Source organism: Planctomycetota bacterium (assembly GCA_035384565.1).
Taxonomy (GTDB): domain Bacteria; phylum Planctomycetota; class PUPC01; order DSUN01; family DSUN01; genus DAOOIT01.
In genome coordinates this window covers 30,405-88,075 of the sequence record DAOOIT010000018.1, presented here as the reverse complement: position 1 = coordinate 88,075, position 57,671 = coordinate 30,405, and the positions used below count along the sequence as shown (strand labels likewise).

The window sequence follows — 57,671 nt, the reverse complement described above, 5'->3', positions numbered from 1 at the left end:
CACGGTGCGCAGCTCGATACTGCCCGACGGCATGCGATGGCCGGTGCGCTCGTTGTCTACCTCGACCGTGATGGCGAGTTCGTCGCCCGGGGCGGCCTCGGCCCTGTCGGTGCGGAGGCGAAGCGGGATGGCGTTGTCGAGCTGCGTCTGCGTGCGGGCGCCGGGGAAGCGGTGCGAGTAGAGCTTGCTCCGTTCGGGGGCCGTGCCCAGGGTCATCTCGGCGGCCTTGCCTGACTCGTATTGCGCCTTGTGGTCGATCAGGTAGCCCTTCGCGTTCATATGGCAGTCCTGGCACTGGATGCCGCTGGCCGCGTAGGGGCTGGCTTTCCACTCGGTGTAAGTGGGCTTCACGCGCACGCCGAGCGTGTTCACGGACTCGTGGCACACGGCGCAGAACTCGCTCGTGGTCTGGAACTCCAGGTACACGTGGTGCCAGGAGCTCGAGTGGCGGAACGGCCCGTACTTCTCCTCGCCCGGCGAGGCGATGAAGTTGCCGTTCTCGGGCGCGGCGCCGCGAAAACCGCTGATGCGGTGGCACAGGTCGCACGTGACGCCCGACATCTGCGGGTCCACGTGCTTGCCGATGATCACGTGGCCCGGATTCATCTGGTGCGCCACGGGCATGTGGCACGCGGCGCACGACTGCGCCTCCTGGACGAACCGCGGGCCCTCCAGCTTCATCGGCAACACCTCGCGGAAGTACTGGGCCTGGAACACGGGGTTCGTGTACGACTGGGCGTGCATGGAGAGCGCCTGTTGCTCGTGGACGTGGATGTGGCAATCCTTGCACGCCTCGGAGGGCGCGTAGGCCATCACGCGCGTCTTCTGCTTCGGGGGCAGCACGCGCGCCGCGGGCTGGGGCGGCGCGGGCGGCCGGCTTGGCGGAGCGATCTCCGTGCACCCCGACGCCACGGCTAGAACCAGCAGCACTGTCAGCGGCCTCATGGGTTCTCCTTGGCATGGCCAGGACGCGTTCCCCGGCCCCGTGCCATTGTAGCCGCCCGTGCGGGGAAATGAAAGGCAAAGTCTCCCCGAGTGCGCGACGCTGGGGAGGCGCGATGCGCGGGCCGAAACGCCCGTCCGCGCCCAGCAGTGTGAGAGTCTTTGGAGGATGGGTCTGGGGAGGAACCTTCCTGCTAGAAAGGTTCCTCCCCGGCTCAGTTCAGTTGTCCGGGCGGCTACAGGGTGGCGATTTCGGTGAGTTGGGCGAGGATGTTCATGTTGACGGGACAGTGGCGGATGCAGCGGCCGCAGCCGACGCACGAGCGGTGGTTGAATTTCTGGACGTAGTAGTTGAACTTGTGCTCGATGCGCTGACGCCAGCGGGCGGCCTGGTCGGGGCGCGGGTTGTGGCCGGAGGCGTGGAGGGTGAAAAGGGCGAACTGGCAGGCGTCCCAGTTCTTGCGGCGGGCGCCGCGGCGGTAGGTGCCCTCGTCTACGATGTCGAAGCAGTGGCAGGTGGGGCACAGGAAGGTGCAGCAGCCGCAGCCCCAGCACTTGTAGGAGTAGGGGGCCCAGCGGGGGTTCTCGAAGTTGGCCTTGAGCCAGGCGGTGATGCGGTCGAGGTCGAGGCGAGGGGGCAGGGCGTCGAAGGCGGGCTTGCAGGGGGCCTGCTTGTCGGCGGTGCCGTCCCTGAAGGCGTCGGGGGCGAGGGCGGCGATGGCTTCGCCCTTGGGGGTGAGGATTTCGGCGAGGAGGCGCTTGTCGTCGAGCGGGGTGAGGAGGAGATCGGCGCCGTCGGTGGCGTTGGGGGCGGAGCCGAGGGCGGTGCAGAAGCAGGCCTCGTCGGCGCGGGTGCAGGCGATGGCGATGACGGTGGTGGCGGCGCGGCGGAGGTTCCAGAAGGGGTCGCAGTAGTCCCAGTTGTAGAGGGGGTCCATGACGAGGAGGCTGCGGGCGTCGCAGGGGCGGCAGCCGAAGAGGACGGTGGGAGGGTACTGGGTCTGGGGGTCAGCGACCTGGGCGCCCGCGTCGGCGCGGGCGTAGGTGAGGATGGGTTCGGAGCGGGGGAAGAGGAACTCCTTGATGGAGTTGCGAGGGTTGATGTAGTCGGTGCGTGGGACGATGTCGGAGGTGGCGGCGATTTCGCGGAAGTGGACGCGGTCGTCCTCGCGCGCGGGTGCCACGAGGCGGGCGCGGGCGCGAATGGCGTCGAGGAGGGCCGGGAGACGGGTGGCGTCGAGTATCTTGTTCATAGGATGAAGTCTTCGGAGTCCTCACACTTGTAGGTGGCGAAGGGCTGATACTCCTCGGTGTTGTAGCCTGCGAGGTAGCCGAAGTGGGCTTTGACCTGGCGGGCGAGGAAGCGGTTGAGGAGCATGAGGGGGATGTTGACGGGGCACGAGCGCTCGCATTCGCCGCAGTTGATGCAGCGGCCTGCGAGGTGGAAGGCGCGGGCGATGTTCCAGGCCATGTTGCCCTGAGGGTGGGACGAGGTGTCAATCCACTGGGGTTGGTTGAGGGTGGCGATGCATTGGTCGCAGTAGCACATGGGGCAGGCCTGACGGCAGGCGTGGCAGCGGATGCACTTGTCGAGTTGCTGGCGCCAGAAGGCCCAGCGCTCGGCGGGGGGCTTGGCCTCGAGGGCCTCGACGGCGGCGAGCTGGTCGGGCGTGAGGTCGCGGCTCTGGAAGCTCTCGCGAAGGTGCTTCTGGAGGTCCTCGAGGGTGGTCTGGGGGAGGACCTCGCAGGGGGAGGCGGGGTCGCCGGGGCGGTCTATGCGGACGCCGATGACGCGGACGGCGTCGGCTTTGACCTGCTCCTCCTGGATGAGGACGACGACGGCGCGGATGTCGGGTTCTTTGGCCACGACGGCGATGCGCTGGAAGCGGGCGCGAAGGTCCTTGCGCGTCAGCCAGTTGGCCAGGTTGTTGACGCAGAAGGGGTTGAGGACGAGCTGGCCGACGTCCTCCGCCCGCGTGATGAAGACGGGGGTGGTCTTCTGGGGGTTGGTGCCTGCGCCGTGGCCAATCACCAGGTGGGCCTCGCCGCTTTCCAGCAGCGAGCGGGCGCGCGCCTGCAATGTCTCGGACGGTGTGCTCATGGCTTGCTCTGGTTTGCTCCGATGGCTTGAGTCATAGCTCGGTCGTACTCAGTTTCGTGGCCTGGGCCTCGCGTCGGCGACGGGAGGTGTCTGGGGCGGCGGCGACGGCCGGCCTACTTCCAGAACTGCCACCATTTCGGCTCCTCTTCGTCGGGGGCGTCCTCGTCGTCCTCGCTGTCCTCGTCGCCCTCGCCCTCATCGGTGTCGCTTTCGCCCTCGTCGTCCTCGCCCTCTTCATCGTCGTCGTCGCCTGGCTCGTCGCCATCCTGAGGCGAGACCTCGGCGGGTTGGTCCTGGGCAGGCGGAGGCGCGGGCGGCGGTTCCTTGCGCTCTGGCTTGGCCGGCGGCTCGGGCTTGGCCGCTGCCTCTCTTGTGGGGGCTGGCTCCTCGGGCTCCGGGGACTTCGCCTCCGGTTCTTCTTCCTCTTCCTCCTCGGGTTCGCCGAAGATGGCGTCGAGCTGGTCGAGCACGTGTTCCGGCGAGCTCTCGCGGATGAAGGCGAGCAGTTGCTCGTAGCCCTGGATGCACGAGCGGAAGCTCACACGGGCGCCGTCGCTGCCGATGAAGATGAGCTTGTGGCCCAGGGGGCGCCATCGGTAGATCACCTTCTGGATGTGCACCCAACTGATCCGCTGGACGCCCTGGCCGAAGACCGTGGCCTTGAGCGATACGGGCGAGATCACGACCTTCGACAGCCAGGCGCGCAGCGAGATCCAGATGGTGAGCAAGAGGAAGAAGGCCACGACGCCGATCACGATCCAGGCGCGGGGGCCTTCGGTTCTCACGAAGTCGCGCACCTGGCCGAAGAACACGGCGACCGCGATGCCGGCGGCAACCACCGTCACCCACAGGAAGCGCTCGTAGAGCGGGTAGCGGAACACCCGGTCCGGCGCCGGCCTCTCGGTGTCGAAGATGTCAATCGGCACGCGTTGCCCCTACAACCGGATCGCTCCTCAGCACGGCCCGCGCGAGGCTTCGGCCAGCTCGCGGTAGCCGGTGAACGGGCCCACCTTGCGCAGCTTGGCGGTCAGGTCGTTGATCAGCTCGGCCCACTTGGCGCCCTCGGCGGCCGAGACCCACGAGAACTGGAGGCGCTCGTCCTCCACGCCCATGAAGTGCAGCAGGTCGCGGAAGATGGTCCATCGCCGCCGCGCGTAGTAGTTGCCCTCGGCATAGTGGCAGTCGCCCGGGTGGCATCCGCTGACCAGCACTCCGTCGGCCCCGCGCTCGAACGCCTTGATGACGAAGTTGGGGTCCACGCGGCCGCTGCACGGCACGCGGATCACGCGCACGTTCGAGGCGTACTTCAGGCGGCTCGTGCCCGCCAGGTCGGCGCCGGCGTAGGTGCACCAGTTGCAGACGAAGGCCACGATCCGCGGCTCGAACTCCTTCTCGGTGGTAGGCATGGCAGTGCTGGGTCGGCTTCCTTTCGCGCGTTGTCCTCGGGGGCGTCACTGGGCCGCCCCCGAGGGTTCCGAGATGGTTTCCTACTCCTCGCCCAACGCATTCACGACAGCGTAGAGTTGCTCGTCGTTGAAGCCCTTGAGGGTCACGGCGTGGGCGCGGCAGGCGGCGGCGCACAGGCCGCAGCCGCCGCAGAGGCCCTCGTTGACCCGGGCGACGGTCTTGAGGAGGTTGCCCTTGCGGTCGCGAATCTCCTCGCGTTCGATGGCCCCGTAGGGGCAGATGCGCTCGCAGAAGAAGCAGCCGAAGCAGATGGAGTAGACGGGCGGCGCGGTGCGGTGCACGCTGGCCACGATGGGCTCGCGCTCGAGTTCGTTGGCGTTCAGCAGGGCGCCCACCTTGCTGGCGGCCGCGGAGGCCTGGGCCACGCTCTCGGGAATGTCCTTGGGCCCCTGGCAGGCGCCCGCGAAGAACACGCCGGCCGTCTGCGCCTCTACGGGGCGCAGCTTGGGGTGCGCCTCGGAGAAGAAGCGGTCCTTGTCGAACGCCACGTGGAGCTTCTGGGCCATGGCCTCGGCATCGGGCTGGGCGATCATGGCCGTGCCCAGCACCACGAGGTCCACCTCCACCTCCACCTGGGCGTTCGACAGGGTGTCGGCGCCCTGCACCACGAGCTTGTCGCCGCGCGGGTAGATGCGCGAGACGCGCCCGCGGAAGTAGCACAGGTCGTCTTCCTCGACGGCGCGGCGGGTGAACTCGTCATACGTCTTGCCGCCGGCCCGGATGTCCATGTAGAAGTTGTAGGCCTGGCCGTCATGCACCTTGTGCTTGTAGAGCATGGCGTGCTTGGCCAGGTACATGCAGCAGATTTTCGAGCAGTAGGTGAAGCCCTTCTCGTTGTCGCGCGAGCCGACGCAGGAGAGGAAGGCGACGGACTTGGCTTCCCTGCCGTCGGAGGGGCGGCGCACCTTGCCGCCGGTGGGGCCGCTGGCGCTCAGCAGGCGCTCGAACTGGAGGCCGTCCAGGATGTCGGGGTGGGTGCCGTAGCCGTATTCGCCGTAGCCGATGTAGGGGTAGTCGGCGGCGGCCTTGGCCACGCTCCACACCTGATAGCCGGTGGCCACCACGATGGCGCCGACCTTTTCCTTGACCAGTTCTTCCTTCTGTTCGTAGTCCACGGCCTTGGTGGGGCACACCTTGGCGCAGACGCCGCACTTGCCCTTCTGGAACCAGAGGCAGTTGGCGCGGTCAATCACCGGCTTGTTGGGCACGGCCTGGGGGCAGGGCGTGTAGATGGCGGTGCGGTAGCCGAGGCGCTTCTTGGGGTTCTCGGGGTCGGGCACGGTGATGCCGGCGTTGAATTCGCTGGGGATGGTGCGCGAGGGGCACTTCTGCCAGCAGGTGCCGCAGCCCGTGCACTTGGCGAGGTCCACGCTCCGCGGCTTCATGCGGATCGTGATCTCGAAGTTCCCGATGTAGCCGTCCACCGCATCCACTTCGCTCCAGGTGTAGAGCTTGATCTTCTTGTGGCGGGCCACCTCGACCATGCGGGGGGTGAGGATGCACTGCGAGCAGTCGAGGGTGGGGAAGGTCTCGGAGAGCTGGAGCATGTGGCCGCCCACGCTGGGCTCGCGCTCGACGAGCACGACCTCGTGGCCCATGTTGGCGATGTCGAGGGCCGCCTGGATGCCGGCGATGCCGGCGCCGATGACGAGGGCGCGCTTGGTGATGGGGACGTGGATGGGTTTGAGCTTCTCGTTGTTCTTGACTTTTTCGACCATCAGGCGGATCAGCTCGATGGCCTTCTGGGTGGCCTCGGCCTTGTCGGGGTGCACCCAGGAGCAGTGCTCGCGGATGTTGGCCATCTCGCACAGGAAGGGGTTGAGGCCCTTCTCGGCCACGGCGTTACGGAAGGTGGGCTCGTGCATCCGCGGCGAGCAGGCGGCCACGACCACGCCGGTGAGCTTGTGGTCCTCGATGGCCTTCTTGATCAGGTTCTGGCCGGGGTCCGAGCACATGTACTTGTAGTCGGTCGAGAACACCACGCCGGGGTGCGTCTTGAGCGCCTCGGCGGCGGCCTCGCAGTTGACCACGCTGCCGATGTTCTCGCCGCAGTGACAGATGAACACGCCGATACGCGACAAGTGCGGTCTCTCCTGTCCCCTTCTTCCGGGACGCGTGGGACGTGTCAGACTCGTCGGACGGTCGGCTTCGCGGTGCGACGGGTCTTGCGAGTCTCAGGCGTCCCGTGTTTGTCTCGTTCCACTAGGCCACGGCGCCTTGGGGGGCCTCGGCTGCCGCCGGCGGCTCGCCGCGCAGGCGGGCGACGAGGTCCGTGGTGTCCACAAAATGCGTGCTCAGGCCGAGGGCCTTGGGCTCGAGGCCGAGGGCCAGGCCCACCACCTGGGCGAGGTACAGCACGGGCATGTGCAGGTCTTCGCCGAGGCCCGCGTCGGCCGCGGCCTCGGTCTGGCGCATGTCGAGGTTAGCCTGGCACATGGGGCAGGCGACCACGAAGGCCTCGGCCCCGGCCAGGCGCGCGGCCTTGAGGATGCGGCCGGTGAGACGCGCGACGACCGTGGGGCGGCTCATCGTGAACCCTGCGCCGCAGCACTCGGTCTTGTGCGTCCACTCCACGGGCGCCAGGCCCAGCGTGCGGCACACCTCGTCCATGGCCACCGGCTGCTCGGTGTCGTCGTAGGTCATCACGTCGGGCGGGCGCGTGTGGAGGCAGCCGTAGTAGCAGGCGACTTTGAGATCGGGCAGCTTGCCCGCCAGGCGCTCCCGGAACTGGGCGAGGTTGCGGTGGAGCAACTCGACGAGGGTGATCGGGCGCACGGAGCAGCGGTAGGCCATCTCGGCGGCCTCCTGGGCCGCGGCGAGGAGGTCGGTGTGCTCCTTCACCTCGTGCTGCGCGAGGCTCAGCTCCTTGGTGCACAGGGGGCAGGGGGCGAGAATCTCCTTGAGCCCGGCGGCCTCGGCGAGCGCGAGGTTGCGCACGTTGAGGGCGCGGGTGAGGATGGAGTTGGTCATGTGCCCGGCGGAGGCCCCGCAGCAGTTCCAGTCGGGCACCTCCTTGAGCTCGAAGCCGAGGGCGCCGAGCGTGGCCTCGATGGCCATGCCGTACTCGTAGCCGGTGGCGTGGGCCTTCAGCGCGCAGCCGGGGTAGTAGCCGAGTTCCATGTCAGTCCGACTTCCTCTCGGGGGCTTTCTGAAGCTGGCAGCGGTCGAAGATGCGCCGGATGGCGGCGACGTTCTGAATCTTGTGCGGCAGGAGGCCGGGCTTGCCGCGCTTGAGCATCTTGGGGAAGGTGAGCAGGTCCTGCGGGCCGCGCCGGAGCGGGCTCTTGAGCTTGTAAGCGGCGATGAAGCCCATCTCGTAGACGCGGCCGAAGCGGCGGATGCTGGCGAGGAACGACTGGTGGAAGTCGTAGATGTCGGCCTCGTTGGCGTTCACGAGGCCCTCTTCCTGGGCCATCTCGCGCAGCACGGTCATCAGGCGGGCCGGCTCGGCGTCCTTCGGGCAGCGCGTCGAGCACGCTTCGCAGGCTGCGCACACCCACTGGGAGCGCGAGCGGAGGGCCTCGTCCTTGCGCCCGAGCTGGGCCAGGCGCATCATCGCGTGGATGGGGTGGAACATCTCGAACGACACCGGGCAGCCGGCGGTGCACTTGCCGCACTGATAGCAGTCGGCCAGCTTGCGCCCCAGCCGCCGCTCGACCTCGCGTTTCCAGTCGGAGTCGACCTGGGCGCGCGACACTTGCAGTTGCATTGTTGACCTTTTCTATCGGTTTTTGGCTCTTGGCGCACCTCCCCTACCTCTGCTATTGTAGGAGATTTGTGCGCCGCAAGTCAAACCCCATTTGCCTACCCATCGTGGCGCCGGTCGCGCGGCAAGCGGCCCTCGTCGGCGAAACTGTAGTGCGTGCTCTCGCCCACGATGACGTGGTCGAGGAGCGTGATGCCGAGCACCTGGCTGGCCGCGTGGAGCTTGGCCGTGATCTCGATGTCGCGCGGGCTGGGCGTCGGGTCGCCGGTCGGGTGGTTATGCACGCACACGATGGCGGCGGCGCTGTCGCGCACCGCCTCGTGGAACACCTCGCGCGGGTGGGCCAGGCTGGCGGTGAGGCTGCCGACCGAGACCTCGACGTCGCGCATCAGGCGGTTGCGGGCGTCGAGGAGGAGGACGAGAAAGGTCTCCTTCTTCTGGTCGCGGAGGCGGGGCCGGGTGAAGTCGCAGACGGCCTGGCTGTCGGCGATGGGGCGGCCGGGCTCGACGGCGGCTCGCTGGGCCATGCGGCGGCCGATCTCGGCGGCGGCCTTCACCTGGGCCGCCTTGGCCGGGCCGATGCCCTTGACGGCCGACAGCTCGCGCACGCTGCGGGTGGCGATGGCCCGCAAGCTGCCGAAGCGGGCCAGCAGCCTCTGGCCGAGACCCACGGCGGTCTCCTCGGTGGTGCCGGTGCGCAGGATGATCGCCAGCAGCTCGGCGTCCGAGAGCGCGCCCTCGCCGCCCGCGATGAGGCGCTCGCGCGGCCGCTCGTCCTCGGGCAGTTCGCGGATGCGCGGCGCGCGCTGATGAAAGGCGCACTCCTGGGCCAGCGGGCACTCGGCGCAGGCGGGCCGGTCGCCGCACACGACGGTGCGGATGCCCTCCGCGGGCGAGCAGTAGAGCTGGAGCACGCGCCGCACCGTGGCTGCGCGCTCCCCGGCCGCCTCGGCCATGCGGCTCACGGTGTCGTAGAGGTTGGCCGCTGAGCGGGCGCGCGGGATCAGCCCCAGGCGGCTCAGGAGGCGGCGCAGGGCGGGGTCGTCCTCGAACGGCGCGCCATCGGCATAGGCGGCGGGCGCCTCGCCGCAGAGGCCCAGCAGGGTCTCGAGCGGCTCGGTGGCCAGCTCGCGTAGCCGCTGCTCGATGGTGCGGTAGGTTCGGCGCAACTCCACGCCGCGCTCTCCGTTGCAGGTGGACGGCCCGTGCATCATACCCGAATCCCGCGGCGGATCAAGTCGTTGACACGTTCCGGCGGGCGGGCTATAATCCGTGCGGCGCTGGGAGCGCCGGAGCCAGGAATGTCGCTCTTCAAGTCCCCCGAAGGGGCCGAGTCGTTCCAGGGCACGGTCGAGCGCGTGGTCTTCTCGGCGCCCGACCGCGCGTACGCGGTGGCGCGCGTGCGCCCGGAGGGGCGGGGGGGACTCGTCACCGCCGTGGGCAAGCTGCTGGAGCTCAAGGAGGGCGAGGTGCTGCGCCTCGAGGGCCGCTGGGTTACCCACAAGACCCACGGCCGCCAGTTCGAGGTCGAGCACTACGAGGTCGTGGCCCCCACGAGCGCGCGGGGCATCCAGCGCTACCTCGGCTCGGGCCTCGTGCCCGGCATCGGCCCGGAGCTGGCCGCCCGGCTCGTCAAGCGCTTTGGCGAGGCGACGCTCGACGTTATCGAGCACCAGCCCGAGCGGCTGCGCGAGGTGGAGGGCATCGGACGTAAGCGCCAGCAGCAGATCATCGAGGCCTACGGCGCGCAGAAGGGCCTGCGCGAAGTGATGGTGTTCCTCCACGAGTACGGCGTCTCGCCCGCCGTGGGGGCGCGAATCTACAAGACGTACGGCAGCTCGGCCATCTCGATCGTGCGCGACAACCCCTATCGCCTGGCCGCCGACATCTTCGGCGTGGGGTTCCGCACCGCCGATCGCATCGCGGCCAACCTGGGCATCCCGCACGACTCGCCCCAGCGCGCCGCCGCCGGAGTGGTGCACGCGCTGCGCGAGCTGGGCGACGACGGCCACGCCTGCTATCCCCAGCGGACCCTCGCCGAGGCAGCGAGCCGCATGCTCGAGGTGCCCGTCGAGCAGGTCGAGGCCGCCATCGAGGCCCAGCGCGTCGGCGGCGAGCTGGTGGTGGACGATGCCCACCCGTTGCGTCCCGTCTACCTGCCCGCCCTGCACGCGGCCGAGACGGGCGTCGCCCAGAGGCTCGCGGAGCTGGCCGCTACGCCCGCCCCATTTCCGCCCATTGACGCGGGCAGGGCGGTCGAGTGGGTCCAGCGTCAGGTCCGCATCCAGCTCCCGCCCGGGCAGCAGGATGCCCTGCGCAAGGCCGTGGCCAGCAAGCTCACCGTCATCACCGGCGGCCCGGGCGTGGGCAAGACCACCGTGCTCCGCTGCCTGGTCGAGATCTTCCAGGCGCGGCGGCTGCGGGTCGCCCTCGGCGCGCCCACCGGCCGCGCCGCCAAGCGCCTCGCCGAGGTCACCCGCACCGACGCCATGACCATTCATCGCCTCCTCAAATACCAGCCGCGCACCAGCGCCTTCGAATACAACGAGCGGAACCCCCTTCAGGCCGACGTGGTGATCGTGGACGAGGCGTCCATGCTCGACCTCCTGCTCACCTGCCATCTCGCCCGCGCGCTCAGCCCGCAGACTGTCCTCGTGCTCGTGGGCGACGTGGACCAGCTCCCGTCGGTCGGGCCCGGCAGCGTGCTGCGCGACGTCATCGCCTCGGGCGTGGCCGCCGTGGCGCGCCTCACCGACATCTTCCGCCAGGAGGCCCACAGCCTCATCGTCGGCAACGCTCACCGCATCAACCGCGGCGAGATGCCGGCCCTCAACGGCCCCGGCGAGGGGCCTGCCCGGGACTTCTTCTTCCTGGAGCGCGCCGACCCCGAGGAGGCGGCGGAGACGGTGCTCGACCTCGTCGCGCGCCGCCTGCCCGCCGCCTACGGCCTCGACCCCGTGGACGATATCCAGGTGCTGGCCCCCATGCACCGCGGCGCCGTGGGCGCCCAGGCCCTCAACGAGCGGCTCCGCGAGCGGCTCAATCCCGCCGAGACGCCCGGCGGGCGCGGCTTCCGCCCCGGCGACAAGGTCATGCAGATCCGCAACAACTACGACAAAGAGGTCTTCAACGGCGACCTCGGCCGCGTGCTCGAGGCCCGCCCTGACGCGGGGCAGGTGATTGTGCGCCTCGACGAGCGCGAGCTGGCCTACGGCCCCGACGAACTCGACGAACTCGTGCCCGCCTACGCCATCACCATCCACAAGTCCCAGGGCTGCGAGTACCCCGCCGTGGTCGTGCCCATCCTCACCCAGCACTACATGATGCTCCAACGCAACCTCCTCTACACCGCGGTCACGCGCGGCCGGCGCCTCGTGGTCCTCGTCGGCACGAAACGGGCCATCGCCATCGCCGTGCGCAACGACCGCATCCGCGAACGCCACTCCCTGCTCCGCGAGCGCCTGGCCAACGCCCGGCCCCACGAGCCTTTCCCCCCGGAGGACTGAGACGTGGAACACGAGCCTGTCGAGCCCGCACCCCGGCCGCCCGACTACGTGATGGACCTCATGGCCCGCGCCGCCGCGATGAACGAGCAGGACCCCTGCCTGCGCGGCCGCCTCCTCGAGCTCCCCCGCACAGGCGAGCTGATGGCCACCGGCGACCTCCACGGCAACCTCTCGAACTTCCGCCGCATCACCCGCATCGCCGACCTCGGCCACCATCCCCAGCGCCACATCCTCCTCCAGGAACTGCTGCACGCGATGTACGCCGACACCCCCGACCGCTCGTACCAGCTCCTCGAAGAGGCCGCCATCTACAAGACCGTCTATCCCGGCCAGGTGCACTTCCTGCTCGGCAACCACGACATCGCCGAGCTCTGCGGCCTCGAGATCATGAAGCAGGGGCGCTCGGTCCTCAGCGTCTTCAACACGGCCCTCCAGGAGGCCTACCAATTCAACGCCGACGTCATCCGCAAGGCCTACAACCGCTTCCTCCGCTCGCTCCCCTGGGCCGCCGTCACCGCCCACGGCATCCTCCTGTGCCACTCGCTGCCCGACGGTAAGTACGTGCACCTTTTCGACCGCGCGTTGTTCACCCAGGCCACCCGCGAGGCCGACATCGGCCGCGACTCCCCCGCCTTCCGCATGGCCTGGGGCCGCGACATCGCGCGGCCCACCAGCGCCGCCTTCGCCGAGCGCATGGGCGTAGACCTCATCGTCTGCGGCCACCACCCGTGCCAGAAGGGCTACACCACGCCCAACCCGCACCTCGTGGTCATTGACAGCAAGGACGCCCACGGCGCCTACGCTCTTCTGCCCCTCGACCGCAAGCTCTCGCAGCAGGACGTCGTTTCGCGCATCAAGTTCCTGAACTTCTAGGCGCCCCCGACACGTTGCTTTCCCGCCCGCGGCCTGATAGGATCGCGACGAACGCAACCAGAAAAGAGCCCTATGAAGCACGCCCTCGCAGTCTGTTGCTCCGCGCTCCTGCTCCCCCTCGCCTCGATCCGCGCCGGCCAAACGGCGGCGCCCAGAATCCTCCGCGTCGCCCCCTCCGCCTCTGCCGTGCGCCTCTTCGACCCGCTCGAACTCACGGTAGACCTCGACGCCGCCTTCCACAACCCCTACGACCCCGACGACATCGCCCTGACGGCCACCGTGGCCGACCGCTCGGGCCGCTCCCGCACCGTCGAGGGCTTCCTCTACCAGGACTACGAGCGGACCCTCAAGGACGGCAAGGAGCAGCTCAAGCCCCGCGGCGAGCGAGTCTGGAAGATCCGCTACACGCCGACCCTCGCTGGCCCGCACCTCTACACGGTTGCAGTGAAGACCCGCGGCGGCGAAGCCCGCACGGAGGCGCGTGAATTCGTCGCCACCGACTCGCGAAGCCCCGGCTTCATCCGTGTCAGCCGGCGAAACCCCCGCTACTTCGAATACTCGACGGGCAAGCCCTACTTCCCCATCGGCCACAACATCTGCTGGGCCGACTCGCAGCTCAAGACCTACGACTACGACAACTACTTCCGCCGCATGGCCGCCGCCCACGAAAACTTCACCCGCATCTGGATGTGCTCCTGGAGCCTCGAACTCGAGGGCGCCAGGCTCGACGACTACCGCCTCGACAACGCCTGGCGCCTCGACCACATCGTCGGCTTCGCCCGCACCTACGGCCTCGCCTTCAAACTCTGCTTCGACAACTTCTACGACTTCGCCCAGCGCCGCCACAGCCCCTACTGGCGCGCCCACGGCGGCATGTGTGACAATCCCGCTGACTTCTTCACCAGCGACGAAGCCAAGACCCACTACCGCCGCCGCCTCCGCTACATCGTCGCCCGATGGGCCCACGCCCCCCAGATCATGGCCTGGGAGTTCTGGAACGAGATGGACTACGCGCCCAGCGAGCGCGGCAAGCTGCTCTCGCGCAAGGAGCCCTACATGCTCGACTGGACCGCCCAGATGGCCGCCGAACTGCACCGCACTGACCCCTATCAGCACCTCGTCACCAACACCCTCGCCGCCTACACCGACTGGCCCGAGTTCTGGGCCATGCCCGCGCTCGACTTCGTCCAGCTCCACGCCTACATCCACGACGGCTGGGAGCCCACGCCCAAACAATACGACGCCGCCGCCCTCGTGCTCGACCAGGCGCAGGACTTCGAGCAGTTCCGCAAGCCCTACCTCATCGCCGAATTCGGCTTCCACCCCACCGGCAGCGACAACCGCCTCAACGCCCTCGACCGCACCGGCATCCACCTCCACAACGCCCTCTGGGCCTCCTCCCTCGGCGGCGCTGCCGGCGCTCCCATGCTCTGGTGGTGGGACAACTACGTCGAGCCCAACGACCTCTACTACCACTACCGCGCCCTCGGCCGGTTCCTCGCCGGCGTGGACTGGACAGGGCAGCCCTGGCAGCCCGTCCGCGACGACGAGCGCGGCAACCTCCGCATCGTCGGCCTCCGCACCGACGCCCAGGCCCTCCTCTGGTTCCAGGACCGCCGCAACACCTGGCACCGCCGACTCGTCAAGAAGGAACCTGCTCGGCTCCTCGAACCCTTCGCCTTCCGGCTCCCCGGCCTCCGGCCCGGCCCGTACCGCATCGAGTGGTGGGACACCTACAACGGCGGCACCATCACCGAAGCCCAGGCCACGGCCGATGGCGCCGGCCTGGTCCTCCAGCTCTCGCCCCTGGTCAAAGCCCCCGACGTCGCCTGCCGCGTCGAGCCCCTCATCGAGCGCTCCGAGCGCAAGCCCGCCTGGTGAGCCATCTACGCCCTTCTCGGTGGAGCCGACACTTCCCCTCGTCCCTGCGCTCCGCGTGTGGGACGCCCCTCTTGGCCGCTCCGCGGCCGCCCCCTCCATACTCGCTCACCGCCCCCACAGAGCCGGTATGGCCGGAACGGCGAGAATCGCCGATCCTCGCCATTCCACCCATACTTGCTCACTTCCTCCCCCTCAGGAATGAGCAAGCATGGGCGCTCGCCCCGCGGCCGCGCCTCACCCGCGACACCCTTTCGCGCCGCCCGATTCCCTCGCCATTGCCAAGCGTTGGATACTACAGGGCTTACACCTCCATCGTGTGGCGCTCCATCGCGTGTCTGGCACGCATGTGGCACCGCATCTGCCACTTCAAGGATCGCATGGTGAGCCATAGCACTCGTGCATCTGGCGATTACGTGCCCTCGGTGTGATCAGAGGTGTGACACGTACCCGTGCCCTGATCACATGATGTACGCGCGATCGGGAAGGGAATCGCTCCGATTCTGCGCGCGGCAACCTCAGAGATGACTTCCGAAAACGATGCCCGTAAGTCTGGTTGCGCTAGGTACTGGTGCCGCGCCTCCGAGTGCAGTGGCTGGCCTACCCACATGATATGGAAGAACTCGTCCACTGCACTCAACAGCTTGGTCAGTGTGTCGCGGTCATAGGTGTGAGCGAGTTCCAAGAGAGTGTAGTTCGTCGTCCATAGCTCAGCTTCGCAGTCGAGAAGCTGTTCGTATATCCGCCTTGCGCGCTCGTGGTCAGCGCGGTCCCGGCGCAGCAAGGCACCAAAGGTGGAAGTGGAAAACATGACCCGACTGGGAGCACTCATGCGCTTTGCTCTCTGCAGTTGCCGGGAGAATAGCGACCAATGAATGCCATGGCCTTACCCCACTCACGAACCCGCCCCGGAAAGACAGAGATGCGAATCACACGGTGATCCCAGGTTAGGTCACACAGCACTCCGCGGACAATAGATTGGCTTGCCGCCACGCGCTCGCTCTCTCTACCGGAGACATTGACGACGTAGTCCGCCTCTGATGTCTTCAGCTCCCTGCCAAGGGCCATCTCAATCAACCTTGTCAGAGCCTTGTGGTTAGCTGCCTCAGGGAGGGAGAACTCGGAGGCCAAGACGAGACTGTCCTCCACGGCTCTCAAGGCATCCTCCTGCGAAACCTTACCCATCTCGAGCGCCGTGAGCGTCTCTTGAAGTTTGGAGACTCTGAACTGGCGCTCACGCTCGGTCAAAGTTACCCTGCTCATAGGCCTCCCAGGCGAACACGGGTAAGCTTTGTCCAGAGCCTCTGCAATGGACGGCATGTGCTCCCTGACGATCGCGGGTCTCTCCCTGTAGCAGGCGAGCACGGCATCTGAGATGGCCTTCATGTCAGTCTTCTTCATTGGCTCAAACCACAGCGGCGCTGAAACTCGTCAACCACTCTGTCGAGGCGCTCGTGAAGCCTATAATGCTCGCCCTCTTCATCGCCCCGGTTCAGGGGCCCGTCCTTTGGGTTTGTAAGCGTATAGGGGACCCCATACTTGTTCTCTATTGACCGGAACTTCGGGCTGAACTGGTCGGTCCTGGATACCTCGTCGTACAAGTCCGGATCGAAGTCACCGAGCTTCCTGAGGCGTTCATTGTCAGGAATCCACCATCGGAATGGCCGGTACGTGCCCTGACCCTCGTCGCTGTAGAGGCGCTGTGAAGTCATTCGGTGTGTCGTTCTGTAGTGCTTGACGACATTCAGGACAATGCCGCCGAAGTCCACCCGCGCTCCGTGACGACGGTTGAGTTCACCGGCTCGTTTCTGAACAAGGTCTACGCCCTGCAAGGACAATGGCTCGGGTATCACGGGTGATATGAAGATGTCACTTGCTACCAAGGACGTGGACGAGAACAGCGACAGCCCTGGGGGACAATCCAGGATCACGTAGTCATACTGGTTGCGCACAGGCTCGAGAGCTTCGCGCAGGCAGTGTCGAACGCCGCCAGGCATGGGTCGCCCACCTTCCCAGAGCTGAACGAGTTCCTCATCCAGTTCAGCGACGTCAGGCACTGACACAATCATGTGGAGGACACCGGGATAGTGTGGCCCCACTAGGCTGGACCGCTGGATATTGCTCACCACGAGAGGCGGCTGGGTGATGAAGTCGGGTATCGATACGGGGTCGTTGCGCAGAGCACGTTGTAGGAGATGGTACAAGGTCCTCTCGCTCTCGCGCTGCTGCTGGATACTATTGCTGGGCACCATGCAGTAGGTCAGGTTGGCTTGGGCGTCCATGTCAATCAGCAGGACGCGCTTAAAGGCCCGAAAGACGAGGAATTCCGCAATCATCATGGTCAGAGTAGTCTTCCCAACACCGCCCTTCAGGTTGATGATGCTGGCAACACAAGCCATGGCCTAGGTTCTCCTACACGCGGTAGACAACTGCTCAAACCTTCCTGTTGCCAGCCGCACATCTCGATTGACGGCTGCATGTGGATGCCGTACACCCCCAAAGGTTACAGGCTGGCTTTAGGCTTGTCAAACGCCAAGTGCACTCACGGAGAGTGCCTGCGGCTTCATGACGTACCCAGCGCAGTCCCGCGCGGTAAGGTCGCGCACGGCTACGCTGCATGTCCCGCGGGGCGCCGACATGGTGCCTACAGAGACGACGCAACTCATCCTGCTGAAGTGTTGAGTTGGCTCTCAGCCAGTGAAGGCGGTTGTTCGGAGTCTGCGGGGGGCGTATAATGCGCCACGCTCAGCCGAGCCGCCGCAACCGCGCCCAAGGTGGGAGACTCGCGATGATGACCGGTCCCGTGCGTGTGGGAGTCGTTGGCCTCGGAATGGCCGGGAGCGATCACCTGGCCGCCATCGCCAGGTGCGAGGAGGCCCAGGTGATCTGCGTGGCCGACCGCGATCCCGTCGCCCTCGTCCGCGCCAGGCAACAGGCGCCCGCCATCGCCACCTACGAGGACTACCGGGCGATGCTGACGCGCGAGGACCTGGACCTTGTGGTCATCGCCACGCCTCATCACCTTCATGCCCGTATGGCCCTCGACGCCTTCGGAGCCGGCAAGCACGTGCTGTGCGAGAAGCCGCTGGCCGTCACCCCGGCCGAGTGCGACGCGATGATCGCCGCAGCCCGCGCGGCCGGGCGACGCCTCTTCCCCGTGCAGAACCAGCGCGCCAGCCCCATGTTCCGCCGACTCAAGCGCCTCATCGGGCACGAGAAGATGGGCAAGCCCGTCGCCGCGTGCATCCAGTTCCTCGGCTACGAGGGGGCGCGGATGGCCGACCCCGCAAGCTGGAAAGGCTCCTACGGGGAGGCGGGGGGCGGCGTCCTGCTCGACGGCGGCTGCCACGTGCTCGACCTGTGCAACTGGTACCTGGGGGCGCCCCTCGGCGTCGTCGCACGCTGCCATCGGCCCGAAGGCTGGCCGGCCCACAAGGCCGAGACGACGGCCCATGTGGTCGTGGACTACAAGTGCGGCGCCGCGGCGCAGGTGTTCGCCACCTTCGAGGCCCGGCTGCCGGGCAGTTTCACCCAGGGCATCCTCGAGATCGCGGTCGAACTGTTCTACGAGCAGGGCTACGCCCACGCGGAATACGCCTACTACGGCCCGGCGGGCGGGCACCGCCTGCTGCGCTATGTGTGCCGCAGCAACGAGTGGCATACCGTGGAACTGGCGGCGGAGGACGGGCTGGACTACGACCGCCACATCCTCGCCTGCCTCCTGCGCGGAGCGGAGCCGGTCGCCAGCCCCGAGGAGGCGCGCACCGCCGTCGCCGTGGCCCACGCCGCTTACGAGGCGGCCAGCACGGGACGGTGGACGCCGGTGGGATAGGCTCCTGGGGGGAATGAAGCCAGTCTCATCCACGGCCGCGTTGTGGTCGGGGTATTCCGCTCTGGGCGGGGTGTCTCTGCCCTGTGGAACTCCTCGCGGGGCAGGGACGCCCCGCCCACAGGCTCCATTCCTCTGGACGCTCTAGGCGTTCTCCGCCAGGTCCTTGATCGCGCTCACGATGCCGTTGACCAGAGTGGGGATGTCCTTCTCGGGCACGGAGCAGAAGGCGATGCGGATGCCGTTGATCTTGCCGCCTTCGCTGGGCACGACGCCGATCTTGTACTTCGCGATCAGGTGCTCGGCCAGCTTGTTGGCCGGCACGCCCTCGACGTCGCAGAAGCAGAAGAAGCCGGCGTTGAAGGGCAGCAGCTTGAGCTGCGGCAGGTCCACCTTGGCGAACTCCGCCTTCAACAGGTTCGCGCGGCGGCCAAGCACGTCCACCGTCCGCTGCCGCTCGGCCAGCACCTGATCGAGCTGGCCGAGGGCCTTGAGGATGGCCGACTGCACGGGGCGGGTGCAGTTCGACACGGTGCTGCGCACGATGCCGCCGAGCTTATTGTCCAGCTCTTCCTGAAGGGTCTTGCGGTCCACGTCGAGGCCGGAGGGCAGGCCGAACGTCAGGCAGCCGAGGCGGCCGCCGTAGAAGAGGAACTCTTTCGAGATGCCGTCGAGCTTGATGGGCAGGATGCGGCGGTGGGCGTCGCACAGGTCGCCGAACATCGAGCGCTGGAGGGCGGCGGGGTCGTAGACGTAGCCCTCGTAGGCGTCGTCGCACAGGACGACGATCGGTTTGCCCGCCTGCTCGACGACCTCGATGAGGGCCTGGACGATGGGCTGCACCATGTCCTGCGGCGGATTGAAACCCACGGGGTTGTTGGGGAAGTTGAGCATCAGCAGCGCCTTGGGCTGCTGAGCCAGGGTGTCGAGAAGCTTGCGCTGCATGCCCTTGAGGTTGAAGCGGCCGGCTTCGAAGAAGGGGAATGTCTCGATTCGCGCGCCGATGTGGCGCTCGACGATGTTGCTGTAGTTCTCCCACAGGCGGTCGGGCGATACCACCACCTCGTCCTTGTCCAGGAACAGCTTGGCGGCGAGGAAGAGGCCGCCGGTGACGCCGGGCGTGACGGCGGGCAGGGAGAGGCAGGGCTCCACGCGCTCGCGCAGGGGGCCCACCTTCCGCAGAATCCAGTCGCGCCAGGCCTTCCGCAGGTCGGGCAGGCCGAGCATGGGCGCATAGGGCACCGTCTCCTCGCTCTTGAGGCCGGCGAAATGCCGCTGCACCGAGGGGAGGTAGAAGGTCACCGCCTTATCGGGCGCGCCGGCGATGATTTCGCTCTCGGGGCCCTGCGCGCTGCCGATCGTGGCGTCAATCGTCGCTTCCTTCTTCGCGCGGCCGGTCCAGTAGAAGATGCCCTGCGGCAGCGAGATGCTCTTGCCGAAGGCTGACAGCAGATTGGTGATGCCCGACTTCTTCAGTGCCTCGAATTCCATGCACTTCCTCGCTTCTTGCCCGGGGGCTGTCTGGGGGAACCCGGCCGTCACGGCCCGCAAGAGTATACCGGCGAGCGTGGGGGGGAGTCAATGGGCGGGATAGCCGGCCTCGCGCATCTGGCGGATGGCGGCCACGTAGTCGGCGATCTCGGCGGCGGTGAGGGCGCGGCGGAGGACGAACACCTCGTCAATCAGCAGGCCGGGGGCTCCCCGCGTGCCGAACGTGACCTCGCCGACCTTGTCGTCCTCGTGGAACGGCCGGCCGTCGTTGCGGGTCTTCCAGGCCAGGCGACCGTCGGTGTAGACCTCGACGAGCGACGCGCCCTGGATGACGAGGGCCGTGTGGTGCCAGGCGCCGGCCCTCAACTCGATGTGCGCCGCCCAATCGGCGTCGTAGATGCCATTGACGTTCTGGATGCCGGGGAAGTAGTAGACCTGGAGCACGGCCGCGGTGCGCTGGAGGGCGCACCAGGGGCCTTTCCCCGCGGCGAAGTGCGAGATGATGCCGCGGCCCTGAAGGTGCACGAGGCCGAAGCCGGTCTCTGGCCTCGCGTCCTCGGCCAGCGCCCACCAGAGCATTACCGTGAGCGGCCGGTGGGGCGAGAGTTCGGGGCTGCGGAGCTGTAGCACGCTGCCGTTCCCGGTCATTGCCCCTCGCCCGCGCATGCCGTCGGGCACCGAGTTCACGTTGCCCACCTGCACCAGGTCCGCCTTGTTGGCCTCTGGCTGCCCGCCGAACTGTTCGAAGCCGTGGTAATAGAGCAGCCGGTCCTCCAGCGCCGGCGGCACGCCGAGAAACCGCGACAGCTCGCGCGCCGGCCCTACGGCGACAGGCGCCATCGGCGCGTGGCACGACACCAGGAACAATCCTGCCATCGCGGCCAGGGGCAACCGGTTCATCTGCTTCTCCCCATTCGCCCGATTCGCGTGATTCGCGGTCTCACTGCGGCAGCATTCTGAACTCGCGGACGTCGTGCTTCTTGATCGTGAGCTTCAGCTTGTTTCCCTCGACGGGCACCTCCTTGTCGCTCTCGGCGTCGAAGAGCTTGTAGGCGCCCTCGAAGCCGAGGGCCTTCGCGTCAATGGTCAGCGTGGCATCCAGGTCCTTCTCGGCGTAGCTTACGACCGCGAAGACCGCCTCCTTGCCCTTGAGCGAGTAGACGATGGTGGGCAGATCGGGGCTGTCGGCCACCACGGGCTGAGGGCGTTCGTCCCAGTAGCGATAGACCTCCAGGCCTGGGGACTCCACGAGGCGGTGAACGTGCTTGAAGAGCGGCTCCCAGACGTCGTTGCGGCCCCAGCAGTCGAGCTCGTGCACGAGGCACACGGCGGCGAAGGTGCGCTGAGTCCACGGGTCGTTGGCCAGCTTCCCGTGGTCGCCGAGGAGCACGGGCCACACGCCCGCCAGCTCGCCCGTCGAGACGAGCAGGATGTACTCGCGGGGGAAGCGATACTGCACGTCGCCCTCCGAGTACTTCCACTCCCAGTCGTACTGCACCGTGGCGAAGGAGTAGAGGGGGAGGATGTTGGTGGAGGTCATGTGGGGCATGGTGATGGGCCGCATGCCGCGTTCGTTCATGTAGACGAACGTGCGCTTGACGAGGTCGCGGAGGCCCCAGAGGCCGTTGGACGGCATGACCGAGCCGTCGGGCCGCTTGTAGGCGTCGGTCGTCGCCGTGTTGTAGGAGCCGACGAAGAAATAGTTGTCCCAGTAGACCCCCTGGTTGCCGCCGATGTCGAAGCTTTTGCCGTACCAGTAAAGCGCGTGGTCAATGTAGGATTCGGTGGGGTCGATCTTGATCTCCCAGATGCCGTTGCCCTTGCCCACGGTGCGGTAGTCGGAGAGGCCCCATTCGTCCTGGAAGGTCTGGAACTCGTCGGCGAGCTGGTAGCTGGCCCGGTTGTAGTAGAAGACCATCTTGGCGCCCAGGTGGCAGGTGAGGTTATGGCGGACATGAGCGATGTAGCTCTTGACCTTCTCCTCGCCGTACGGCTCGAAGTACTTGCGCCCGTGCTCGATGACCTTGTTGATCTCGTCGTCGGAGAGCTTCTCCCTGCTCCCGCGGGCGAGGGCTTCCCAGAGAGCCATGTCCTTGCCGGCGGGGTAGACGGAGCCGCAGTCGCCGAGGGCGAACCAGTTGATGTCGGTGCCCAGCAGGTGGCAGCGTTCGCGGTGCCAGGCGTAGCGCCAGTTGCCGATTCGCGGCTTCACCGGCGCGGCTTGAAGGCCGAAGGTGATGGTCCTCGGCTCCTTGATCACCATCGGCCTGTTGAGGAAATGGACGCGCAGGATGAGCTGATCGCCCTTCCGAACGAGATCGAGATTCGGCTTGGCGGGGTCCCAGGACCAGCCCTTGTCGTTCTCGCAGAACCACGAGAGTCCGCGCACCGGGCTGCCGACGTAGATGTAGGAGCAGAAGCCCTTCGGGAAGTCGTTGACCTGGACCTTGGTGCTGTCCCACACGACGCCTTCGCCTTGCGGCACGCGGGCGTAGACGGTGTTGCGGATTCCGTCGCCCATCGCATGGATCATCGGCGCCATGTCGTCCTTGAGCGGGATTTCGAGGTCGAGGTGGTCGAGAACCTGACCGGCGGCCGAAGCCAGCTTGAGGTCCACCCTCATCATCCCATCGTAGTCCCAGGCGGAGGTCGCCTCGGCTTCCAGGGCGCCGACCCGGAACGTGGCACGGCTGGTGGCCTTGTGAGGCGCCGCCTCGCTGAACTTGACGCCCAGTTGCTTCTCCTCGAGCAGGTCTCCAGCAACGCCGCCCACAATGCGCATGGGTGCGGCCAGGAGCGGCTTGCCGGCGGCGACGACCTGGTCCCAGAGGCCGAAGTCGTTCATCGTGTGCTCGCGGAGGACGGTGGAGATCTTCTTGCCCTCGACCCTGATGGGGGTGAAGGGAGGATAGACCTTGGTGCTGGTGCCGAGGCCCTTACGCTCCCATTCGTAGACGGTGCGCTCGAACTCCTTGACGAGTTCTCCCTTCGGCACGTTCTGGCCCTGGGCGGTGAGGGCGATCTCGTATTGGCCGTCGAGGTGGGGGAGGGTGAACTCAAGCTCCTGACGGCCGTCCTTGAAGGCATCGAAGGTCACGCTCTTGACGGCCCGCCTGCGGCCCTTCGGGCGGATGACGCACGTGAGCTTCTCCAGCTTGGCGTCCTGTGGCAGGTTCGACACGTCGGCCAGCACCCGCATCTTGTTCCTGTAGGGATAGTAGGCAAACTGGAAGTCAATGGGAAGGACTTCCTTCTTCCTGGTCGTCCAGCGCCACGGCTCGCCCTTCTGCCAGGCGACCGTCCGCTGGTAGAAGACCGTCTTGCCGTCGGGTGAGGTGACGGAGAGCGTGAGTTCGAACTTCCTTGTCGCGTCGTCCTTGGCCTTGATGGCCACTTCCCTCTTCTCGCCGGGGGCGAGGGTGAGGGTTTCGGAGTTGGTCAACTCCGGCATGACGTCGCGCTTGAGCGAGAGGGCAGCCTTGACGGTGATGGGGGTGGTCGTCGGGTTGGAGAGGACGAGGGCATGGTGGAGATCGCCGACGAAGGCGTCGGCCCGGCTCTCGTGGGCGATGGCCAGGGCATCAGGGGCAAAGGTGAAGCGGTCGCTGGGGGCATAGCCTCCGCCGCCGGTCGAGGAGAAGGCCCAGGGGTTCTTCCAGTTGCGGCAGAGGTTGATGCCCCACTGCCCCTGGGTGGCCTCCCGCAGGCTGCCGACCTGCGGGAGGCTGGCGATAGGCACGGCGATCTCGCAGTGCCATGAGCCGTCGTGGAAGCCGTTGGCCACCTTCCAGTCGCCCTGCCACGTCGGGTTCTCCGGCACGTTGCCGCGGCCGTGGTGCTTATAGGCCATGCGGCCAGCGGCATTCGCGAGCAGTTGGAACGCCTGGCCGTGCTCGGAGCCGGGCGTCGGGTCAGTCCAGACCTCGACGGAGTCGTCGAAGACGAGCTTGACCGTGTCGAGTGCGACCTCGGCGACAAGCTGCCCCTCGTCGGGCAGTTGCGACTGGATGGCGAAGCAGAGGTGCGTCTTGGTGGCGGCGACCCAGGCGCGCACGCGGCGGCGGTCGAGGGCGCCGTTGAAGGCGAAGCCGTCGAATCCCACGGCTCGCGCCCACTCGGCCGGCTCGATCCTGCCGTCAACGATGGGCGCCTTATCCATCAGCGGCACGCGATAGTCAGCGGCCATGGCAGCTCCCGCCGTGAGGCACAAGAGGACGATCGCAGAGTTCTGCATCAGGCATCTCCCTTCCAGGTCCCAGTGAGTGTGCTGTCGAGTGTAGCAAAAGGAACGGGCAAGGCAAGGGGCACAGGCGCGATTTTTCCGCTTGAAATTGCACGATGCGGGCCTTAGACTGATGGGGAAGGCGGGAAGGTTGACGGAGACGGCGACGTTGATGCGTGAGCGGCCCGCTGCCCCCGGCCCCTCTGGCACCGAATGCCTGCGCGTGATGAGCCTGAACGTGGCCCACGGGCGCAAGCTCGCGGCGCAGCAGGTGTTCGTGCGTCGGCACAAGTTCCACGCCAATCTGTGCGATGTGGCGGCGGTGCTCCGCCGCGAGGCGCCCCATGTGGTTGCTCTCCAGGAGGCTGACGGCCCGTCGTTCTGGAGCGGCGATTTCCACCACGTGGAGAAGCTGGCTGACCTGGCCGGCTACGAGCACCACTTCTGGGGCGAGCACAACGGCAAGGCGTTTGGCAGGCGGCGCATCTCGGTGGGCACGGCCATTCTCTCGCGCCTGCCGCTCCACAGCCCGCGGTCGGTGGCCTTCCCGCGCTTCCCGCTGCGCGGCTCGAAGGGCTTCGTCTCGGCCCTGTTGCCGGTGCCGGCCGCACCAGGCGGGGCGGTGCACGTGGTGTCGGTGCACCTCGATTTTCTTCGCAAGCCCGCGCGCCGCCAGCAGATTCTCACGATGGTGGACGAGCTTGCGCACAGCAAAGAGCCGCTGATCATCCTGGGGGATCTGAACTGCTGGTGGCGGCGACGCGACGATGCCATTCACCTGCTCGTGAACGAGTTGGGCGTGCAACCGTGCCTGCCCGAGGCTAGGGACCTGGCCACGTTTCCCGCGCGCCGGCCGCGGCTGCGGCTGGACTGGATTCTGCTTTCGCCCGCCCTGCGGTTCGGCCGCTATGAGGTCATTGCCGACCGTGTGTCGGACCACCTGGGCGTCATCGCCGAGGTGCTTGTGAACCCCGCCGCGTAGGGTATGCACGCCTGCACACCGCTGGGGACCTTCCGCGTGCACGTATGCACGCCCTACGGCTGGTTCCACTTGTCAATCATCTGCTGAATCCGCTCGGGCTTCCAGTCCTGGGGTGTCGGACTCTCCTGGTTGGCCACCAGCTCGTCAACGGTCGGTGTCGGCGACGGCACGCCGTTCGGCGGCACTTCGGCCCCTGCCACCCACACGAAGGCGTTGAGCAGCAGCTTGCGCATCTGGTCGTGGCCCCAGTTCCAGTGGGTGTGGCCGCCTGTGAAGCCGAAGCCGCGGCCGCCGCCCGGGCGCTCGAAGGCCCAGGCCACGTGCTCAGGCAAGCCGATGCGGGAGCGGACGGTTGGGTTGCCGCTGTGGGCGCCATCGCCTCCCTTCTTCGCGCCGTCGGGCGGAATGGCCGTCAAGATGGGCGTCACGCCCTTCATGTCGTCCACGAAGCGCATGTGGAAATACCACTCGTCGCTGATCTTGAACGGCTTCACGCCGTTGGCGATGGGGTGCTTGGGGAACTCCTTGAAATCCGCCTCCCACGAGGGGTTCACCGACCAGTGCTGCTCGTAGTAGCCGCCGATGGCGTCGAGGAGGAGTTGGGCCGCCTTGCTGCCCTTCGGCAGGTCGAGTGTGTAGTGGATGCAGGCGATGCCGACGCCCTTCCTCACGAGTTCCCCGAGCTCCGCTGTCTTCTGGTGCACGAGGCCGCCGCCGTCGCTGCCCAGGACGATGGCCGCGGCGCCGTCGAGGACGGCCGCATCCTTCGGCCAGCCGCCGGTGGCGACCACTGCCTCGATGCTCGGCGCGTTCTCGTTCAGCAGCTTCGCGTAGAGCAGGAACATCGCCTTGTAGGCGTGATGCCCAAAGCCGTGACTGCCCGCGGCCGCGATGAAGACGATCTTCTTCCTGCCTTCGCCGCCCTCCGTGGCGGGAGCCGCCAGCGCCCACGCAGCGACAACGCCCACAAACGCCTTGACAATCTGCTTCACGTGGAACACTCCTGCTGCGTGTCGGTCACGCCTCCACGGGGATCTTCAGGTCGGCCAAGGTCTTGCGGAGCCAGCCAAGCGACTTCTCGATCATCGGACCGCCCTGGCCCTCGCACTCCATCGAGAGGGTGCCCTTGAAGCCGTGGTCGCGGAGCAGGGTGAGGCAGGTGCGGATGTTGTCGGCGTTCACCCCGTCGCCGATGGCGCACTGGCTCACCGCGATGCCCGTCTGCTTGCCGCGAACTGCGGCCGCGAGGGAGGGCGATACGTCCTTTACGTGGACGTGGCTGACCTTGCCGATGAACCGCTTGAGAAACGCCACGGGGTCTTGCCCCGCGATGAAGGTGTTGCCCGTGTCCATATTCATCCGCAGCCAGGGGCTGTCCACGAAGGCGAGCATCTTCTCCATCATCTCGGGGCGGGTGGTGAAGTAGCCGTGGACCTCGATGGTGACGACGATCTCGTATGCCTCGGCGACCTCCAGGATCAGACCGTAGGCGTGCTTCATCAGGTCCATCGCGCGGGCGTCGTCGAGGCCCTCGGGCTTGTGCAACCCGTCGGTCGTTGCGATGTTCGGGCAGCCGGCCAGCTTGGCCCAGCGGATAGCGTTGTGAACGTAGGGCACGCCGTAGGGGATGCCGTCCTTGCCGCTTAGGGGGAAGGCGGCGTCAATCTGCGAGAAGCGCACGCCGTACTTCTCCATCTTGCGGCGCAGCAGGAGGGGGTCTTCGTGGAGCGCCACGTGCGGCTGGTAGCCGAGGCCGTGAATCCAGCTCACGCCGTCAATCACCCCGCACTCGATGCAGTGCACGTCGTTCTTCTGCGCCCACTGAAGGCACTTCTCGAAGCTCCAGTACGCGGTGTTGAATGCATCCGTGTGGAAGCCGATCTTCATGCCTTGACCCTTTCCGAATTGTTCCCCGGCCTTGCCGGGTTCGCCCATTGGCCCCACGCACGAGGCGGCCAGCCCCGCCGCCCCTGCCCCCAACGCGGCGCCCAGAAAGCGCCGACGCGACGTGCCATCTCGTTCATCCATTCGGGTTGCTCCTCGCTGTGACAGATGCGACCGAAGACGCACAATGTCCGATAGAAGGGCGCCATTACTTGGCGACGGGCGGCAGCCCTGCGGCCCAGGCGGTGCCGCGACGAAAAAGCTCGCCGACGCCTTCAGCGGCGAAGGCGCGGGCGTCGTGACCCAGGGGGCTGTGGAACACCTTGCCCTTGCCATACTCCAGGACGAAGGCCATCGGGTAGTCCTTCTTGTCCACCTTCGACGTGGCCTTGGCCAGTATGGTCATGGGCGTTTCGCCGTCGAGGCAGGTGTACAGCTCGTCGAGGGTCTCGAAGGGCTTCAGACCCTCGGTGATGGGGTGCTTGACCTCCGTGAACTCGACGGCGAACTTGCCGTGGGGGTCGTGGCCGCGCATCTTGGGGTTCCAGACCCGCCCGGCGATCTTCACGAACTCCGGCCACTTCTGGAACGACCCGCAGGCGAAGTGGACGAGGACGAGGCCCCCGCCATCGGCGACGAACTTCTGGAAGTTGGCCAGCGTCTCCGCCGGCGGATCGGGCGTCTCCCAATTCATCATGTGGAGCACGACCACGCTGTAGTCGGCCAGTTTGGGCGATGCGAGGGCCGCCTTCCAGTTGTCGTTGACATCCACCGCGAGGCGGGCGTCCTTGCGGAGAATGTCCGCCAGGATGGGGGCGGTTTGCTTCCAAGGGTGGCCAGGGTAGTCAATGCCCGTGATGATGAGCACCTTCTTGGCGCCTTCGCGGGGCAGGGACGCCCCGCCCACAGGAGCAGGGGCAGGCGCCCCGGCTTCGCCCTGAGGGCCGTCGGCCTCGCTCTCGAGGAGCCAGACCTCGCTGACGACGGCGTTGGGCTGGGCCTCGTTGCGGAAGCTGATGCGAACGCTCCCCTTGGCTGTGAGCGCCTGGGGGATGGGCACGACCTTCTCCACGGCCTTCTCGCCCTTCGCGCCCGAGGGGAGCTTGGTCTTCTCCAGGAGCTTGGTGTTTCCCGCCCACACGGACTGGGCTCGGGTGTCGTGGTCGCAGTCCCACCATGAGAACCCGAGCTGATACGATTTCCTCGGGTTCAGGCCGGTGGCCTCAAAGTTGACGTCGTCGCTGGTGAAGAAGCAGGTGCCGTGGCGGATGTCGGCGCCCGGCCAGCGGTAGGCATTGGCTTCACCCACGCGGAGGGTGGGCTTGCCCTTCTCGCCGTCGGAGGCGTCGGGGCCGCAGTTGAGGTAGCAGACCACCTTGTAGCCCTTGGGGGCGCGGGCGGCCACGTCGGCCTTCATGCCGTCGCTGCGCTTCTTGTCGTACTCGGGCACGCTGCCGCCTCCGGCTTGCGGCGGCTTGAGGGCCTGAGCGTGGAGAGCTTCGGCCTGCTTCACCACCGCCTCGTCCTTGCACTTCTCAAGCAGCGTCTTCATCGCGGCGACGACCGCCTGGCGGTCGCTTGCGAGGACGGCTTGGCCGATTCGCAGCACCGCGGCGGCGGCCTCGGAGCGGACCTCCGCGTCGTCGAGGAACGAGGTTGCGACCTGGAGTGCGCCCGCGTCGGGCGCATCGCCCAGCATGCCGAGGAGGAACTTCTTCGATTCGGCGGTAGTGGCGATGGGGCGGATGGCCTCAAGCATCTTCAGCCTCGCCGCCTCATCCTTCACCTCGCCGGCCAGGCGCAGGTAGCCGCGGAGGGCGAGGACCCGGTAGCGCTGATTCTCGGCGTCCTTGGCCATCTTGAGCAGGTCGTCCGCAGGCTCCGCATCGGGCCACGCGGTGAGCGTGCGGAAGGCGGCGTCGCGGACCTGCGCGTCCGCATCCATGATGTGGGTGCGCACGGCTGCCAGTGCATCGGCTCCGCCCGTGGCACCGAGCACGCGGAGAAGGGAGGGCTTGGCGGCGGTCGGGGCCGCCTTGAGCGCGGCGATGAGGGGCGTCGCCCGGTCGGCGGGGTTTGCGAGCCGGGCGCCAACTGCCAGGATGGCCTTCTCGATGGCCTGCGTGTCGCCCTGGGCGGCGACGAGGAGTTCGACAAGCTTCGGGTAGCACTCGGGGGCGCCCACGACGCCGAGGGCGTCGAAAGCCGCACGGCGGACAGATTCATCGGCGTCCGCGGCGGCCTTGAGCAGCATCGGCGTGGCGTTCGGCACGCGCCGCGCGGCGATGGCGCGGAGCAGTTCCGACCTGACGGCTGGCTCGCCTTCGGCGGCGGCGGCGAGCAGCCGCTCGTCGGCGTCTCTCGCCGAGAGGGCGGCGAGTGCTGCCCGCGCGGCCTGCTGCACGATGCCCTTCTCGTTCGCGGCCATTGCCCCGAGCCGGGGGATGAGGCCCGAATCGCCCAGGCTCGCCATCGCGCGGATGGCGGCGGACCGCACCACGTCGTCCTTGGCGTCCATCAGCTTCGCCACGGCGGGCGCAGCCGAGCGGTCGCCTCGCTCGGCGATCACATTTAGGAGCAGGGCCTGGCCTTTGGGGTCGAGCTTCTCAAGCCGTTGCACGAGGGCGGCAGTGACCTTCTCGCCGGGAAGCTCCTTTGTCAACTGCACGGCGGACGCCTGGATGAGCTCGTCATCGGAACCCAGGGCGTCGAGGACGAGGGGCGTGGCCTTCTCCTTGCTCACCTTGACGAGGCCGGCGAGACCGGCCAGACGCCAGGCGACCGGGCGCTTGGACGCCCAAACCTGCTCGCAGAGCTTCTCGGCGTTGGCGGCGTCGCCCGCGGCGGCGAGGAGCTGGGCGCAGCGCAGTTGGGCATCGTGGAGCGCGCCCGTCTGCTTCGCTGGAAGCTCGGCCTTCGCCAATGCTGCTGCGGCCTCGGCGTTGCCGATCTTGCCGAGCGCCTCCGCCGCTGCCGCCGCAACCAGTGGGTCAGGGCCGACGAGCAGCTTGGCGAGGGCGAGGACGGACTTCGCGTCGCGGCGAATGCCCAGCGAGTTGACGGCACCCATAAGGGGCGTGCCCTTGAACTTGTCGAGACATGTCCTCAGGGCGGCGAGCGACGCCTCGCCGGGGATGCCCTCGAGCGTGAAGCGAGCCATCTCGGCCAGCTTCTCGTCGTCGAGCAGTTTGGCGAGCATGGGCACCTGGGCCTCCGTGCCCACGAGGAGGAGTTGCTGGCAGCACCAGACTTTGGCGGCGTGGGTGGACTTGGCATCGGCGAGGATGGCACCGAAGCGTTCGGCCAGTTGGGCCTTTTTCGGCGCGTCGGTGGCGGCGCGCGCGATCTCCAGCTCGAGGAAGTGAAGCGCCCGGTCGGGCTGGCCGTAGTCGTAGGAGGGCACCTGAGCGAAGGCCTGGTCCAGGGTGAGCGGCGGCTCAGCGGCAAGGAGGGTGGCGGCGAGAAGGAGAAGAAATGGACACAATGGACAAGATGGACGCGGAAGTTTCATGGGGCTTCTCCCTAGAGAGTCCAGGGGCTGCGCATGGGGCGGCGCAGATAGCTGTTCGCCACGTCGTCGTTCACGAAGCGCTCGGCAGTCCAGTCGAATGTCACTTTGCGCCCGACGCGCGTCGCGATGTCGGCGATGATGGTGGTCACAGTCGCGCGGAAGCCGGCGTCAACGTCCGACACCGGGTCGCGGCGGGTCCTGATGCAGTCGAAGAAGTTGCCGTGGTGGCTGTGGGACTCGTAGAGGTGGATGTCGGCAGGCTTGAGGCTGAGGCGGAGGAGCGATTCTGGCTCGGCCTTGATGCCGCCACGAACGACGTGGACCCAGCCCTGGTCGCCCTCGAAGCGCACGCCGTGCGGCTGGCCGCCGTCGTCGGTGAAGAACATGCGCTGGCCGTTCTCGGCGAGCAGGTTGACCCGCCACGAGTACGAGCAGTTGCCCATGCCCTGTTCGGGGAACTTCGCGGTGCCCTCGATCTCCACCTTGCCCGTGTGGAAGGCCGGGGCGCCCCAGAGGGCGGAATCAATGTGGTGGACGCCCCAGGAGCCTATCCAGCCGATGCAATAGTCGTAGATGAAGTACCAGTTGAAGCTGCAATGGGTGTCGGTGTAGGGCTTCCAGGGCGCGGGGCCGAGCCACATCTCGTAGTCAATGCCGGGCGGGGCCGGCTTCGGCTGGGCGATGGGCAGGCCCGCCGAGCCGCCAGGCACGGCGACCTTGACGGTGTGGACCTTGCCGAGGTAGCCGTTGAGGGCGAGCTCGGCGGCGAAGCGGAAATTGCGGTCGGAGCGCTGCTGCGTGCCGAGCTGGTAGACGCGCCTGTGCCGCCGCACCGTGTCGCGCACGGCCTGGCTCTCGTAGAGCGTGAGGGTCATCGCCTTCTCGCAATAGACGTCCTTGCCGTAGCGCATCGCCCAGATGGCGTGGAGCGCGTGCCAGAACTCGGGCGAAGCGATGAAGACGGCGTCAATATCGTCGCGGGTCACGAGGTCGCGGAAGTCGGCATAGGCGTCGCAGCCCTTGAAGGTGCCCTTCTCGATCTGCTCGGCGTAGCGGGCGTTGGCCTTCGATCGGTTGGACTCGCGCTTGCTCTCATAGGGGTCGCAGGCGGCCATCACCTGAAGGGCCGGATTGCCCACACACGCGCCGAAGTGGCCGCTGCCCTGGCCGCCGACGCCGATGTGGCCCGTGCGGAGGCGGTCGCTGGGCGCCGCGCGCCCCTCGGCCCCCAGCACCGATCCATGCACGAAATACGGCGCGGCGATCCCGGCCGCCGCGGCCCCCAGAAACCGCCGACGGGATGGAGCGTGACCCATGGCATGCCCTTTCCTGGGAGGAATGGCCTGCAACCGCCTGTGTTCAGGAAGCATACTCAATGGTCTGGGACAGCGCAAGAGCCGATGCCCAGAAAGGGCCGTCGCGCGCCACTGGCCTCAGCCCGATGCGACAGGTTCACGCGGCTTGCGGGCGACGACCATGATCTCGATCTCGTCGAGGTCGAGGGGGCGATGGCCCCAGTTCCCCGCGGTGCCGCCCCAGATGTGGAGCACGGTCAGGCCCGCGACGCGGAAGAGCAGGATGAGCTCGGTGGGGAGGAAGCCCCGCTCGCGGACTGGGATGGGCGGCAGGCCCTCACGCGGGGGGACTTCCCAGGACACGACCATCGTGAGGGGGTCGAAGCGGCCCTCGGCAAAGTGGCTGTCCTGGTGCTTGCGGATCATGGCGGCGCCGTTGAGGACGGTGAAGAGTGCCTTGGCGCCCGGCTTGAGGGCGTGGGCGATGTTGCGCAGGATGGCCAGCGGCTGCTCGATCGGGTCGTCGTGCTGGCCGAGGAGCCCGAAGGCTCCCTCGCACAGGCACACCGCCGCATCGAAACTCGCTGGGAATGAGAACCTGGTGGCGTCGGAGTGAATCCATTCGACGTGAACGCCTGCGCTGCCGGCCCTTTCGGCGGCCCTCGCCAGCATTTCGGTGGAGAGGTCCAGGCCGGTCACCGCGAAGCCGCGGCGGGCCAGCTCGACCGCGTGGCGGCCGGTGCCGCACCCCACGTCGAGAATCCGGGCGCCGGGCGACACTCCCAGCGTTTCAACCACGAAGTCTGCCTCTGCGAAGGTGTTCTTTGTATAGACATTCTGATTGTAGACGGGGGCATGGGCATCGAAGAACTGCTCCCAGGCGTTCTCTGGAGCCAAGAGTAGTCTCTCCTTGTTCCAGTGGACATGATGGACAGGATGGACGATGGGGGCGCCGAGGCGTGCAATGCCTAGCGCTTTGGGCCTACGAAGTTCGAAACGTCCATTGTGTCCACTCTATCCACAGGTCACAGCGTCCACCCCGCGCGGTACTCGCGATGGAGGAGCGGGTTGAGATTCGGGTCGTTGACGATCTTGCAGTTCCACGGGTCGTATTCGATGGGCTTGCCGGCCAGGGTGGCGACGTGGACCAGTTGGACGATTTCGTTGGTGGGGGCGCCGATGTCGAAGTTGGAGAAGGCCTTCTCGCCGCCCTTGCAGGCGCGAACCCACTCCGCGTAGTGGCCGGGCGAACGCGGAATCCGCGGCTCGTTGCCCTGGTAGTCCTTGAACTGCGCCTCGGGCAGCAGGAAGACGTTTGTGTTCCACGGGCAGGTGGAGAGGAGTGCCGCCTTCTCGCCGCCGACGAGGCAGCCCCACTGGGTCATGGTGTAGCCGCGCAGGACCTCCTTAGGGGGCTTGAGGCCGCCGTTGTACCAGTGGACTTTGAGTGCTGGGCGATTGCCGCGGGCGGGGAAGTCGAAGACGGCCTTGATGTTGCGGGGATAGGTTTCGGGGTTGAGCTCGGATGCCTGGCCTTCGATGCGGATGATGGGCGGCTTGTCGGGCTTCTCGGCGGGGTCGGGGTTCCACAGGAGGTCGAGGCGGAGCGCTCGGACGGCCATGTTGATGCTGTGGCAGCCCATATCGCCACCGCCGCCGCTGCCGAAGTCGCGCCACTGGCGCCACTTGAAGGGCACGTAGCACGGATGGTACGGGCGCTCGGGTGCGGGGCCGAGCCAGAGGTCCCAGTTCAGCGTCGGGGGCACGGGAGGCGTGTCCTTCGGGCGCTCCTGGGGGCCGTCGCCGTTGGCGAGCCACAGGTGGCACTCGGTCATGTCGCCACAGAAGCCGCCCCAGGCCAGCTCGACAGCGCGCCGCAGGCCCTCGCTGGCGGAGCCCTGATTCCCCATCTGCGTGGCCACCTTATACTTGGCGGCGGTGACGCGCATGAGGTGCGACTCGTAAACGGTGCGGGTGAGGGGCTTCTCGCAGAAGACGTGCTTGCCCAGCTTCATGGCCGCGATGGCGGCCACGGCGTGGGTGTGGTCGGGCGTGCCGACCACGACGGCGTCAATCTGCGCGTGGACCTCGTCTAGCATCTTGCGGAAGTCCTGGTACGGCTTCGCATCCGCGAACTTCCTGAAGCTGCCCTCGCCGCGGGCGGAGTCCACATCGCAGAGGGCGACCACGTTGTTGCCGCCGGCGACCGCGTTGAGGTCGCCGCCGCCCTGCCCGCCGACGCCGATGCCGGCGATGTTGAGCTTGTCATTGGCGGCCGCGGCGGTTGCAGAGCGGCTGTCTCTGAGGATAGTCAGGCTGGCGGTCCCGGCGGCTGAGGTGCTGAGGAAACTGCGACGGCTGACGCGCGTTCTCATGGTCGGTTCTCCTTGGATCAATTGCCCTTCAATTCGAAGGCGTAGGGTGTGCATACTTGCACACCATCTTCGTTCCGCGTGCAAGCAGGCACGCCCTACCGCGCTGCTTCGGGCTCAGTTGCCTTTCACGTCGAAGCAGTAGAGGTTGGTGTCGTAGCGGAGGTAGAGGCGTCCGCCGGCGACGACGGGGTGCGCCCAGCTCGGTCCTTTGCCTTTGACTTGGACCTTGCCCTTGATCTCCATCTTCTCGGGCGAGCAGGTGGCCAGAGCTGCCCGGCCGCCGCCCTCGCCGAAGAGGTAGAGCATGCCGTCGGCGTAGCAGAGCGAGCCCTTGCCCATGCCCTGGGCGCCCCACATCCTCTTGCCGGTCTTGAGGTCGAGGCAGGCCACGCTTCCAGTGTCCCCGTAGATGTACCCGTCCTTGATGAGGTAGCCGCCGTGGTGCGAGGCGAAGTCGGTGGTCCAGGCGCGTTCGGCGGTGACCTTGCCGCCCTCGGCCTTCAGCTTCAGGCACACGCCGCCCTTGCCGTAGCCGTTGGACCAGAAGATGTAGCCATCGGCGTAGGCGGGGGTGGTGCAATTGGCCGTGTTGCCGGCGCTGAAGCGGTCGGAGAAGTGGACCTTGCCGTCGCGGGCGTCCACTCCCACGATGCCGCCGCCGGTGCCGTTGATGATCAGAGGCACGCCCTCGAAGTCAACGGCGATGCACGAGCAGTAGTGCGCGCCGCCGTCGAAGCCCTCGCTGGCCCACACCTTCTCGCCGGTGGCCTTGTCGAGCGCGACGATGCAGTTCTTGCCGCCGGGTGTGACGATGGCGAGGTTCTTGTAGATGAGCACGGATTCGGAGTAGCTCCAGCCCGGCCGCCCGCCGCCGAACTCCTTCATCTCGCGGGTCCACTTTCTCTCGCCGGTCTTGGCGTCGTAGCAACCGACGAGGCCGGCCCCGTTGATGATGTAGAGCAGCCCGCCGTCAACGACCGGAGTCGAGCGGGAACCGTCGGGTCCGCCGCAGGCGCCGCCGTGCTCGGCCTTCCAGAGGTGTTTGCCGTTGAGATCAAGGGCGAAGATCATCAACTTGCCGCCCTGGTCGCCGCTGATGTAAACCGTGCCGCCGACGACGGCCACGCTGGAGAAGCCGACGCCGATGTCGTTGACCTCCCACAGCAGCTTCGGCCCGCCCTCGGGCCACTCCTTGAGCAGGCCCGTCTCCAGCGACTTGGCGTCGCGGTTCGGCCCGCGCCAGCCGGGCCAATCGGTTCCCGAGCTTCCCGCGCAGGCTGCCCCTAAGCATACGAACGCCAACGCCCATGCACTGGTCACTTTGCCCATCGTGTGCTCCTTGCCCCCAATGCTCGGTTCGGTCGCTGGCCACGCGGCGTCACGGTTGCCGCAGTTGGTAGAGGCCGTGGCCGAGATACCTGAGCTGCCCCTGCTTCACGAGCTCGTCCCACACGGCCCTGGGGAACTCCATGGGTGGGGTGATGCCCACGAGCCCCGACTTGCGGCCGCTGGTCATGGCGCCGTGGCCGCCGAGCTTGGATTCGTCGTCGAGCAGCGTGGCCTTCAGGCGCTTGCGGAAGGCCTTGAGGGCCGACTTGAGCACCTGAGGGTCCATCGGTGCCCCGGGTTGAGACATGGCCTAATCCTTTCTCTGCGGACACTTGGAGAGGGTCTCTCGAATCTCGGGCCACAGCAACTCGGCCTGCCAGCGCATCAGCGGCGTGCGGGCAAGCGCTTCTGGCACCGTGGCGGGACGGTGGGCCGCGACGGCCTCCAGGCCGACCCGCGACGCGAGAACGGATGGCGTCAAGCCGAGGTCAGCGGCCTTGCGGGCGCACGCTGCCATCAAGGCCTCCACGTCGCGGGGGTCGGCGCAGGGGCCGGGCCTCTGGCGGCCGCGCACGTGGCGGGGGGGCCAGTCGTCCTTCGGGGTGGCCCGCGCCCGGCGGACGGCGTGTTCGAGCGCGCGGAGGCGGCTTCCCTTGCAGTTGCGCGGCAGCTTGGGGCCGTGGGCCAAGGGGGCCGCGTTGTGCGCGGCAGCCCAGACGGCGAGGGCGATGAGCTGCGCATTGCCCAGCACCATGAAGGGCGGGCGATCGGCGCGCTGGGCCTCGGCCTCACGCCAGTGCCACAACTCGCGCACGAAGGCGAGCTGGCGGCGGTCCAGGTCGCGCAGGCCCTTGATGCGCCAGGCGTTCTCGGGGTCGCGCTCGCGGTCCTGCGCGGTGGCCTCGACGAGGCGCTCGCACGACTCGCGGTACCAACCGTAGCGTCCGAGGCGGCGCAACTCGGAAAACAGGTGTTCGGCTGTGGCTCGAAGGTAGCGCACATCGTCTACCGCATAGGCCAGCTCATCGGGGGCGAGCGGGCGGCGCGACCAGTCGGTCTTCCGCTTCGTCTTGGTCAGCGTGACTCCGCAGAAGCGCTCGACCAGAGCGGCCAGGCCGAACTCCTGGATTCCGACCAGTTGCGCGGCGATCAGCGTGTCGTGGACCTCACTCCGCGGGCGGAAGCCCAGCGAGGTGCGCAGCATCCGCAGGTCGTAGTCGGCGCCGTGGAACAACAGCGGCCGCTCGGCCAGGACCGCCAGGAACTCCGTCAGGTCCAGCCCCGCCAGAGGGTCTACCAGGATGTGGCGGCCCTCGACGGCCAGTTGGATCAGGCATACCTTCTCGTAGTAGTTGTGCAGGCTGTCGGCCTCGGTGTCGAGGGCGACGAGCCGAGCGTGCGACAGGCGGCGCGCCAGCGCGGCGAGGTCCGGCGGTGTGTCCACGTAATGAAAAGCCGCGGCGGAGCAGTGGCTCAAGGTGGAGTCCCTGTGGCTAGCCTCATCGGCAGCTTGGCGGCGCCGGTGATCGCGTACGTGTGCAATGGTTCAATGGGATACCTGGCTGAGGCCGGCAGGTCGGCGCCCGCCGTGAGGTCGCGGACGCGGCCGGGGAGGGCAGCGTCGCGGGCGGCGAAGTTCCACAGCGTGGCCCGCTTGCCCGCTGCGTCGTGCCAGAGGACGCCCAAGCCGTCTTCCTGAAGGAATCGCTTGTGCATGTGGGGATAGTTCTCGTTGTAGTCGGCCAGCACACGCTTGTGCCGCTCGGTCCAGATGCGGTCAATCCGCACGCCGTTCTGGAACAGCCCGAAGCTGGGCGAGGCCATGTGGGCGAAGAAGCGGTAGAGGGTGCCCACCGACTGCTCGATCTGGATCAGGTCGGTGGTTGGAATCGTGGTGTAGCCGAAGCCGCCCGTGACCTTGTAGCAGGCGAAGAGGTTCTGCGGCTCGGCGTAGGCGGCGGGGCAACCGTGCTGCGGGCTGCCGAAGGGGCCGAAGCTCTCGATGAGGAAATGGATGCCCGCGTCCTGAAGCTCCTTGAACGCCGCGAGCAGCCCTCGCCACTGGGTGCTCGGCTTGCCTGTGCGGTAGTTCACGGGCATGAAGCCCAGGTTGTAGAAGCTGTCGTAGAGATAGCCGTCCAGCCCCGTCTCGGCCTTGATCTTCTTCAGGCAGTCAATCCAGTAGCGGCGGGCGGGTTCGACGCCCATGTCCAGGATGCTGAAGACGGCGCCGTAGGCGCCGCCGTACTTCAGGCGTGTGTCCTCCATTCGGACGAACCAGCCCTTGTCGTCGCGCTCGGCGGCGTTCACGGGGCTGGAGAGGGCCTGGTCGTTGTTCGTCCAGGCGTTCACGCGGATGCCGTGCTCGCGGCAGTCGGCGACGAAGCGCTGGAGGGCGGCCGGTCCGCCGAGGCGGGGCGCCACTTCGTATTCGTGGCCGCAGCACATGTTCCAGTGGAAGTCGGGATGCGGGCAGCGCTCGGTCATGGCCGACTTGTTCAGGTTGTCCACGAACAGGGCCTTGAAGCCCAGGTTGATCGCGGCGGGCAACAGGTCGCGGCGATACGTATCTATGGTGAAGTTGTGCCAGTAGTTCTGGCACAGGCGCGGCACGAGCGGCTCCTCGGCGAGACCGAACTCCGCTCGGGCCCTGTCCGCCACCGCATCGAACACCCACGTCCACACGTTCTTCTGATCGGTGTCGCTCTTGGGCTCGATGTTGAGAAGGATGCTCTTGGCCGAGGTGCTGACGGCGAAGGCCTGGTCGAAGATGTGTTTGTCGAAGCACTTGAGTTCGGGCTTGCCCGGCTCGCGCCGCAAGACGCTGCGGATCAGCTCGACCCGCTCGAAGACGCCGAGCAGCGTCTTTCCGCCCTTGCACTGGAAGTCGAACGCCTGGTGCGAGGCCCAGCGCGGCAGGTTGTGGGTCATCACGGGGTTGGCGATCGAGGCGGCGTCTTCCCAATGGATCACGCCCTCCGTCGTCCACTTCGTGTCGTCGGCGAAGGTGGCTGTGGGCGCGGAGCAGGACGATTGCGAGATCGCGGTGGCCCCCTGAATGTCGCCATCCAGTTCCCAGCTCGCCAGGTCCATGAGGTAGAAGAGCGGGACGTCCCTGCTCTCGTACTCGTAGTGGTAGGAGAATCCGTCGAAGGCCACGCCTCCGAAGGAATCCGACGCCGGCCTCAGCACGATGTCGAGCCGGCCCGTGCCGGCCGCGGCCGGCTTGTCCCAATCGCCGGTCTCGTGGATCGGGTCGAAGCTGTGGTCGCGCAGGAGCTTGACGGGCAGCGGGCGGAAGATGGCCTTCGTCCTGATGCGGACGCTGCTCTTTCGCTCCTCGATGCCGAGGAGTTCCAGCCCGCCAAGTTCCAGGCCTGTGAACGTCTGGGAGCAGGGCCGGAGCGGCAGTCGCCCCGAGCGAACGAGGGTGGTGCCGATGCGGACCTTGCCCAATCCGGCGAATGCCGTTCCTTGTGTGAGCACCTCCACTGTGCAGTCGCCCACCTTGACCAGCCTACGCATGTCCCGCTTGCTCCGAATCCGCTGGTTGAAGCGAAAGCCTCAGGCAAGTACATTACTGGGCGCGTCCCGGCGCGTCAAGTGGCAATGGCCAGAGGAGGACTTCTCATGAGCGCACGATGGCTTTCCGCGGTCTCCCTCGCGCTCTCAGCCGTGATCGTGCAGGCCGGGGGCCTGCCGGAGCCGAGGATGGGCGGCAAAGGGGGTGGGCCAATCAGTGTGCTGTTCGTGATGGGGCCGGGCGGCGCGGGGCAACTCCCCCTCGACCCCGCCGTGGCAAAGAAGCTCGACGAACGCGGCTACCTCCACCGCGTCGTCGCCGACACCGAGCCGTTGACGCTTGATTACCTGCGGCAGTTCAGCGTCGTCGTCCTGGCGGGCCTGTCGGACTTCAATGGCGGCTCCTACTACGCCCCGGGCGGCGTGGTGCTGCTGAACACGGCCGCGAACGTGAAGCTCCTTCAGCAATACGTGGGGGAGGGCGGGGGCCTCGTCGTCGTGCCGCTCATGGCCGAGGCGGGGAGCCAGGTGGCCGCCACCCTCAACGCCGCTCTCGCCCCTTGGGGAATGGAGGTCGGCTGGGAGACCGTCCGCGACGACGCCAATGCCATCCCCGGCCCCAAGGTCTACAACGCGCCGTTCGTCTACTCCTGGACCCGCAGCATCGCCAGACACCCTGCCACTGAGGGCGTCCGCGCCCTCGCCTATCCCGGCGTGTGCATGCGATGGGACGATGCCTATTCGACCAACCCGCTCCTGCCGAAGGACCGCGCGTGGAAACCCCTCGCCTGGGGCGAGAAGACGAGCAGGTGCGTGCGCCTCGGCGACGCCTATCAGTGGGTTGACGGCGATTCGGGGCGGGCGCCCGTCCTCGCCGCCGTCCGCGAGGCGGGAAAAGGCCGCGTCGCCGTCGTCGGCCTCGGCGCCTACTACCTGCTCAGCTACGCCTTCGACGAGAAGCGCACAGAGGTCGGCGAGAACTCCACCGGCCCGCTCAACGGCATCGCCTTCGAGCGCGGCGACGGGAAAACGCCGAGCGACTGGGGCATCCTCTTCGACAACCTGCTCCGCTGGGCCGCGGAGGCCAGCACCAAGGCCGGCCTCGGCGGCAAGCCCGAGCCGTGGCAGACCAAGCTCAAGCCCCGCAGCCTGCCCGACGAGCCGATCCCCGACTTCGCCGTCGTGGATTGGAAAAGGGTCGAGCTGCCGCCGACCTGGGCGCACCATGCGCCCAACATCGTCTACTGGCGCGGCCAGCCCTTCTACGACGAAATCCCCGACCCGCTGGTGACGAAGCCGCAGGAGATGAACAAGCTGCTCGTCGGCCCGCGAACGCGCTACTCGGAGGGCCGCGGCTCAATCGCCCAATGGGCCAGGGCGGCCAAAGCGGCGGGCTATCGCGCCATCGTCTTCGCCGAACGCTTCGAGAAGCTGCGGGCCGAGGACTGGCCGAAGATCATCGCCGACTGCGAGCGGAACAGCACGAAGGACTTCGCCTGCCTCCAGGGGATGGACATCGCGGACGACTACGGCAACCGCTACCTCATCCTGGGCAACACCAACTTCCCGCCGAAGGGCATCCTGACGCCCGACGGCAAGGGGCTTCAGCAGACCTCGCGCCTCTCGCTCGGCTTCTCGGGGCACATCGCAGTCGTCCATCGCCTTGGCAACAACAAGGGGCTGCCGACTGAGCTGTGCCGCCACTTCCAGGGCGTGAGCGTCTACACCTACGCCGCCGACGGCAAAGGCGGCTACGGCCTGGCCGACGACGCCTTCGCCGCCTACCAGTGGCAGCTCTTCAACGCCAGCAACCCCGTGCCCATCGTCGTCCACGAGCTGACCGACCCCAGGCAGGTGGCGAAGGCCGCGGCCACGGGCTTCCAACAGATCGTCCCTTCCCAGGACGTCCTCGACGCCATCCGCTACTTCCGCTACGGCATGGCCCACTTCTTCGAGAACCCGCAGCGCTACTTCATCACCGAGGGGCCGATCATAGACAAGTTCGCCATCTTCAACAAGGACATCGGCAGCCCCGCCTGCAACCGCGACCACTGGCGCGCCATCGTCGGCGCCTCCTCGCCCGATGCCACGATCAAGGAGGCCGTGCTCTGTGACCGCGGGCAAACCGACCTCGGGCAAATCGCCCGTCGCTGGCTCCCCAACAAGCCCAGCTTCTCGGAAGTCGTTGATGGCGACCACGGCCACCAGCACTACTTCATGCTCGAGGTCACTGACAGCAAGGGCCGCCGCGCCATCTCGCCTCACCTGCGCACCGTCCCTCGCGGCTACTTCACCCGCTGCGCCGACCGTCAGAACTGGTTCGGAGCCGCCGGCTCCTACACCGGCATCTGGCCCAGCGGCATTCACAGCATCTGGTACATCCGCCCCCACTTCCCCACCCCCACCGAAACCGAAGAGTTCGGCGGCAAGAACCCCCTTGCCAGCATGATGGGGCTCTGGTTTGCGAGCAACGCAGCAAACATCACTCACTACGCTGTCGAGCGCCGCTATGTCAGGCCCATCACCTATGGCATGGATGCATGGCGAATTGAGAACACGGAGCCGAGCCGCACCTTCACTGCCCAAGCTGGCGTCACCAAGTGGCACGACATTGTCACTGGCATCGGCAGCCCAGCAGGCATGAACCCCGGGCCGATGGCTTTCCTGACCCGCGTTGACGCGGGACTCTCCTCGCGGGTCGCCGTTTCTCCGACACGGCCGATCTTCCCCATCATCAACAGCGTGCCACCGGGCACTCCGTACCGCTTTGTGAAGGACGGCCAGGCGGTAGAAGGAAAGCTCGATGGCAAGCCTGAGACCCTTCTCGACCTTCCTGCCGGCGCATCGCTCGGGGACATTCTCCTTCTTGACCCGCTGACCGTATCTGGCAAAGGGGAGATAGGCTGGCGCGCCGAGCCGGACAAGGAAGTTAGGAAGCACCCCTGGCCGCCTGTGAGTTACATGTACATCCCGTGGAGTTGGCGGTCCTCGCTTGGCGCCGAAGGCCCGACGCCGTGGTCGCTTCAGCTTTCCCAGGGCAAGGTAGAGAGCGTTCTGGGTTACGTGAATCTCGCGGCCGACAAGCGCGGGGTCGCAGGAACCCTGAAGGCGGGGGGCGAGATGAAGTTCCTCCCGCTTCTCATCAGCGGCCTCAGTGAGCGATGGCCGGCAGCCCTCTGGACTCCCGAGGGGTTGGCCTACTCCTTCTGGAGCGGCCTTGTCAAGCAGGCGCCCCTACCGGGCACGACCTCCGGCCCTCCGTTCCTTGCCCACGTCGGTGTTCACGTGCAGTACGGCCATGCGGCCCTTCCGAATGGGAAGGACACAGCCTTCTATGTGGGGAACACCTTGATCTCATCCAACTGGAACCTTGTGCTCGCCTGGACGCTCTGGACGGCGACGGAGGCGGGGATCGAGGTGCACAACCCGACCGATGAGACGATCAAGGCGAGGGTGTGGAGCGCCAAGGCCATCCCAGGCAAGTTCGTGGTGGACATCGAGGTCGTGGTTCCCCCAGGCACGACTCAGCGGCTGAGGCTGTCGGGGAAGTGAGCGAGTGAGCGTGAGACAGCAGGGTCGTGACTCGTGGGCGCCTTGCGCGCGTGTTGGCGAGGATGGATGGATGAATGGATGGGTGGATGGATGTCAGGTAATCATCCACTCATCCACCCATCCAATCGTCCGGTGGCACAAGCCCCTCTGGAGAACCGCGTGACCAGTAGTTCAAGACAGCCTCTCGCCTACGCTCTCACCGTGAACTACGCGGGCATGGTGTGCCTGGCGGTGGCGGTGAATCTGCCGCCGCTGCTGCTGACGACGCTGAGCGCCGCGTTGGGGGGGCCGACAGGGCTGACGGAGGAGCAACTGGGGCGGATTGGCTCGGCCATCTTCGTTGGGCTGGTGGTCGGCATCGTGCTCACGGGGCCGCTGGCCGACCGGTTGGGAGCCAGACCGTTTGCCATCGCGGGCAGCCTGTTCGTGGGCGGGGGGCTGGCCGTGCTGGGCTGCGCGCGAAGCTACGCCGCCGTGCTCGGGGCCGCCTTTGTGATGGGGTTGGGGGCGGGGGTGCTGGACATGGTGCTCAGCCCCATCGTGGCCGCGCTTCAGCCCGAGGGCCGCACGTCGGCAATGAACTGGCTGCACTCGTTCTACTCGATTGGCGCCGTGGCCACGGCGCTCGGCGTGTCGGAGGCCCTGGGGCGGGGGGCGGAGTGGCGGACGATCTCGCTGGCGTTGATCCCGCTGTGCGTGCTGGTGGCTGCGGGCTTCGCGGGGATGCGGGTGCCGAGGCTTGTGGCCGAGGGGCACGACAGGATGCGCCTGCGAAGGCTGTGCCGGGAGCGGTTCTTCCTGGTTGCCTTGGCCGCGATCTTCCTGGTGGGGTGTACGGAGCTGGCGATGGCGCAGTGGCTGCCCGCCTATGCCGAGAAGGGGCTGGGCTACAGCAGGGAGGCGAGTGGCAAGGCGCTGATGGTGTTCTGCGTGGTCATGGCAGCCGGGCGCATCCTGGGGGGCGTGGTGGGGCATCGGGTGAGGGCGTTGCCGCTGATGATGGGGGCTTGCTCGCTCGCGGCCTGCCTCTACCTCGTCGCGTCGTTCGCCCCGTGGCGGCCGGCGGCCCTCGCGGCGTGCATGGCGATGGGGCTGGCGATCAGTTGCCTGTGGCCGAGCATGCTGGCGGTGGCGGCGGACCGCTTTCCCCACGGCGGGGCCTCGATGTTCGCCCTTCTGGCCGCCTTCGGGAACGGCGGCGGCATTCTGATGCCGTGGCTCGTGGGCGCGGTGGCGGGGGCGACCTCGATGTCCTGGGGCATGGCGACGGGCACGATCCCTGCCTTGCTGCTGCTGGCTCTGCTCGCCTGGATGAGCCGCCGCGCCGCCTGAGCTACTTCGCCCTCGGCCCCTCGTTCGGCCCGGTCGGCACGATCACCTCGAAGTCCTTGCCCTTCACCCGCTTCAACTCCTCGAGGTTCTTGAGCCGACTGTCGGGGGTGATCGAGATCAGCCAGTCCATGCCGTTGTCGGCGCAGAACATCCCGTACTTCTTGAGTCCCTCGAGGATGGCCTTGGGGTGCTTGGAGAAGCCGGAGGTATCGAAGTCCTTGCGCAGGCGCAGCCGCTCGCCCATGCGGGGGAAGTCGGGGTTGGTGTGGCGGCTGGCGAAGTGGGTGGCGGGCCAGACGTACTCGCGTCGGGTGCGGCGGAAGGTCACGCGCATGGCGTGCTCAACCAGGCCGCGCTCGCACTCCTCGAAGCGGATGGCGGCGGGGAACACGGGCAGCCCGGCCGCGTCGGAGGAGGTCCAGCCGGCCGGGCGCGTCTTGTTCGACTTGAGGTCGAAGACGGACGCTTGCATGGCCTCCCAGCCGGTGTCCTTCTTGTAGGCGCAGTAGAACTCGTAGAGCATGGCGTTCACGGGGTCCACCACGAGCACGTGGCGGTCGCCCTGGCCCTCACGCTGGAGCTTGTCGAGGTCGCCGCCGGAGATGGGCCAGCCCTCGACGGGCGCGTTGTCGGGGATGGGGAACGGCCCCTTGTCTGATTCGCCGGGGTATGCGGTGATCTTGACGGGAACCTTCGGCTGGTTCGGCGGCACGAGCACGAAGCCCATGTCGAGGTTGAACCACACCCAGCGCTCGGCGTTGCACGAGGCGATGATCTTGGCCGAGTTCGGGTGCACGGGGCGCTGCGAGATGTCCTCGTTCCACGGGTTGTCGGGCGGGAAGACCTGGAGCGACTGGAGGATGCGATCGGCCTCCGGCGTGTTGAAGAGCACGGGCTTGGTGATCTCGGGCATGGGCGGGCGCTTGCGGGGCGCGTCGCGTCCCGCTGCCGCGGCGGCCAGCGGAGCCACGAAGACGGCGAGGAACACCCACCGGCCGCATCTGCGGGGACTGGCCACGGCTGTGTCTCCTGACGAGGACCTGGCTGCACCTGCTACTCCGGCCGCAAATCCTCAACGGAGCATAGCGGAATCGGGGCGGGAACGCAACATGAGCGAGGCCCCCGCACGAGGGTGCAGGGGCCTCGGGTGGGAGAGGCGGCAGAGGGTTCAGAAGTTCTCAGGTGGTTCCTGCTTGTTCCTGGGCGGGCCGCCCTTGCCCTTGGGGAACGGGCGGTCGGCGCCGGGTCCGCCGGGACGCTGGCCGGGCTCGCGGTTGGCCATGCGGTGCAGGATGCCCAGGGCGAGTTGCTTGACCGTCTCCTCGCGGTTCTCCTTGAAGATCTTCGCGAGGTTCTCATGGTGGAGGGCCAACTCGTCGGCGAGCTTGGCGGCGACGGGTTCGGCCTGGGGCGCGAACTTCTTGAGCGCCTCGTCCATGGCCGCCTGATCGGCTCCCTTGTCGCGGAGCGCCTTGACCTCGGTGTTGATCTGCTGCGCCATGTCGCGCTGGCCGGCGAGGAGGGCGCGCATCGCCTCGGCGTGCCGCTGCATCTCCTCGCGGACGGCCGGGATTTCCATCCCCGGCATCATCTCGCGCGGCCCGCCCAACGGGCCGAGGCCGGGCCGGCCTTCGCCGCCCTGGCGGAACTGGCCTTTGGGCCTCGGGCCGGCGCCCTCTTCCTGGCTCCAGGCTGCCTGGCACACCGCCACGGCCAGCAGCCCCGCCCACACAATCCGCAGACCCCTGCTCGTCTTCATTCCACGCCTCCTTTCGCTAGCCTCGCCCCTCGGTTCACACGACCGATGGTGTGGAGAGCAAACGCCATGCCAGCCTCGTCGCCGCACCACGAGCCGGGCAGGGGTGTTCCGGCCGGCTTCGCATGTGGTGATCTGGGAACGGCTTGCGCGCTGGCGATGGCAGGATGCCGCGCAGCCGTCGCGCTGCCCTGAGTTGGCCGGCGCGCGGGGTTTCGCCACAGGCCGTGTGGGGATTCGCCCACCGCCCGTTGCAGCGCGTGCGGGCGTTGTTATAATGGGAGCATCGGGTATCGCCCTTTGTTGGAGCGTTCGCCATGAAGCGATGGGCGGGCATTGTGCTGGCGGCGGCCGCTCTGTGCGGGCTGGCTTCCGCGGGGGAGCCGCCTCCGGCTGGCGGCGAGCAGGCGGCCCGCATCGCCAAGCTGTGCAAGGAACTGGGCGAGAGCGAGTACGGCAGCAAGGGGGCGTGCGAGCAGCTCATCCAGATCGGGGCGCCCGCCGTGCCCGCCCTGCTCGAGGCGCTGAAGGACCCGCGCCCTCAGGCCCGGTGGTGGGCCGTGGCCGCCGTGTGCAACCTCGCGCCGGAGGACGGGTATGCCCCGGTGCTCCAACTGATGGAGAGCGACCCCAACGCCTTCGTGCGCAGCACGGCCGTCTACTACCTGCGGCACTACCGAACGAAGGCGAAGAAGGACATCTGGCCCGCGGTGGAGAAGGCCCTGGCCGACAATGACCCCGAGGTGGGGCGCTGGGCGCTGCAACTGATGGTCGAGGACGGCTATCCCGACCTGGACAAGAAGCTCCGCGAGATTCTCGCCGGCGGCTCCTCGGGCCTCCGCAGCTACGCCCTCGGCCACCTCCGCGAACTGGGCGACAAGGGCAAGGCCTACCTGCCCCTCGTGCGCCAGCTCCTCGCCTCGGAAGACCCGCGCGTGCGCTACGACGCACTCTTCACCGCCGTGTCGCTGATGGATAGCGGGCAGTTCGAGTTCCTGCGGGAGACGTTCCGCAAGGACAAGGACCCCGCGGTGCGCGAGTGCGCGCTCCGGTGCATCACCGTGATCCCCACGCCGCCGGTCGAGTCGTTCGAGCTGTTCATCGAGGGGATGCAGAGCGAGGACGAGAAGGTGCGCGAGGCGGCCCACAAGCTGCTCGTCAAGGCGTTCAAGCAGTACTTCGGCTATGATGCCAAGCAGCCGCTGCCCATGCGCGAGGCCGCCATCCAGAAGTGGCGCGAGTGGTACCACCAGAACCGCGCCAACCTCGAATGGCAGCCCGACCTGCGCAAGTTCATCCCCCGAGGGACCCGGGAGAAGGGTCCCGACGCCAAGGCCGCCCCCAAGGAGTAATGCCGCGCGATGAAGCCCTCCGAAGGACGGCTCGATCTTGGCATCGGCGAAGCAGTGCTGGACAATGGCCTGAAGGTGCTCACCGTGGAGCGCCACACGGCGCCCGTGGTGAGCGTGTGGGCCTGGTATCGCGTGGGCTCGCGCAACGAGCGGCGGGGCATCACCGGCGCCTCGCACTGGGTCGAGCACATGCTCTTCAAGGGGGGCCGCGAGTTCGGCAAGGGCGAGATCTTCAAGCAGGTCGCCAGGCACGGGGGCACGAACAACGGCTTCACCCATTACGACTTCACGGCGTACTTCGAGACGCTGCCCGCCGAGGCGCACGACCTGGGCCTTCGCATCGAGGCCGACCGAATGGCCCACGCCCTCTTCGACCCCGCCGAGGTGGAGAGCGAGCGCACCGTGATCCTCTCCGAGCGCGAAGGGGCCGAAAACCATCCCGGCTACCTGCTCGACGAGGAACTGTCGGCCACCGCCTTCCGCGAGCACCCGTACCGCTGGAGCGTCCTCGGCTGCAAGGAAGACCTGCGCACGATGACCCGCGAGGACCTCTTCGGCCACTACAGGACGTTCTACGCCCCCAACAATGCCTTCCTGGTGATCGCGGGGGACTTTGCCCGGGAGCGCTTGCTGGATCGCGTGCGGGAACTGTACGGCGGGATCGCGCGCGGCCCGGAGCCGCCGGCGGTGGCGGCCCGCGAGCCGGAGCAGCGCGCCGAGCGGCGGGTCACGCTCCGCCAGGCCGGCGGGGCGGCCCTGATCCAGGTCGCCTGGCACGTGCCGCCTGTCACCGACGACGACGTCTATCCGCTGATGCTGGCGAGCACTGTGCTCAGCGGCGCGAGCGGCATGGGGATGCGAGGCGGTGTGGGCGGGCGCACGTCGCGCCTCCACATGGCGCTGGTCCGTCGCGAGCTGGCCTCCAGCGCCTACGCCCATTGCCAGGCCAGCCTGGACCCCCACCTGTTCCACGCGGGGGCCACCGTGCGCGAGGGGGTGGAGCCCGAGCGCGTCGAGGCGGCGCTGCTGGCCGAGATCGCCCGCCTGCAAGCGGACCCGCCCACGGAGCAGGAAATGGCCAAGGCCCGCACGCAGATTCACGCCGCGTTCGCCTATGCCTGGGACAGCGTGACCGGCATCGGCGGCATGGTGGGCTCGGCCGAGGCCACCGAGGGCTACCGCCGCCTCGAGACCTTGCTGGCGCGCGTGGACGCTGTGACCGCGGCCGACGTGCAGCGCGTGGCGGCCAGGTACCTCACCGAGCCGAACCGCACCGTCGGCCTCTTCATCCCGACGCGTTCCTGAGGAGGAACCCGCCATCGGCAAGCGGCGTCCCCCAACTCCCCGAATCCCGGTCGCGCCGGCCCGCCGGTGCCTGTCCAATGGCGCGCGCCTCCTGGCCCTCGAGAATCACTCGAGCGAGACGGTGGTGCTCACGGGCATGCTGGTGGGCGGCGCCGTGCTCGACCCGGCCGGCCGCGAGGGCCTGGCGAGCCTCACGGCCGCCGTGGCCCAGCGGGGCACCGTCAGCCGGTCGTACGATCAGATCTACGATCAGCTCGATTCGCTCGGGGCCTCGCTCTCGATGGGAGCGGGCGACTATGTCGTGTCGTTCCACGCCAAGTGTCTCGGCCGGCACTGGCCCGCGGTGGCGGAACTGGTGGCGGATCTGCTGCGTCGGCCGAGCTTCCCGCCCGAGGAGCTTCAGCGCGCCCGCGGCGAGATTCTCACCAGGCTGCGCGAGTTCGACCAGAGCACGCGCATGGTCGCTGCCCGCGAGCTGGCGCACCTCGTGTACCCGGAGGGTCACCCCCTGCGCCATCCTGCCCACGGGTATCGCGCGACGGTGGAGGCCATGACGCGAGAGGACCTGGCGGCGTGCCACCGGCTCCTGTTTCGTCCCGACGCCCTGATCGTGAGCCTGGTGGGCGACCTGGAGGCTTCTGCGGCGCTCGACAGGGTGTCCGAGATGCTTGGCGACTGGTCGGCCCCCGGCGAGCCCTTGCCCACGCCCGGCCTGGCGGCCCACCATCCGCCGGAGGCCCAGCGAGCCGTCTTTGCCCTCGCCGACAAGAGCCAGGCCGACATCGCGCTGGGCTTCAAGGGCATCCCGCGGCGCCACCCCGACTTCTACGCGCTGGACCAGGCGACCGAGATCGTGGGCGGCCTGGGCCTCATGGGGCGCCTCGGCGACAACGTGCGCGATCGCCAGGGCCTGGCCTACTACGCCTTCGCACGCATGGCGGAAGGCTTGGGCGAGGACCTCTGGTCGGTCAGCGCCGGCGTCAATCCGGCCAACGTCGAACGCGCCGTGACGAGCATCCTGGACGAGATCCGCCGCCTCCAGGATGAGCCCGTCGCGGAGGAAGAGCTGGCCGACTGCCAGAACTATCTGGTCGGCGTGCTGCCGCTCCACCTCGAGACGAACGATGGGCTGGCCTCGACCCTGAACGACGTGGAGCTGTTCGGCCTGGGCGAGGACTACATCGAGCGCTATCCGAACCTGGTGCGCGCCGTGACGCGCGAGGCGGTGCAGCGCGCCGCGCAGGCCCATTTGACGGCTGAACGCTATTCCCTGGCCATTGCGGGCCCGCCCGGCCCGTGAGCCGCAGGCGACGCCGAGGAGGCGCTGCTATCACTGCACGGTGGCCGATCGCGCTGCTCGCCTTCTCCGCCGCTTGGGCTGGCGCGCCCGAGGCGACGCGGGTCCGCGTGGCGGTGGTCGCGCGGGACGCCGCCGACTGGACGGCGGTTGGCCTTGCCCGCGCCACGCTGGTGCACCTGGCCCGGCTTGGCCCCGTGTGGCCGGCCAATGCTGCGGCGGCGCAGCGTCTTGTGCCCGCCAGCGCCGACGCATCGCCGGCGAAGGTCGCCGCGGCGGGCGCGCGCCTGCAATGCGGATTCGTGGCGGTGCTCGACGTGCGGGGGAGGGGAGAGGCGGGCATCGAACTCACCGAGACCGCCTCCGCTGCGCGGCAGGCGCTGACCGCCCGGGGCGCGCTGAATGAGCTTCCGGGGCTGCTGGCGTTGGCCGTGGCCGGCGCCATGGGGCTGAGCATCTCCGCCGAAGAGCGCGGGAAGCTGTTGGAGCCGACCCCGTCCACCGAAGCGGCCGCGGAGGCCCTATGGCAGGGCGACGCGGCGCGCGCGCCGGAGGACCAGATCCGCCTCTACGAAGCCGGGCTCGAGAGCGACCCGTCGTCCGCCCTGCTGCACAATCACCTCGGCGCCGCGCTGGCGCGAGCCGGCCAGCCGGCGCGCGCGCTGGCCGCGTTCGACCGCGCCATCGCGCTGGCCCCCGGCTACGCCGCGCCGCACACCAACCGCGGCCTTGTGCTCAAGCAGGAGAAGCGCTGGAAGGAGGCGGAGGAGGCCCTCCGAACGGCCATTGCCCTCGAACCCAAGAGCGCCACGCCCCACGTCGCCCTGGCCCGGCTCCTGGACCGTGTGGGCAACATCGTCGAGGCGGTGAACGAGCTGGAGCGCGCGGTGGAGGCCGACCCGTGCCAGGCCGACGCGTTGATGACCCTGGCCGACTTCTACTTCGAGAGCTACGATCTCCGCGCCGCGCGCCGCACGGCCGAGCGCCTGCTCGAGGTCGAGCCTGACCACGTCGCCGCTCTGAACCTCATCGGCCTGATCCAGCTCGTGCCTCGCGACTACGAGGAGGCCGAGGCGACCTTCCTGCGCGCGCTCACCGCGAAGCCCGACGACGCCGAGACGCTGTCGAACCTGGCCCTCGCCCTGTACGGCCAGGGGCAGAAGGAGGCGGCCATCGGCGTGCTCCAGCGCGTGATCGCGCGCGAGCCGGGCCACGCCAATGCGCATCTGTACCTGGGCCGGATCTACCTGGCGGAGAAGCGCGCCGACGAAGCCGCCGCGGCCCTCCAGCGCGCCGCCGAACTCAGGCCCGCCATGCTCGCTGCACGGCAGGGCCTTCAGTCGGCCCGCTCGGCGGCCGAAGCCTCCCGCCGCACGGGGTGCGGCTGCCTGGGCATCGAGAACCCCTTCGGCCCGTTGGCCGCGGCCGATGTGGCGGCACGGCTGTTGCCAGCGGCCCTGCTCCTCGCCCCGCACGCCGTTCGGCTCGCGCGCGGGAAGCGGCGGGACAGCCGCTGACGGCACGCTCAGAGGATGTACCGGCTCACGTCCTCGTCGGCCACGATGGCCTTGAGCTTCTCGCGCACCGCCTTGCCGTCCAGCACCACGCGCCGCTCGGCGAGATCGGGCGCGTCGAACGAGATGTCCTCGAGCAGCTTCTCGAGCACGGTGTGGAGGCGGCGCGCGCCGATGTTCTGCATGCGCTGGTTGATCGCGGCCGCGATGGCCGCGATCTCCTCGACCGCTCCGGGGGTGAACTCCAGTTCGACTCCCTCGGTCCGGAGCAGCGCGGCGTACTGCTTGGTCAACGCATTCTCGGGCTCGGTGAGGATGCGCACGAACTCCTTCTCGCCCAGGCTCTCCAACTCCACCCGGATCGGGAACCGGCCCTGAAGCTCGGGAATGAGATCCGACGGCTTCGCGATGTGAAAGGCCCCGGCCGCGATGAAGAGGATGTGGTCGGTGCGGACCATGCCGTGGCGGGTCACCACGGTGGAGCCCTCGACGATGGGCAGCAGATCGCGCTGCACGCCCTCGCGCGAGACATCGGGGCCGGCGCCCTTCGAGCCTGTGGCGGCGACCTTGTCGAGCTCGTCAATGAAGATGATGCCCGCGTTCTGCACCCGCTCGAGCGCGATGGTACGCACCTTCTCGCGGTCAATGAGCTTCTCGGCTTCCTGCTGCACCAGGGCCTCGCGGGCCTGGGCCACGGTCATCTGGCGCGTGACGTGGCGTGTGGGCATCATGCGCTCGAAGAGATTCTGGAAGTCGAGGCCCATCTGCTCCACGCCCGCGCTCGAGAAAATCTCGATCGAAGGCATGGAGCGCTCCTCGAGCGTGATCTCGACCTGTCGATCCTCGAGCTTGCCCTTGCGCAGAAGGCCGCGGAAGCGCTCGCGGGCGCGCTCGTACTGCTGCTCGGTCTCGGTCCTCACGTCGGCGTCGAGGCCCGGCGGCGGGCCGCTGTGCGTGGGCCGCTCGGGCAACAGGAGGTCGAGCAACCGCTCCTCGGCCAGGCCGCGGGCCTTCTCCTCCACCACCTGGCGTTCCTCGGCGTTCACCTGGTTGATCGCGATGTCGGTGAGGTCGCGGACCATGGACTCGACGTCGCGCCCCACATAGCCCACCTCGGTGTACTTCGATGCCTCCACTTTGATGAAGGGCGCGCTCACCAGGGTTGCCAGGCGGCGGGCGATCTCGGTCTTGCCCACGCCGGTGGGGCCGATCATGATGATGTTCTTCGGCGTCACCTCGTCGCGCAGTTCGGGCGGGAGCTGCTGGCGGCGCCAGCGGTTGCGGATGGCGATGGCCACGGCCTTCTTCGCCGCGTCCTGGCCGACGATGTACTTGTCGAGTTCCGCCACGATCACGCGGGGCGTGAGATGCTTCATGGGGTCACCGTTTCCACGTAGATCTGGTCGTTGGTGTAGACGCACAGGCCGGCGGCGATGCGAAGCGCCTCCTCGACGATCTTCGGCGCGTCGAGCGTGCTGTGCCGCACGAGCGCCCGGGCCGCCGCCGTGGCCATGGCCCCGCCCGAGCCGATGCCAATCACCCCGTCGTCGGGCACCAGCACGTCGCCGCTGCCCGAGAGCAGCAGCGAGTGGTCCTTGTCCACCACCGCCAACAGCGACTCGAGCCGCCGCAGCACGCGGTCGGTGCGCCACTCCTTGGCCAGCTCCGTCGCGGCCTTGGGCACGTTGCCCTGAAAGTCCTTCAGCTTCGCCTCGAACCGCTCCAGCAGAGCGAACGCATCCGCGGTCGAGCCCGCGAAGCCCACGAGCACCCTGTCATTGTACAACTTGCGGATCTTGCGCGCGTTGTGCTTCACCACCGTGTTGCCGATGGTCACCTGGCCGTCGCCGCCGATGGCCACCACCCCCTTGTGCCGCACAGACAGAATCGTCGTCGAGTGCCGGTCCTCGTGTCGCATCCCGAATCTCCTTGGGCCGACGGGTCTGCAATGGCTCCCTGGATTATACGGGCAATGCCACGCGCCGGCAACCACCCACCGACGGCGCCCCGTGAGTCCCCCGGCCCTCCCCGCAACACCACGGCAAGGCACACTACAGGTTGTGGGCGCGTCCGACCGCACCACCATATAGCCTAAGTCTCCCAGACTCTCCCAGACTTCCCGGTTTCTGGGGGCGGTCTCGTGGGCACTACAGGTTGTGGTTGCCTTCGTGCTGCACCACAACATGCTCGAGATCGCCCGCCTCGCCGGCCTATCAGGCAGGTCACGCCCCCCCGATCAACTCGGAGAACAGAGCCGACCACGGACTGTGCGGACACCGAGAGTCACACCCGCAGCCGCACACCCGCAGCCGCACTCGTCCCGTGTGCGGACCTTCCTCGGCCGCCGGAACCGCGCTCGGGCCTGTCACGTTCCCCACCCGTTGGGGCTCAGCACAAGCCGAAGCCCCAAGCCGGAGGCGTCTCAGCAGCGGGCACTGCGGCTTGACAGGGTCGGCGGCTGGCCAGTAGAATACGGCGGTTCCGAGTGCAGCGGCGAGCGGCCCGCAAGGGGATTGACGTTGCGGAAACGCACACTGGCCCGAGAAGCGGCCATCCAGGTTCTTTACCAACTGGACCTGCGGGGCGAGGAGATCCTCGGCGAGCTGGATACGGTGCTCCACCACCTGCTGGCGGAGGCCGACCCCGATCCCGCGGTGCGGCAGTTCGCGCGCGATCTGGTGACCGGCTGCTGGGCTCACCGCGCCGAGCTGGACCAGCGGATCCGCGCCATCGCGGAGAACTGGGACCTGGCCCGCATGGCGACCGTGGACCGCAACATCCTGCGGCTGGCGGCCTACGAGCTCCTGTTCGGCAGCGACGTGCCCCCCAAGGTGGCCATCAACGAGGCGATCGATCTGGCGAAACGCTTCAGCACGGCCGACAGCGGGGCCTTCGTCAACGGCATCCTCGACCGCATCCACAGCGAGCGAGCCCGAGAGGCAGGAGAGCAGGACGGCCCATGAAGGTCAGCTATGAATGGCTTCACGACTACTGCGACTTCGACCTCGCGCCCGACGAGCTGGCGAGGCGGCTGAACCTGCGCGGCGTGGCCGTGGAGAGCGTGACCCAGGTCGGCGCCGACTTCTGCCTGGAGCTGGAGATCACCGCCAACCGGCCCGACCTGCTCTCGCACATCGGCGTCGCGCGCGAGATCGCCGCCCTCACGGGTTCGCACCTCCGCATCCCGGCCGTCGAGTTCACCGAGGAAGAGCGCGAGGTCGCCCGTCTGGCCCGTGTGGAAGTGCAGGCCCCGGAGCTCTGTTCCCGCTATACGGCCCGCGTGCTCACCGGCGTGCGCATGGCGCCGGCGCCGCCCGAAATGCGCCGCCGCCTCGAGGCCATCGGCCTCCGGCCCGTGAACAATGTGGTGGACATCACGAACTACGTGCTGATGGAATGCGGCCAGCCGCAGCACGCCTTCGACCTGGCCCGCCTGCGCGGCGGCTCCGTGTGCATTCGCCAGGCCGTCGCCGGCGAAACCATCAAGCTCATTGACGGCACCGAGGTGCGCCTGGCCCCCGAGCACCTGGTGATCGCCGACGCCGAGCGTCCCGTCGCTCTGGCGGGCGTCATGGGCGGGCTCCAGACCGAGATCGGCGAGGCCACCACCACCGTGCTCCTCGAGAGCGCGAAGTTCAACCCCGTCAACATCCGCCGCACCGCGCGCGGAACGGGCAAGGCGAGCGACTCGTCCTACCGGTTCGAGCGGGGCGTGGACACGCCGACCGTGGAATGGGCCTCGCGGCGCGCCGCGGCGCTCATGCAGCAGCACGCCGCGGCCCGCGTCGCCGCCGGCGTCATTGACGTCAACTTCACGCGGGAGGAGCCGCGCACCGTGCGGCTGCGCATCCCCCGCGTCGCCCGCGTGCTCGGCGTCCAGGTGGCCGCCTCCGAAGCCGTCCGGCTCCTCGAGGGGATCGGCTTCGGCGCACTGGCGCAGGGCGACGAGGCCGTGGCCGTCACGGTGCCCAGCTTCCGCCCCGACGTGGCGCAGGAGATTGACGTCATCGAGGAGGTCGCCCGCTGCTACGGCTATGATCGTGTGCCCGACGCCCCGAGCCTGCTGGTGTGCGACGTGCCGATTGCCAAGCCCGACCGGGTGGCCGCCGCCGCGCGCGAGACGCTGGTGCGACTCGGCTACAGCGAGGCCGTGACGACGAGTTTCCTGCCCGAGAAGCACGCGCGCAGGTTCTCGCCCTGGACCGCTGGGGAGCCGCTGTGCGTCCGCAACCCCTTGCGCAGCGATGAGGCCGCGCTGCGTCGGAGCCTCCTCCCCTCACTCCTCCAGGTGGTGCGGGTCAACCAGGACCGCGGGGTGGGCGCCGTGCGCCTGTTCGAGGTCAATCGTGTGTACCTGCCGCGCCCCGACGGGCAGTTGCTGCCCGAGGAGCGGCGCTGCTTGGCCGTGGTGGCGCACGAGGACTTCCGGGCCGTCAAGGGGGCCGCGGAGGCCGTGCTCGAGCGTCTCGGGCTCCTGGGCAACGCCTCGCTGGAACCGGCGGCCCACGAATTCCTGGCTCCAGGCGCGGCAGGGCTCTGGCGGGCGGGGGCCGGCGTGGCGGGCTACGTGGGCGAACTCTCCGCGGCGGCCGCGGCGGCCTTCGAGTTGCGCCAGGCCCCCTGTGTGGCCGAGCTGGACCTCGACTTCCTCACGCCCTCCGCCGTGCTGGAGCCGAAATATCGCAGCCTGCCGCGGTTCCCCGCGGTCGAGCGCGACCTGGCCATCGTGGTGAGCGAGGCGACTGCCTGGCGCGACATCGTGCGCGCCGTGGAGAGCGCGGGCGCCCAGCACCTCGAAGAGATCCGCTTCGGCGAAGTCTACCGCGGCAAGCAGGTCGAGAGCGGCCGCAAGAGCGTGTTCTTCCGCCTCACCTATCGCGCCCCCGACCGCACCCTCACCAACGACGAAGTCAACGCCAGCCAGGAGCAGGTCATTGCGGCCCTGGCGGCCCGGGTGGGCGCCACGCTCCGGGGCTAGGAGCCTGTCCAAGAATCCCCGTGGGCTGCGTTGCCGGCGTCAGCGGGCTGGATGCGACGCGCGGCGACGCAGTCCCGCGTGGATTTCCGCGCAGACCCTGGCCCGGCCGGTACCCCGACGGGGCCTCACGAGCCCAGGCCCGCCGCCAGCCGGCGCATCATCAGCACGAAGTAGCCCGTGAAGTCGTCCACATAGTTGATGGTCACGGCCACGTGGACCCCCTCGGTGAGCACGGGGTCGGCCACGTAGACCTCCATGGACTTGCCGCTGGGGTACGACGGGGCGCGGCGCCCGCCGGGCTCGTAGCACTCGATGCGCAGGATGGCCCGGTAGGGGCGCTTCTCGGGGTACCGGTCGGCGAAGTGCGCCTGCATCTGATCGCGGTTGCCCCCGTAGCGCAGGATCTCGCGCTCGATCTGGCTCGGGTCAATCTGCTCGCAGGCGCGCCAGAGGAACGGCAGCATGAAGTCGCACTCGATCTGGAGGGGGCCGTACCAGCGCTGGCTCGCCGCCTCGGCACGCATGGCGTCAATGTGCGTGAGGAACAGGCGGGTGAGCTCGGCCAGCTCGTGCGCGGAGTAGCGGCGCGGCAGGTAGGCCGGCTCCTCGGGATCATAGTCCTCCGGCGCCTCGTCCGGCACGCCCGAACTCTCCAGAGCACGCTGGAGGTCGTCGAGCTCGTCGCTGTGCTCGTTGTCGGCCAGCCAGGCCGCCAGGTCGTCGAACGTGGGGGCATAGAAGCCCATCCAGTTGACGATCTCGGGGCTGCTGAGGAACTGGTAGACGAAGGCGGGCAGATCGGCGGCCGAGCGCAAGGCGCGCGGGAAGCGATACATCGCCTCGATCTGCTCCTGGCCCATGGGAGCGCCCGCCTGATAGTCCAGCCGGCCCTGGGCGAGCAGCAGGGCGCGAATGAAGAGGTTGTCGAAGTCGAAGCTGGCCTTCTGGGCCCGCTCGACCACCGGCGGGATGCGCGCGGCGACCTCGGCGGGCTGGAGCACCTCCAGGCGGATGCCGTGCTGCTTCGCGAGGCGCTCGACCGCCTTGGGCAGGGCCGCCGCCACGCGCGGCGCCGGCCACCGAGGCATCCACACCTGGCAGTGGATGCGGTCGGCCTCATAGTCCAGGTCGCGCCCTTCGCGCGTGATCTCGATGTAGCGGGTGACCAGCTTCCTCACCAGCGTGTCGGGCCGCATCTCCAGCGGATACCAGTCGAACTTGTCCGGAAAGTCCACATAGAAGACGCTCTGCCCGGCCTCGTTGCGGCCCACAACATCAATCCAGAACTCCTTCGGGTTCGGCAGTTCCGAGCTGTAGCTGACGTTGTCGCAGCCCTCCACGAGCTGAAGGTGTGCGCCCACCAGAAACATCTCCATCGTCGGCGTCGCGCGCGACATGGCAATCTCTCCGATGCCGTTCCCGCAAGAGGCATTGGCTCACCGGAATTATAGGGCGATGCCCCGTGCGCAGTCAAACCCCGCGGTAGCCCTGAAAGAGCGGAGCCGTGTCCCTCCCCAAGGTTCCAACACCTTCGGGAGGGTAGCAGGGAGGGCGAGCGCTGGGGGCCTATTCCCTCGTCCCCACGCTCTGGCCCTTTTTCTCGTCCCCACGCTCTGCCCCTTCTTCTCGTCCCTACGCTCTGCGTGGGGACGGGTCCCCTGGCCGCTCCGCG

At 68.0% G+C, this 57,671-nt stretch carries 42 protein-coding genes (1 of these 42 only partly in view); 13 read left to right on the top strand and 29 right to left on the bottom strand.

From position 1 onward, the window contains the following. The 9 genes from PLE19_09000 to radC all read right to left on the bottom strand — a co-directional run. A protein-coding gene (locus tag PLE19_09000) for a multiheme c-type cytochrome (protein HPD15076.1) crosses the window boundary here: on the bottom strand, positions 1–945 show its 5' portion. The gene continues 426 nt to the left of window position 1, outside the view; only the first 945 of its 1,371 coding nucleotides appear in the window; its start codon is at positions 943–945; its stop codon lies off the left edge, out of view. A gap of 233 nt (positions 946–1,178) precedes the next feature. Continuing rightward, positions 1,179–2,195 (bottom strand): 4Fe-4S dicluster domain-containing protein, encoded by a 1,017-nt coding sequence (locus PLE19_08995; protein ID HPD15075.1) that lies wholly within the window; start codon positions 2,193–2,195, stop codon positions 1,179–1,181. Continuing rightward, the gene (locus PLE19_08990; GenBank protein ID HPD15074.1) at positions 2,192–3,043 is read right to left on the bottom strand and encodes a 4Fe-4S dicluster domain-containing protein; all 852 of its coding nucleotides are present in this window, start codon (positions 3,041–3,043) and stop codon (positions 2,192–2,194) included. Before PLE19_08990 ends, PLE19_08995 begins: the two co-directional genes overlap by 4 nt. Positions 3,044–3,156: 113 nt before the next feature. Continuing rightward, on the bottom strand, positions 3,157–3,969 hold the full coding sequence (locus tag PLE19_08985; GenBank protein ID HPD15073.1) for a hypothetical protein: 813 nt from the start codon (positions 3,967–3,969) through the stop codon (positions 3,157–3,159). Between the two features lie 27 nt (positions 3,970–3,996). Next, entirely contained in the window at positions 3,997–4,449 is a 453-nt protein-coding gene (locus tag PLE19_08980; GenBank protein HPD15072.1) for a hydrogenase iron-sulfur subunit, read from the bottom strand. A gap of 81 nt (positions 4,450–4,530) precedes the next feature. Then, positions 4,531–6,591 carry a CoB--CoM heterodisulfide reductase iron-sulfur subunit A family protein gene (locus tag PLE19_08975; protein HPD15071.1) on the bottom strand — a complete coding sequence of 687 codons (2,061 nt, stop codon included), beginning with the start codon at positions 6,589–6,591 and terminating at the stop codon, positions 4,531–4,533. A gap of 121 nt (positions 6,592–6,712) precedes the next feature. Then, a complete protein-coding gene (locus tag PLE19_08970; GenBank protein ID HPD15070.1) occupies positions 6,713–7,630 on the bottom strand; it encodes a CoB--CoM heterodisulfide reductase iron-sulfur subunit B family protein in 918 nt (305 codons plus the stop codon). A 1-nt stretch (position 7,631) separates the two neighbouring features. Beyond that, positions 7,632–8,219 (bottom strand): 4Fe-4S dicluster domain-containing protein, encoded by a 588-nt coding sequence (locus PLE19_08965; GenBank protein ID HPD15069.1) that lies wholly within the window; start codon positions 8,217–8,219, stop codon positions 7,632–7,634. A gap of 95 nt (positions 8,220–8,314) precedes the next feature. Next, positions 8,315–9,391: a DNA repair protein RadC gene (gene radC / locus PLE19_08960; GenBank protein ID HPD15068.1), complete on the bottom strand. Its 1,077-nt coding sequence runs from the start codon at positions 9,389–9,391 to the stop codon at positions 8,315–8,317. A 126-nt stretch (positions 9,392–9,517) separates the two neighbouring features. On the opposite strand from radC, the gene PLE19_08955 reads away from it, so the two are divergent. The 3 genes from PLE19_08955 to PLE19_08945 all read left to right on the top strand — a co-directional run bounded on the left by PLE19_08955 (position 9,518) and on the right by PLE19_08945 (position 14,476). Next, entirely contained in the window at positions 9,518–11,722 is a 2,205-nt protein-coding gene (locus tag PLE19_08955) for an ATP-dependent RecD-like DNA helicase (protein ID HPD15067.1), read from the top strand. 3 nt (positions 11,723–11,725) lie between these two features. Continuing rightward, complete coding sequence (locus tag PLE19_08950) at positions 11,726–12,595, top strand: metallophosphoesterase (GenBank protein HPD15066.1); 870 nt, start codon at positions 11,726–11,728, stop codon at positions 12,593–12,595. A 72-nt stretch (positions 12,596–12,667) separates the two neighbouring features. Next, the gene (locus PLE19_08945) at positions 12,668–14,476 is read left to right on the top strand and encodes a DUF5060 domain-containing protein (protein ID HPD15065.1); all 1,809 of its coding nucleotides are present in this window, start codon (positions 12,668–12,670) and stop codon (positions 14,474–14,476) included. An 825-nt stretch (positions 14,477–15,301) separates the two neighbouring features. Here the strand turns inward: PLE19_08945 and PLE19_08940 are convergent. Both PLE19_08940 and PLE19_08935 read right to left on the bottom strand, forming a co-directional pair. Continuing rightward, on the bottom strand, positions 15,302–15,859 hold the full coding sequence (locus PLE19_08940; protein HPD15064.1) for a hypothetical protein: 558 nt from the start codon (positions 15,857–15,859) through the stop codon (positions 15,302–15,304). An 11-nt stretch (positions 15,860–15,870) separates the two neighbouring features. Next, positions 15,871–16,872 (bottom strand): AAA family ATPase, encoded by a 1,002-nt coding sequence (locus tag PLE19_08935; protein HPD15063.1) that lies wholly within the window; start codon positions 16,870–16,872, stop codon positions 15,871–15,873. Between the two features lie 389 nt (positions 16,873–17,261). Here PLE19_08935 and PLE19_08930 point away from each other — a divergent pair, with 389 nt between their 5' ends. Beyond that, the gene (locus PLE19_08930; GenBank protein ID HPD15062.1) at positions 17,262–18,305 is read left to right on the top strand and encodes a Gfo/Idh/MocA family oxidoreductase; all 1,044 of its coding nucleotides are present in this window, start codon (positions 17,262–17,264) and stop codon (positions 18,303–18,305) included. 141 nt (positions 18,306–18,446) lie between these two features. Here PLE19_08930 and PLE19_08925 read toward each other — a convergent pair whose 3' ends face one another. The 3 genes from PLE19_08925 to PLE19_08915 all read right to left on the bottom strand — a co-directional run bounded on the left by PLE19_08925 (position 18,447) and on the right by PLE19_08915 (position 24,027). Further along, entirely contained in the window at positions 18,447–19,793 is a 1,347-nt protein-coding gene (locus PLE19_08925; protein HPD15061.1) for an aminotransferase class I/II-fold pyridoxal phosphate-dependent enzyme, read from the bottom strand. Between the two features lie 87 nt (positions 19,794–19,880). Then, a complete protein-coding gene (locus tag PLE19_08920) occupies positions 19,881–20,693 on the bottom strand; it encodes a hypothetical protein (GenBank protein HPD15060.1) in 813 nt (270 codons plus the stop codon). A gap of 40 nt (positions 20,694–20,733) precedes the next feature. Then, complete coding sequence (locus tag PLE19_08915) at positions 20,734–24,027, bottom strand: DUF6067 family protein (GenBank protein ID HPD15059.1); 3,294 nt, start codon at positions 24,025–24,027, stop codon at positions 20,734–20,736. A gap of 160 nt (positions 24,028–24,187) precedes the next feature. On the opposite strand from PLE19_08915, the gene PLE19_08910 reads away from it, so the two are divergent. Then, complete coding sequence (locus PLE19_08910; GenBank protein ID HPD15058.1) at positions 24,188–24,997, top strand: endonuclease/exonuclease/phosphatase family protein; 810 nt, start codon at positions 24,188–24,190, stop codon at positions 24,995–24,997. A 53-nt stretch (positions 24,998–25,050) separates the two neighbouring features. Here the strand turns inward: PLE19_08910 and PLE19_08905 are convergent, their stop codons facing one another. The 10 genes from PLE19_08905 to PLE19_08860 form a co-directional block, all read right to left on the bottom strand. Continuing rightward, on the bottom strand, positions 25,051–25,989 hold the full coding sequence (locus tag PLE19_08905; protein ID HPD15057.1) for a ThuA domain-containing protein: 939 nt from the start codon (positions 25,987–25,989) through the stop codon (positions 25,051–25,053). Positions 25,990–26,014: 25 nt separating this feature from the next. Then, positions 26,015–27,025, bottom strand: a complete 1,011-nt coding sequence (locus tag PLE19_08900) for a sugar phosphate isomerase/epimerase (GenBank protein ID HPD15056.1) — start codon at positions 27,023–27,025, stop codon at positions 26,015–26,017. 64 nt (positions 27,026–27,089) lie between these two features. Next, entirely contained in the window at positions 27,090–30,392 is a 3,303-nt protein-coding gene (locus PLE19_08895; protein ID HPD15055.1) for a HEAT repeat domain-containing protein, read from the bottom strand. 11 nt (positions 30,393–30,403) lie between these two features. Next, entirely contained in the window at positions 30,404–31,708 is a 1,305-nt protein-coding gene (locus PLE19_08890) for a Gfo/Idh/MocA family oxidoreductase (GenBank protein HPD15054.1), read from the bottom strand. Between the two features lie 117 nt (positions 31,709–31,825). Beyond that, positions 31,826–32,584, bottom strand: a complete 759-nt coding sequence (locus PLE19_08885) for a class I SAM-dependent methyltransferase (GenBank protein HPD15053.1) — start codon at positions 32,582–32,584, stop codon at positions 31,826–31,828. Positions 32,585–32,712: 128 nt separating this feature from the next. Then, positions 32,713–34,062, bottom strand: a complete 1,350-nt coding sequence (locus tag PLE19_08880; GenBank protein ID HPD15052.1) for a Gfo/Idh/MocA family oxidoreductase — start codon at positions 34,060–34,062, stop codon at positions 32,713–32,715. Positions 34,063–34,176: 114 nt separating this feature from the next. Continuing rightward, positions 34,177–35,391, bottom strand: a complete 1,215-nt coding sequence (locus PLE19_08875) for a PQQ-like beta-propeller repeat protein (GenBank protein HPD15051.1) — start codon at positions 35,389–35,391, stop codon at positions 34,177–34,179. 49 nt (positions 35,392–35,440) lie between these two features. Continuing rightward, positions 35,441–35,698: a hypothetical protein gene (locus PLE19_08870; protein HPD15050.1), complete on the bottom strand. Its 258-nt coding sequence runs from the start codon at positions 35,696–35,698 to the stop codon at positions 35,441–35,443. Between the two features lie 3 nt (positions 35,699–35,701). Then, entirely contained in the window at positions 35,702–36,868 is a 1,167-nt protein-coding gene (locus PLE19_08865; GenBank protein HPD15049.1) for an HRDC domain-containing protein, read from the bottom strand. Further along, positions 36,865–38,916 carry a hypothetical protein gene (locus PLE19_08860; GenBank protein HPD15048.1) on the bottom strand — a complete coding sequence of 684 codons (2,052 nt, stop codon included), beginning with the start codon at positions 38,914–38,916 and terminating at the stop codon, positions 36,865–36,867. Before PLE19_08860 ends, PLE19_08865 begins: the two co-directional genes overlap by 4 nt. 105 nt (positions 38,917–39,021) lie before the next feature. Here PLE19_08860 and PLE19_08855 point away from each other — a divergent pair, with 105 nt between their 5' ends. Both PLE19_08855 and PLE19_08850 read left to right on the top strand, forming a co-directional pair. Beyond that, complete coding sequence (locus tag PLE19_08855; protein ID HPD15047.1) at positions 39,022–42,465, top strand: hypothetical protein; 3,444 nt, start codon at positions 39,022–39,024, stop codon at positions 42,463–42,465. A gap of 159 nt (positions 42,466–42,624) precedes the next feature. Further along, complete coding sequence (locus PLE19_08850; GenBank protein ID HPD15046.1) at positions 42,625–43,797, top strand: MFS transporter; 1,173 nt, start codon at positions 42,625–42,627, stop codon at positions 43,795–43,797. Position 43,798: 1 nt separating this feature from the next. Here the strand turns inward: PLE19_08850 and PLE19_08845 are convergent, their stop codons facing one another. Next, positions 43,799–44,815: a hypothetical protein gene (locus tag PLE19_08845; protein ID HPD15045.1), complete on the bottom strand. Its 1,017-nt coding sequence runs from the start codon at positions 44,813–44,815 to the stop codon at positions 43,799–43,801. Between the two features lie 150 nt (positions 44,816–44,965). Next, positions 44,966–45,556 carry a hypothetical protein gene (locus PLE19_08840; protein HPD15044.1) on the bottom strand — a complete coding sequence of 197 codons (591 nt, stop codon included), beginning with the start codon at positions 45,554–45,556 and terminating at the stop codon, positions 44,966–44,968. A gap of 314 nt (positions 45,557–45,870) precedes the next feature. Here PLE19_08840 and PLE19_08835 point away from each other — a divergent pair, with 314 nt between their 5' ends. The 4 genes from PLE19_08835 (at position 45,871) to PLE19_08820 (ending at position 51,024) form a co-directional block, all read left to right on the top strand. After that, a complete protein-coding gene (locus tag PLE19_08835; protein HPD15043.1) occupies positions 45,871–46,905 on the top strand; it encodes a HEAT repeat domain-containing protein in 1,035 nt (344 codons plus the stop codon). Positions 46,906–46,914: 9 nt separating this feature from the next. Continuing rightward, complete coding sequence (locus PLE19_08830) at positions 46,915–48,210, top strand: pitrilysin family protein (protein ID HPD15042.1); 1,296 nt, start codon at positions 46,915–46,917, stop codon at positions 48,208–48,210. Positions 48,211–48,301: 91 nt separating this feature from the next. Next, positions 48,302–49,510, top strand: coding sequence for a pitrilysin family protein (locus PLE19_08825; GenBank protein ID HPD15041.1), 1,209 nt, complete (start codon positions 48,302–48,304; stop codon positions 49,508–49,510). Positions 49,511–49,617: 107 nt separating this feature from the next. Then, positions 49,618–51,024 (top strand): tetratricopeptide repeat protein, encoded by a 1,407-nt coding sequence (locus PLE19_08820; protein ID HPD15040.1) that lies wholly within the window; start codon positions 49,618–49,620, stop codon positions 51,022–51,024. A gap of 8 nt (positions 51,025–51,032) precedes the next feature. On the opposite strand, the gene hslU is transcribed toward PLE19_08820, so the two are convergent. Continuing rightward, positions 51,033–52,397, bottom strand: a complete 1,365-nt coding sequence (gene hslU, locus PLE19_08815; protein ID HPD15039.1) for an ATP-dependent protease ATPase subunit HslU — start codon at positions 52,395–52,397, stop codon at positions 51,033–51,035. Then, positions 52,394–52,939 carry an ATP-dependent protease subunit HslV gene (gene hslV / locus PLE19_08810; protein ID HPD15038.1) on the bottom strand — a complete coding sequence of 182 codons (546 nt, stop codon included), beginning with the start codon at positions 52,937–52,939 and terminating at the stop codon, positions 52,394–52,396. Before hslV ends, hslU begins: the two co-directional genes overlap by 4 nt. 601 nt (positions 52,940–53,540) lie before the next feature. Here hslV and nusB point away from each other — a divergent pair. Both nusB and pheT read left to right on the top strand, forming a co-directional pair. After that, complete coding sequence (nusB, locus tag PLE19_08805) at positions 53,541–53,984, top strand: transcription antitermination factor NusB (GenBank protein HPD15037.1); 444 nt, start codon at positions 53,541–53,543, stop codon at positions 53,982–53,984. Beyond that, positions 53,981–55,999 carry a phenylalanine--tRNA ligase subunit beta gene (gene pheT / locus PLE19_08800; protein HPD15036.1) on the top strand — a complete coding sequence of 673 codons (2,019 nt, stop codon included), beginning with the start codon at positions 53,981–53,983 and terminating at the stop codon, positions 55,997–55,999. Before nusB ends, pheT begins: the two co-directional genes overlap by 4 nt. A 125-nt stretch (positions 56,000–56,124) precedes the next feature. Here the strand turns inward: pheT and PLE19_08795 are convergent, their stop codons facing one another. Beyond that, positions 56,125–57,396, bottom strand: coding sequence for a hypothetical protein (locus PLE19_08795; protein HPD15035.1), 1,272 nt, complete (start codon positions 57,394–57,396; stop codon positions 56,125–56,127). Positions 57,397–57,671 lie beyond the last annotated feature (275 nt).

Excerpts from the sequence above, each read along its gene's own strand:
- PLE19_08995 (HPD15075.1), bottom strand. The coding sequence starts at position 2,195 with ATGAACAAGATACTCGACGCCACCCGTCTCCCGGCCCTCCTCGACGCC.
- PLE19_08990 (HPD15074.1), bottom strand. The coding sequence starts at position 3,043 with ATGAGCACACCGTCCGAGACATTGCAGGCGCGCGCCCGCTCGCTGCTG.
- PLE19_08980 (HPD15072.1), bottom strand. The coding sequence starts at position 4,449 with ATGCCTACCACCGAGAAGGAGTTCGAGCCGCGGATCGTGGCCTTCGTC.
- PLE19_08970 (HPD15070.1), bottom strand. The coding sequence starts at position 7,630 with ATGGAACTCGGCTACTACCCCGGCTGCGCGCTGAAGGCCCACGCCACC.
- PLE19_08965 (HPD15069.1), bottom strand. The coding sequence starts at position 8,219 with ATGCAACTGCAAGTGTCGCGCGCCCAGGTCGACTCCGACTGGAAACGC.
- PLE19_08955 (HPD15067.1), top strand. The coding sequence starts at position 9,518 with ATGTCGCTCTTCAAGTCCCCCGAAGGGGCCGAGTCGTTCCAGGGCACG.
- PLE19_08945 (HPD15065.1), top strand. The coding sequence starts at position 12,668 with ATGAAGCACGCCCTCGCAGTCTGTTGCTCCGCGCTCCTGCTCCCCCTC.
- PLE19_08940 (HPD15064.1), bottom strand. The coding sequence starts at position 15,859 with ATGAAGGCCATCTCAGATGCCGTGCTCGCCTGCTACAGGGAGAGACCC.
- PLE19_08935 (HPD15063.1), bottom strand. The coding sequence starts at position 16,872 with ATGGCTTGTGTTGCCAGCATCATCAACCTGAAGGGCGGTGTTGGGAAG.
- PLE19_08930 (HPD15062.1), top strand. The coding sequence starts at position 17,262 with ATGATGACCGGTCCCGTGCGTGTGGGAGTCGTTGGCCTCGGAATGGCC.
- PLE19_08925 (HPD15061.1), bottom strand. The coding sequence starts at position 19,793 with ATGGAATTCGAGGCACTGAAGAAGTCGGGCATCACCAATCTGCTGTCA.
- PLE19_08920 (HPD15060.1), bottom strand. The coding sequence starts at position 20,693 with ATGAACCGGTTGCCCCTGGCCGCGATGGCAGGATTGTTCCTGGTGTCG.
- PLE19_08915 (HPD15059.1), bottom strand. The coding sequence starts at position 24,027 with ATGCAGAACTCTGCGATCGTCCTCTTGTGCCTCACGGCGGGAGCTGCC.
- PLE19_08910 (HPD15058.1), top strand. The coding sequence starts at position 24,188 with ATGCGTGAGCGGCCCGCTGCCCCCGGCCCCTCTGGCACCGAATGCCTG.
- PLE19_08900 (HPD15056.1), bottom strand. The coding sequence starts at position 27,025 with ATGGATGAACGAGATGGCACGTCGCGTCGGCGCTTTCTGGGCGCCGCG.
- PLE19_08895 (HPD15055.1), bottom strand. The coding sequence starts at position 30,392 with ATGAAACTTCCGCGTCCATCTTGTCCATTGTGTCCATTTCTTCTCCTT.
- PLE19_08890 (HPD15054.1), bottom strand. The coding sequence starts at position 31,708 with ATGGGTCACGCTCCATCCCGTCGGCGGTTTCTGGGGGCCGCGGCGGCC.
- PLE19_08880 (HPD15052.1), bottom strand. The coding sequence starts at position 34,062 with ATGAGAACGCGCGTCAGCCGTCGCAGTTTCCTCAGCACCTCAGCCGCC.
- PLE19_08875 (HPD15051.1), bottom strand. The coding sequence starts at position 35,391 with ATGGGCAAAGTGACCAGTGCATGGGCGTTGGCGTTCGTATGCTTAGGG.
- PLE19_08870 (HPD15050.1), bottom strand. The coding sequence starts at position 35,698 with ATGTCTCAACCCGGGGCACCGATGGACCCTCAGGTGCTCAAGTCGGCC.
- PLE19_08860 (HPD15048.1), bottom strand. The coding sequence starts at position 38,916 with ATGCGTAGGCTGGTCAAGGTGGGCGACTGCACAGTGGAGGTGCTCACA.
- PLE19_08855 (HPD15047.1), top strand. The coding sequence starts at position 39,022 with ATGAGCGCACGATGGCTTTCCGCGGTCTCCCTCGCGCTCTCAGCCGTG.
- PLE19_08840 (HPD15044.1), bottom strand. The coding sequence starts at position 45,556 with ATGAAGACGAGCAGGGGTCTGCGGATTGTGTGGGCGGGGCTGCTGGCC.
- PLE19_08835 (HPD15043.1), top strand. The coding sequence starts at position 45,871 with ATGAAGCGATGGGCGGGCATTGTGCTGGCGGCGGCCGCTCTGTGCGGG.
- PLE19_08830 (HPD15042.1), top strand. The coding sequence starts at position 46,915 with ATGAAGCCCTCCGAAGGACGGCTCGATCTTGGCATCGGCGAAGCAGTG.
- hslU (HPD15039.1), bottom strand. The coding sequence starts at position 52,397 with ATGAAGCATCTCACGCCCCGCGTGATCGTGGCGGAACTCGACAAGTAC.
- hslV (HPD15038.1), bottom strand. The coding sequence starts at position 52,939 with ATGCGACACGAGGACCGGCACTCGACGACGATTCTGTCTGTGCGGCAC.
- pheT (HPD15036.1), top strand. The coding sequence starts at position 53,981 with ATGAAGGTCAGCTATGAATGGCTTCACGACTACTGCGACTTCGACCTC.
- PLE19_08795 (HPD15035.1), bottom strand. The coding sequence starts at position 57,396 with ATGTCGCGCGCGACGCCGACGATGGAGATGTTTCTGGTGGGCGCACAC.